The organism is Curtobacterium sp. MCBD17_034 (assembly GCF_003234515.1).
In the GTDB taxonomy this organism is placed as follows: domain Bacteria; phylum Actinomycetota; class Actinomycetes; order Actinomycetales; family Microbacteriaceae; genus Curtobacterium.
On sequence record NZ_QKTN01000002.1, the window covers coordinates 111,615 to 169,285 of the forward strand.

The 57,671-nt window shown below is 72.4% G+C and carries 45 protein-coding genes and 1 other RNA gene (2 of these 46 cut by a window edge); 17 read left to right on the forward strand and 29 right to left on the reverse strand.

Features of this window, described 5'->3' with window-relative positions:
* The 3 genes from DEI92_RS04330 to sucB form a co-directional block, all read left to right on the forward strand.
* A protein-coding gene (locus DEI92_RS04330) for a leucyl aminopeptidase (RefSeq protein WP_111012505.1) crosses the window boundary here: on the forward strand, positions 1-776 show its 3' portion. The gene continues 715 nt to the left of window position 1, outside the view; only the last 776 of its 1,491 coding nucleotides appear in the window; its start codon lies off the left edge, out of view; its stop codon occupies positions 774-776.
* Between the two features lie 146 nt (positions 777-922).
* Complete coding sequence (gene lpdA, locus DEI92_RS04335) at positions 923-2,296, forward strand: dihydrolipoyl dehydrogenase (RefSeq protein WP_111012506.1); 1,374 nt, start codon at positions 923-925, stop codon at positions 2,294-2,296.
* Between the two features lie 70 nt (positions 2,297-2,366).
* Positions 2,367-3,896: a 2-oxoglutarate dehydrogenase, E2 component, dihydrolipoamide succinyltransferase gene (sucB, locus tag DEI92_RS04340; protein ID WP_111012507.1), complete on the forward strand. Its 1,530-nt coding sequence runs from the start codon at positions 2,367-2,369 to the stop codon at positions 3,894-3,896.
* 5 nt (positions 3,897-3,901) lie between these two features.
* Here sucB and DEI92_RS04345 read toward each other — a convergent pair whose 3' ends face one another.
* Positions 3,902-4,924: a hypothetical protein gene (locus tag DEI92_RS04345; RefSeq protein ID WP_146249097.1), complete on the reverse strand. Its 1,023-nt coding sequence runs from the start codon at positions 4,922-4,924 to the stop codon at positions 3,902-3,904.
* Positions 4,925-5,273: 349 nt separating this feature from the next.
* Here DEI92_RS04345 and DEI92_RS04350 point away from each other — a divergent pair, with 349 nt between their 5' ends.
* Complete coding sequence (locus tag DEI92_RS04350) at positions 5,274-5,987, forward strand: DUF4191 domain-containing protein (protein WP_111008788.1); 714 nt, start codon at positions 5,274-5,276, stop codon at positions 5,985-5,987.
* Positions 5,988-6,159: 172 nt separating this feature from the next.
* Here DEI92_RS04350 and DEI92_RS04355 read toward each other — a convergent pair whose 3' ends face one another.
* The gene (locus DEI92_RS04355) at positions 6,160-6,600 is read right to left on the reverse strand and encodes an RDD family protein (protein ID WP_111012509.1); all 441 of its coding nucleotides are present in this window, start codon (positions 6,598-6,600) and stop codon (positions 6,160-6,162) included.
* 138 nt (positions 6,601-6,738) lie between these two features.
* On the opposite strand from DEI92_RS04355, the gene glnA reads away from it, so the two are divergent.
* Positions 6,739-8,163: a type I glutamate--ammonia ligase gene (gene glnA / locus DEI92_RS04360; RefSeq protein ID WP_111008786.1), complete on the forward strand. Its 1,425-nt coding sequence runs from the start codon at positions 6,739-6,741 to the stop codon at positions 8,161-8,163.
* 218 nt (positions 8,164-8,381) lie between these two features.
* Here the strand turns inward: glnA and DEI92_RS04365 are convergent, their stop codons facing one another.
* The 5 genes from DEI92_RS04365 to DEI92_RS04385 form a co-directional block, all read right to left on the reverse strand.
* Positions 8,382-9,815, reverse strand: coding sequence for a UDP-glucose/GDP-mannose dehydrogenase family protein (locus DEI92_RS04365; protein ID WP_111008785.1), 1,434 nt, complete (start codon positions 9,813-9,815; stop codon positions 8,382-8,384).
* The gene (locus DEI92_RS04370; RefSeq protein ID WP_111012510.1) at positions 9,812-11,350 is read right to left on the reverse strand and encodes a glycoside hydrolase family 26 protein; all 1,539 of its coding nucleotides are present in this window, start codon (positions 11,348-11,350) and stop codon (positions 9,812-9,814) included. Before DEI92_RS04370 ends, DEI92_RS04365 begins: the two co-directional genes overlap by 4 nt.
* Entirely contained in the window at positions 11,343-12,920 is a 1,578-nt protein-coding gene (locus DEI92_RS04375; RefSeq protein WP_111012511.1) for a glycosyltransferase, read from the reverse strand. Before DEI92_RS04375 ends, DEI92_RS04370 begins: the two co-directional genes overlap by 8 nt.
* Before the next feature lie 564 nt (positions 12,921-13,484).
* Positions 13,485-16,445, reverse strand: a complete 2,961-nt coding sequence (locus tag DEI92_RS04380) for a bifunctional [glutamine synthetase] adenylyltransferase/[glutamine synthetase]-adenylyl-L-tyrosine phosphorylase (RefSeq protein ID WP_111012512.1) — start codon at positions 16,443-16,445, stop codon at positions 13,485-13,487.
* A 77-nt stretch (positions 16,446-16,522) separates the two neighbouring features.
* Positions 16,523-17,860 carry a glutamine synthetase family protein gene (locus DEI92_RS04385; RefSeq protein ID WP_111008781.1) on the reverse strand — a complete coding sequence of 446 codons (1,338 nt, stop codon included), beginning with the start codon at positions 17,858-17,860 and terminating at the stop codon, positions 16,523-16,525.
* Positions 17,861-17,898: 38 nt separating this feature from the next.
* On the opposite strand from DEI92_RS04385, the gene DEI92_RS04390 reads away from it, so the two are divergent.
* Positions 17,899-19,662 (forward strand): NAD+ synthase, encoded by a 1,764-nt coding sequence (locus DEI92_RS04390; RefSeq protein ID WP_111012836.1) that lies wholly within the window; start codon positions 17,899-17,901, stop codon positions 19,660-19,662.
* 69 nt (positions 19,663-19,731) lie between these two features.
* Here the strand turns inward: DEI92_RS04390 and DEI92_RS16455 are convergent, their stop codons facing one another.
* Entirely contained in the window at positions 19,732-19,890 is a 159-nt protein-coding gene (locus tag DEI92_RS16455) for a hypothetical protein (protein WP_181434642.1), read from the reverse strand.
* A 201-nt stretch (positions 19,891-20,091) separates the two neighbouring features.
* Positions 20,092-20,277, reverse strand: a complete 186-nt coding sequence (locus DEI92_RS04395) for an SPOR domain-containing protein (RefSeq protein ID WP_111012513.1) — start codon at positions 20,275-20,277, stop codon at positions 20,092-20,094.
* Positions 20,278-20,333: 56 nt separating this feature from the next.
* Here DEI92_RS04395 and map point away from each other — a divergent pair, with 56 nt between their 5' ends.
* Positions 20,334-21,197 carry a type I methionyl aminopeptidase gene (map, locus tag DEI92_RS04400; RefSeq protein WP_111012514.1) on the forward strand — a complete coding sequence of 288 codons (864 nt, stop codon included), beginning with the start codon at positions 20,334-20,336 and terminating at the stop codon, positions 21,195-21,197.
* A 29-nt stretch (positions 21,198-21,226) separates the two neighbouring features.
* A complete protein-coding gene (gene ppgK / locus DEI92_RS04405; RefSeq protein WP_111008778.1) occupies positions 21,227-21,979 on the forward strand; it encodes a polyphosphate--glucose phosphotransferase in 753 nt (250 codons plus the stop codon).
* Between the two features lie 152 nt (positions 21,980-22,131).
* Here the strand turns inward: ppgK and rnpB are convergent.
* The 5 genes from rnpB to DEI92_RS04430 all read right to left on the reverse strand — a co-directional run bounded on the left by rnpB (position 22,132) and on the right by DEI92_RS04430 (position 27,051).
* Positions 22,132-22,496, reverse strand: an RNA gene (gene rnpB, locus DEI92_RS04410) — RNase P RNA component class A.
* A gap of 95 nt (positions 22,497-22,591) precedes the next feature.
* Complete coding sequence (locus tag DEI92_RS04415) at positions 22,592-23,326, reverse strand: zinc ribbon domain-containing protein (RefSeq protein WP_111008777.1); 735 nt, start codon at positions 23,324-23,326, stop codon at positions 22,592-22,594.
* Positions 23,323-24,204 carry a Nif3-like dinuclear metal center hexameric protein gene (locus DEI92_RS04420; RefSeq protein WP_111012515.1) on the reverse strand — a complete coding sequence of 294 codons (882 nt, stop codon included), beginning with the start codon at positions 24,202-24,204 and terminating at the stop codon, positions 23,323-23,325. Before DEI92_RS04420 ends, DEI92_RS04415 begins: the two co-directional genes overlap by 4 nt.
* A 94-nt stretch (positions 24,205-24,298) precedes the next feature.
* Entirely contained in the window at positions 24,299-25,390 is a 1,092-nt protein-coding gene (locus tag DEI92_RS04425; protein ID WP_111012516.1) for a hypothetical protein, read from the reverse strand.
* An 89-nt stretch (positions 25,391-25,479) separates the two neighbouring features.
* Positions 25,480-27,051, reverse strand: a complete 1,572-nt coding sequence (locus tag DEI92_RS04430; protein WP_111012517.1) for a protease pro-enzyme activation domain-containing protein — start codon at positions 27,049-27,051, stop codon at positions 25,480-25,482.
* 197 nt (positions 27,052-27,248) lie between these two features.
* Here DEI92_RS04430 and DEI92_RS04435 point away from each other — a divergent pair, with 197 nt between their 5' ends.
* Positions 27,249-28,556, forward strand: coding sequence for a PP2C family protein-serine/threonine phosphatase (locus DEI92_RS04435; RefSeq protein ID WP_181434643.1), 1,308 nt, complete (start codon positions 27,249-27,251; stop codon positions 28,554-28,556).
* Between the two features lie 91 nt (positions 28,557-28,647).
* Here DEI92_RS04435 and DEI92_RS04440 read toward each other — a convergent pair whose 3' ends face one another.
* From DEI92_RS04440 to DEI92_RS04460, 5 genes are all read right to left on the reverse strand, one after another.
* The gene (locus DEI92_RS04440) at positions 28,648-31,305 is read right to left on the reverse strand and encodes a phosphoenolpyruvate carboxylase (RefSeq protein WP_111012519.1); all 2,658 of its coding nucleotides are present in this window, start codon (positions 31,303-31,305) and stop codon (positions 28,648-28,650) included.
* A gap of 133 nt (positions 31,306-31,438) precedes the next feature.
* Positions 31,439-32,467 (reverse strand): LacI family DNA-binding transcriptional regulator, encoded by a 1,029-nt coding sequence (locus DEI92_RS04445; RefSeq protein ID WP_111012520.1) that lies wholly within the window; start codon positions 32,465-32,467, stop codon positions 31,439-31,441.
* A 31-nt stretch (positions 32,468-32,498) separates the two neighbouring features.
* Positions 32,499-33,464, reverse strand: coding sequence for a carbohydrate ABC transporter permease (locus DEI92_RS04450; protein ID WP_258370060.1), 966 nt, complete (start codon positions 33,462-33,464; stop codon positions 32,499-32,501).
* The gene (locus DEI92_RS04455; protein WP_258370061.1) at positions 33,461-34,432 is read right to left on the reverse strand and encodes a carbohydrate ABC transporter permease; all 972 of its coding nucleotides are present in this window, start codon (positions 34,430-34,432) and stop codon (positions 33,461-33,463) included. The genes DEI92_RS04450 and DEI92_RS04455 overlap by 4 nt, the downstream gene beginning before the upstream one ends.
* Complete coding sequence (locus DEI92_RS04460; RefSeq protein ID WP_111008770.1) at positions 34,419-35,768, reverse strand: sugar ABC transporter substrate-binding protein; 1,350 nt, start codon at positions 35,766-35,768, stop codon at positions 34,419-34,421. Before DEI92_RS04460 ends, DEI92_RS04455 begins: the two co-directional genes overlap by 14 nt.
* A 279-nt stretch (positions 35,769-36,047) precedes the next feature.
* Between DEI92_RS04460 and DEI92_RS04465 the strand changes: the two genes are divergently transcribed.
* Positions 36,048-38,246 carry a glycoside hydrolase family 36 protein gene (locus tag DEI92_RS04465; RefSeq protein WP_181434644.1) on the forward strand — a complete coding sequence of 733 codons (2,199 nt, stop codon included), beginning with the start codon at positions 36,048-36,050 and terminating at the stop codon, positions 38,244-38,246.
* A gap of 181 nt (positions 38,247-38,427) precedes the next feature.
* The gene (locus DEI92_RS04470) at positions 38,428-39,648 is read left to right on the forward strand and encodes a toxic anion resistance protein (protein ID WP_111012522.1); all 1,221 of its coding nucleotides are present in this window, start codon (positions 38,428-38,430) and stop codon (positions 39,646-39,648) included.
* A gap of 21 nt (positions 39,649-39,669) precedes the next feature.
* Here the strand turns inward: DEI92_RS04470 and DEI92_RS04475 are convergent, their stop codons facing one another.
* Genes DEI92_RS04475 through DEI92_RS04485 form a run of 3 tightly spaced genes read right to left on the reverse strand, consistent with a single transcriptional unit; the run spans position 39,670 to position 42,391 of the window.
* Entirely contained in the window at positions 39,670-40,500 is an 831-nt protein-coding gene (locus DEI92_RS04475; RefSeq protein WP_111012523.1) for a hypothetical protein, read from the reverse strand.
* A complete protein-coding gene (locus tag DEI92_RS04480; protein ID WP_111012524.1) occupies positions 40,497-41,321 on the reverse strand; it encodes a heavy metal-binding domain-containing protein in 825 nt (274 codons plus the stop codon). Before DEI92_RS04480 ends, DEI92_RS04475 begins: the two co-directional genes overlap by 4 nt.
* A complete protein-coding gene (locus tag DEI92_RS04485) occupies positions 41,318-42,391 on the reverse strand; it encodes a heavy metal-binding domain-containing protein (protein ID WP_111012525.1) in 1,074 nt (357 codons plus the stop codon). The genes DEI92_RS04480 and DEI92_RS04485 overlap by 4 nt, the downstream gene beginning before the upstream one ends.
* Before the next feature lie 134 nt (positions 42,392-42,525).
* Between DEI92_RS04485 and DEI92_RS04490 the strand changes: the two genes are divergently transcribed.
* Positions 42,526-43,401, forward strand: coding sequence for a UbiA family prenyltransferase (locus tag DEI92_RS04490; RefSeq protein WP_111012526.1), 876 nt, complete (start codon positions 42,526-42,528; stop codon positions 43,399-43,401).
* Between the two features lie 19 nt (positions 43,402-43,420).
* Here DEI92_RS04490 and DEI92_RS04495 read toward each other — a convergent pair whose 3' ends face one another.
* Complete coding sequence (locus DEI92_RS04495) at positions 43,421-44,677, reverse strand: NAD(P)/FAD-dependent oxidoreductase (protein ID WP_111012527.1); 1,257 nt, start codon at positions 44,675-44,677, stop codon at positions 43,421-43,423.
* A gap of 320 nt (positions 44,678-44,997) precedes the next feature.
* Here DEI92_RS04495 and DEI92_RS16800 point away from each other — a divergent pair, with 320 nt between their 5' ends.
* Both DEI92_RS16800 and DEI92_RS04505 read left to right on the forward strand, forming a co-directional pair.
* Positions 44,998-46,980 carry a sugar phosphate isomerase/epimerase and 4-hydroxyphenylpyruvate domain-containing protein gene (locus tag DEI92_RS16800; RefSeq protein ID WP_258370062.1) on the forward strand — a complete coding sequence of 661 codons (1,983 nt, stop codon included), beginning with the start codon at positions 44,998-45,000 and terminating at the stop codon, positions 46,978-46,980.
* A 10-nt stretch (positions 46,981-46,990) separates the two neighbouring features.
* Positions 46,991-47,290, forward strand: coding sequence for a glutaredoxin family protein (locus tag DEI92_RS04505; RefSeq protein WP_181434645.1), 300 nt, complete (start codon positions 46,991-46,993; stop codon positions 47,288-47,290).
* A gap of 25 nt (positions 47,291-47,315) precedes the next feature.
* Here the strand turns inward: DEI92_RS04505 and DEI92_RS04510 are convergent, their stop codons facing one another.
* The gene (locus DEI92_RS04510) at positions 47,316-48,398 is read right to left on the reverse strand and encodes a glycerate kinase (RefSeq protein ID WP_258370063.1); all 1,083 of its coding nucleotides are present in this window, start codon (positions 48,396-48,398) and stop codon (positions 47,316-47,318) included.
* A 192-nt stretch (positions 48,399-48,590) separates the two neighbouring features.
* On the opposite strand from DEI92_RS04510, the gene DEI92_RS04515 reads away from it, so the two are divergent.
* The gene (locus tag DEI92_RS04515; protein WP_111012528.1) at positions 48,591-50,063 is read left to right on the forward strand and encodes an aminotransferase class I/II-fold pyridoxal phosphate-dependent enzyme; all 1,473 of its coding nucleotides are present in this window, start codon (positions 48,591-48,593) and stop codon (positions 50,061-50,063) included.
* Here the strand turns inward: DEI92_RS04515 and DEI92_RS04520 are convergent.
* Positions 50,050-51,012, reverse strand: a complete 963-nt coding sequence (locus DEI92_RS04520) for a helix-turn-helix domain-containing protein (protein WP_111012529.1) — start codon at positions 51,010-51,012, stop codon at positions 50,050-50,052. The genes DEI92_RS04515 and DEI92_RS04520 overlap by 14 nt on opposite strands.
* 165 nt (positions 51,013-51,177) lie before the next feature.
* Here DEI92_RS04520 and DEI92_RS04525 point away from each other — a divergent pair, with 165 nt between their 5' ends.
* Positions 51,178-52,044 carry an oxidoreductase gene (locus DEI92_RS04525; protein WP_220037452.1) on the forward strand — a complete coding sequence of 289 codons (867 nt, stop codon included), beginning with the start codon at positions 51,178-51,180 and terminating at the stop codon, positions 52,042-52,044.
* Positions 52,045-52,092: 48 nt separating this feature from the next.
* On the opposite strand, the gene DEI92_RS04530 is transcribed toward DEI92_RS04525, so the two are convergent.
* From DEI92_RS04530 to DEI92_RS04540, 3 genes are all read right to left on the reverse strand, one after another.
* The gene (locus tag DEI92_RS04530; RefSeq protein ID WP_111012531.1) at positions 52,093-53,055 is read right to left on the reverse strand and encodes a helix-turn-helix domain-containing protein; all 963 of its coding nucleotides are present in this window, start codon (positions 53,053-53,055) and stop codon (positions 52,093-52,095) included.
* Between the two features lie 21 nt (positions 53,056-53,076).
* Positions 53,077-54,036: an AraC family transcriptional regulator gene (locus tag DEI92_RS04535; RefSeq protein ID WP_111012532.1), complete on the reverse strand. Its 960-nt coding sequence runs from the start codon at positions 54,034-54,036 to the stop codon at positions 53,077-53,079.
* An 86-nt stretch (positions 54,037-54,122) separates the two neighbouring features.
* Positions 54,123-54,956 carry an undecaprenyl-diphosphate phosphatase gene (locus tag DEI92_RS04540; RefSeq protein WP_111012533.1) on the reverse strand — a complete coding sequence of 278 codons (834 nt, stop codon included), beginning with the start codon at positions 54,954-54,956 and terminating at the stop codon, positions 54,123-54,125.
* Positions 54,957-55,206: 250 nt separating this feature from the next.
* On the opposite strand from DEI92_RS04540, the gene DEI92_RS04545 reads away from it, so the two are divergent.
* On the forward strand, positions 55,207-57,159 hold the full coding sequence (locus DEI92_RS04545) for a potassium transporter Kup (protein WP_111008756.1): 1,953 nt from the start codon (positions 55,207-55,209) through the stop codon (positions 57,157-57,159).
* A gap of 140 nt (positions 57,160-57,299) precedes the next feature.
* Here DEI92_RS04545 and hxlA read toward each other — a convergent pair whose 3' ends face one another.
* A protein-coding gene (hxlA, locus tag DEI92_RS04550; RefSeq protein WP_111008755.1) for a 3-hexulose-6-phosphate synthase crosses the window boundary here: on the reverse strand, positions 57,300-57,671 show its 3' portion. 252 nt of this gene lie beyond the right edge of the window; 372 of the gene's 624 nt are visible here — the last part of the coding sequence; the start codon falls outside the window, past its right edge; the stop codon is at positions 57,300-57,302.

A 57,671-nucleotide genomic window follows, 5' to 3' on the forward strand; every position in this document is an offset into this window, starting at 1 on the left:
GGTACGCGCCCGACGGAGCGTCGAAGCACCTCGCGCTCGTGGGCAAGGGCATCACCTTCGACTCCGGGGGTCTCTCGCTGAAGCCCGCCGCGAGCATGAACGGCATGAAGGACGACATGACCGGCGCCGCCACCGTGCTCGCCGCCACGGTCGCCGCCGCCCGCCTGGGGCTCCACGTCCGCGTCACGGCGTGGCTGTGCCTGGCCGAGAACATGCCGTCGGGGTCCGCCACGCGCCCGGGCGACGTCCTGACGCTCAAGAACGGCAAGACCGTCGAGGTGACGAACACCGACGCCGAGGGGCGCCTCGTCCTCGGGGACGGCCTCGCCGCGGCGTCGCTCGAGGTCCCGGACGCGATCGTCGACGTCGCGACACTCACGGGTGCGCAGGTCGTCGCCCTCGGTGACCGCACGTCCGGGCTGATGGGATCGGACGACCTCGTCGACCGCGTCCGTGCGGTGGCCGAATCCGTCTCCGAGCTCGTCTGGCCGATGCCCCTGCCCGACGAGCTGGACGCTCGGCTCGCGAGCGAGGTCGCCGACATGGTGAACGCCACGCCGGGGCAACCCGCCGCCGGGATGCTGCTCGCGGGCCGGTTCCTCGAGCGGTTCGTCGGCACCCGCCCGGACGGCAGCACGATCCCGTGGGCCCACCTCGACATCGCCGGGCCCGCCGAGAACAAGGGTGGCGGGTACGGCTGGCTCGGCAAGGGTCCGACCGGCGTCATGGTCCGGACACTCGTCGCCCTCGCAGAACAGCTGCAGTCCGAGGAGTAGGGTCGTTCCGGCGGATGCGCTTGTCATCCGCCGACTGCTCACACACGGCACGGGACCCGAACCAGGGCACCGACCGCCGGGCGCCGCCGCGGCGCGGCGTTCCACGAGGGCCCGATCGGCCCTCTCGCACGAGGGAGTTGCACCAGGTGACGGAAGAGACTTACGACGTCGTGGTCCTCGGTGGCGGCAGCGGCGGGTACGCCGCGGCGCTCCGGGCCGCGGAGCTCGGGATGAGCGTCGCGCTCGTCGAGAAGGACAAGCTCGGCGGGACCTGCCTGCACCGCGGATGCATCCCGACCAAGGCACTGCTCCACGCGGCCGAGATCGCCGACGGCGCCCGTGACGCCGAGCGTTTCGGCGTCAGGGCCCAGCTGCACGGCATCGACGTCCCGAAGGTGATCGAGTACCGCGAGGGCGTCATCACCTCGAAGTACAAGGGCCTGCAGGGGCTGATCAAGGCGCGCGGCATCACCGTGGTCGAGGGCTCCGGTCGACTCACCTCCCCCACCACCGTGCAGGTCGGCGACCGCACCGTGACCGGCAAGAACGTCGTGCTCGCGACCGGTTCCTACTCGCGCAGCCTGCCCGGTCTCGAGATCGGCGGGCGGGTCATCACCTCCGAGACCGCCCTGCAGATGGACTACGTGCCGAACAAGGTGGCCATCCTCGGCGGCGGTGTCATCGGAGTCGAGTTCGCGAGCGTCTGGAAGTCCTTCGGCGCCGACGTCACCATCATCGAGGCGCTGCCGCACCTGGTCCCGAACGAGGACGAGGCGATGTCGAAGCAGCTCGAGCGGGCGTTCCGCAAGCGCGGCATCGGGTTCTCGCTCGGCGTCCGGTTCCAGGGCGTCGAGCAGCACGAGAACGGCGTCGTCGTGACGCTCGAGAACGGGTCCACCGTCGAGGCCGACCTGCTGCTCGTCGCCGTCGGCCGCGGTCCCGTCACGGCCGGGCTCGGCTACGAGGAAACCGGCATCCGGATGGACCGTGGGTACGTGCTCACGGACGACCGGCTCCGCACGAGCGTCCCCGGCGTCTTCGCCGTCGGCGACATCGTCCCCGGCCTGCAGCTCGCGCACCGCGGGTTCCAGCAGGGCATCTTCGTCGCCGAGGAGATCGCGGGGCTGAGCCCCGTCATCATCGAGGACAAGAACATCCCGAAGGTCACCTACTGCGACCCCGAGGTCGCCTCGGTCGGGCTGTCCCAGGCGAAGGCGGAGCAGGAGTACGGCGCCGACAAGATCGACGCGTACGACTACAACCTCGCCGGGAACGGGCGCAGCCACATCATCGGCACGTCCGGCTCCATCAAGGTCGTGCGCGTGGTCGACGGTCCGGTCGTCGGCGTGCACATGATCGGTGCGCGCGTCGGCGAACTCATCGGTGAGGCCCAGCTCGCGGTGAACTGGGAAGCCCACCCCGAGGACGTCGCCCCGCTGGTCCACGCACACCCGACCCAGAACGAGGCGCTCGGCGAGGCGTTCCTGCACCTCGCGGGCAAGCCCCTCCACGCACTGTGACGCTCCGCCGGACCCGGTCGAGCACCACCGCACCACCACACCACCACGCCTTCGAAGAGGAGTCCACCTGATGAGCGAATCCGTCAACCTCCCGGCGCTCGGGGAGAGCGTCACCGAGGGCACGGTGACCCGATGGCTGAAGAACGTGGGCGACCGCGTCGAGGTCGACGAGCCGCTGCTCGAGGTCTCGACCGACAAGGTCGACACGGAGATCCCGTCACCGGTCGCGGGTGTGGTCGAGGAGATCCTCGTCGGCGAGGACGAGACCGTCGAGGTGGGGACGCCGCTGGTCCGCATCGGTGACGGTTCCGACCAGGGCGCGTCCGACGACGCCCCCGCGCAGGATGCCGCGCCCGTCGAGTCGAACGAGCCGGTCGCGCCCGAGAACGAGCAGGCCGCCGACCAGGAGGCCCCGTTCGCCGCCCCGACGGACGAGCAGGACCACGAGGTTCCCGCGCCCGTCCCGGCACCGCCGGCGCCGCCCGCCGTCCAGCCGATGCCGGCCGCGCAGGCCGCTCCCGCCGCTCCGCCGGCCGCCGTGCCGGCGCCGCCCGCCGCCGTGCCCGCGCCGCCGGCGCCGGTCCCCGCTCCTCCGGCCGCCGTGCCGTCAGCCCCCGCGGCGGCGCCGCAGTCCCCGGCGACGTCGGCCACGGTCCCGAACCCGACCACGTCGGGCACCTCCGGATACGTCACCCCGCTCGTCCGCAAGCTCGCGAACGAGAAGGGCGTCGACCTCGCCACCGTGACCGGCTCCGGTGTCGGCGGGCGTGTCCGCAAGGAAGACGTCCTCGCGGCCGCCGAGGCCGCTGCCGCAGCGGCGGCCTCCACCGCGTCGACCACGGCTCCGGCTGGGAGCGGGACACCGTTCGTCGCCGAGGTGTCGCCGCTCCGCGGCACCCGCGAGAAGATGACGCGCCTGCGCAAGGTCGTCGCCGAGCGGGCCGTGCAGTCGATGCAGTCCACCGCCCAGCTCACGAGCGTGGTGGAGGTCGACGTGACGAACGTCGCCCGCTTCCGTGACGCGCACAAGGCCGAGTTCCAGCAGAAGACCGGCTCGAAGCTCAGCTTCATGCCGTTCTTCGCCCTGGCCGCCGCCGAAGCCCTCAAGGCCCACCCGAAGCTCAACGCCACGGTGGAGGGCGACGAGATCGTGTACCCGGAGACCGAGAACCTCTCGATCGCGGTGGACACCGAGCGCGGGCTGCTGACCCCGGTCATCCGGGACGCGGCGGAGCTGAGCCTCGCGGAACTGGCCGGCAGCATCGCGGACCTCGCCGCGCGGACGCGCAACAACCAGCTCAAGCCCGACGAGCTCTCCGGAGGCACGTTCACGCTCACGAACACCGGTTCGCGTGGTGCGCTGTTCGACACCCCGGTCGTGTTCCTGCCCCAGTCGGCGATCCTCGGCACGGGCATCGTCGTCAAGAAGCCGGCGGTGATCACCGTCGACGGTCAGGACGCGATCGCCATCCGATCGACCGTGTTCCTCGCGCTGTCGTACGACCACCGGATCATCGACGGTGCCGACGCCGCGCGGTACCTCGTCGCGGTGAAGAACCGGCTCGAGGCGGGCGACTTCACGGCGCACCTCGGGTACTGACGCGATCACGGCGGCCCCGGTCCTCGCACGAGGACCGGGGCCGCTGTCGTGCCCGCACCGGCCGACACCGGCATCGCGGTCGCCGCACGCGGCCCGCCCGTGAGCACGAGCCCGGTGACGAGCCCGACCACGCCCAAGAGGACGCCGATCGCCACCCGGAGCGGGAGCCGCCGACCCCCGGGTACCGGCAGACCGGCCGACAACGCGCCGACGATCGTGCCCACGCGGCTCGGGAGCGACGCGGACGCACCGTCGCCGTGGCCCGCGCCGGCACGCACCGCTCCCCCTGCGCCCGACCGCGTCGATCCCCCATGCACCGCAGCCAACGAGGCCCTGTCGGTGGCGACCGCGCCCGGGAACGTCGCGTCGTGAGGCCATCGGACCGGGCGAGGCACCGCCGCGGCGACCAGCGCCGCGGGCACGCGATCGGTCCAGCCGTCGACGTCGGCGCGCGCCTCGTCGAGCGCGCGCAACACGCGGTCGACTTCGGGCAGACGCGGGTCCGCCCGCTCCCACACGACGCGGCACGCCACGAGCAGGCCGTCCACACCGGCAGGCGCGCGGTGGCGACGTCCCGCCGCCGAGGAACGCATCATGGCACTCTCCGTGCCGGAACCGGGCAGGTGCGGCGGACCCCCGGATGCGCCGGGGGGCGGCTCGGCGACGACGACCGCCCCCGAGCGGTCCACGAGCACGTCCGACGGGCGTACCGGGCCGAACGGCAGGAGGACCGGCGTGCTGCCCGACACGGCGGCGCGCACGGCGAGGCGGACGAGCGGCAGCCCGAGCGTCACCGCGACACCGACCGTGAGTCCGCCGAGCACGTCGAGCGCGATCGGCAGCGGGAGACCCTCCACCTGACGGACGAACGCCATCGGGAGGCCGTCCGGACCGGCCGCCAACGCGGAGACGCGGACGAGGTGGCGGTCCTCGTCAACACCTCTCGCTGCCACCCATCCGAGGAAGCCAGCAGCCGCGTCCGCGTCGACGCACGGGATCCAGGAACCGGGCCACCCCTGGTCGTCCACCACGACCGCCTCGGCGACGTCCGTACCCCCGTCCGCTTCGGTACCGTGGCCCCGTCCACGGTCGACGCGCGGGGTAGGCCGGTCGGGTCTCCGGGTGATCCGGACCTGCGGTGGCGCGATCCGCCCGTTCCGTCGCCCGTCCCTTCCGCGCAACCATCCGTCCATGCCCGGTAGCATCGCGGTCCCCACGCCGCCACGGCCCGCCACGGAATCCACCAGGGGAACGATCCGGCGGCCAGGCACATGTGGACGACGGCTCCCGCGCCCTCCACACGGACCAGGACGGTTCGTTCGCCCACAGCGCCGACCTCGGGATCGCCGGTGTCCGGGCAGGCCGTATCCTGGAAGCATGGCACGCACCACGACCCCGGAGCCGACGGCGAAGGAGCCCGGACGTCTCAAGCAGATGTTCCAGGTCTTCCAGATGACGCGGCGCGCCGACCCGACGTCGCTCGGGTGGTTCATCCTCGCGTTCGGCGTTCCCGTGCTCGCGGGCGTCCTGCTGGCGTTCCTGCTGCCGAACCAGACCGTCTTCGCCCAGATCCTCTGGATCGTCGCGGGCGTGCTGCTCGGCGTCCTGTTGTTCCTCATCGTGCTCGGGCGTCTCGCCGAGCGGGCGGCGTACTCGCAGATCGACGGCCAGCCCGGCGCGGTCGGCGCCGTCCTGTCGAACTCCCTCCGCCGCAACTGGCGGTCGAGCGAGATGCCCGTCGCCGTGCATGCCCGGTCGCAGGCCGCGGTCTACCGCGCCGTCGGGACTCCCGGCGTGGTCCTCATCACCGAGGGACGGACGGCGACGCTCTCCCGCCTGGTCGAGGAGGAGCGACGCAAGGTGCACCGCATCGTGCCGAACGTCGCGCTCCACGTGATCGCCGTGGGCGACGGCGAGGACGCCGTCACGCTGCACCGGCTGCCACGGCGGATGAACCGTCTGAAGCGTTCGCTCAACCGCAACGAGGTCGTCGCCGTCGCGAACCGGCTCGACTCGCTGACCCAGAACCCCGCGTCCGCGATCCCGAAGGGCATGGACCCGACGCGCATGCGTGCCGGGCGACCTCGCTGAGCACCCCGGATCACGACGAAGGCCCCGCTCGACTGCGGGGCCTTCGTCGTCTGCGCCCTCCGCTCGCGGGGCGAGTCGTCGGCGCCCTCCGCTCCCGGGGCGAAACGTCGGCTCCCTCCGCTCGCGGGGGCGGAACTCGCGCGTCCGCCTCGTCCCCTGAGGGCGCGCTCGGCTAACGGCGGACGAGCACGGTGCCCGGGATCCGGTCGTGCAACCCACGCTGATCCCGGTCGAAGATGAACGCGGGGATCACGATGCACAGCAGGACCGTGCGGACCACCGGCCGAACCACGCCGATGTACCCGGGTCGAACAGGTACGACCCGCAGCCCCACGCACAGGTGACCGAAGCTGCCGCTGAGCACGGCGATGAAGACGATCTGCAGCACGGCGAAGATCCCGAGGACCCACCAGCCCTCGGCGACGTCGCGGCCCGACGGGTAGACGTGGAGCGCCACGGCGACCAGGTCCGCCAGGACACCGTCGATCGCGAGGGCAGCGATCCGACGACCGAGCCGAGCGACGCTCCGGGACCCTTCAGCCGGGAGCCCGAGGTCCTTCCCGGGCCAGGTGTCCGACGAGGCGGCGGGGGCTGAGTTGGTCGGACCGGGCATACCACCCAGGGTACTGGGCCGACCGCCACGTAACATGCCGGAAACAATGCAGTCACGTCGGGGAAATGCCGGGTCAATAGCCTCGACGGAGGTAGCCTCCTGGCCCCCGCCATCACCAACCATTGGAGAACGACTCACATGTTCAGTGATTCCTCCGAGGTGCTCGCGTTCATCAAGGACACGGATGTCAAGTTCCTCGACATCCGCTTCACGGATCTGCCCGGTGTCCAGCAGCACTTCAACATCCCCGCCTCCACGGTCGACGAGGACTTCTTCGCCGTCGGGCAGCTCTTCGACGGTTCGTCGATCCGCGGGTTCGCCTCGATCCACGAGTCGGACATGCAGCTCATCCCCGACGTGACGACGGCCTACATCGACCCGTTCCGGGCCGAGCGGACGCTGATCATGGTCTTCGACATCTACAACCCGCGGAACGGCGAGATCTACGCCCGTGACCCGCGTCAGGTCGCCAAGAAGGCGGAGAAGTACCTCGCGTCCACGGGCATCGCGGACACCGCGTTCTTCGCCCCCGAGGCCGAGTTCTACATCTTCGACGACGTCCGCTACGAGGTGAAGCAGAACAGCAGCTTCTACGAGGTGGACAGCGAAGAGGGCGCCTGGAACAGCGGTCGTCGCGAAGAGGGCGGGAACCTCGCGAACAAGACCGCGTACAAGGGCGGGTACTTCCCGGTGTCGCCGGTCGACAAGACCGCCGACCTGCGTGACGACATCTCGCTCAAGCTCATCGACTCGGGCCTCGTGCTCGAGCGCGCCCACCACGAGGTCGGCACGGGCGGGCAGCAGGAGATCAACTACCGCTTCGACACGATGGTGCACGCGGCCGACGACATCCTGAAGTTCAAGTACATCGTCAAGAACACCGCGGAGCAGTGGGGCAAGGTCGCGACCTTCATGCCGAAGCCGCTGTTCGGTGACAACGGCTCGGGCATGCACACACACCAGTCGCTGTGGAGCGACGGCTCGCCGCTGTTCTACGACGAGAACGGCTACGGGGGCCTGTCGGACATCGCCCGCTGGTACATCGGCGGCCTGCTCAAGCACGCCCCGGCGGTCCTGGCCTTCACGAACCCGACGATCAACTCGTACCACCGGCTCATCCCGGGCTTCGAGGCCCCCGTCAACCTCGTGTACTCGGCGGGCAACCGGTCGGCGTCCATCCGCATCCCGATCACGGGCACGAACCCGAAGGCGAAGCGCATCGAGTTCCGTGCACCGGATGCCTCGGGAAACCCCTACCTCGCGTTCGCCGCGCAGATGATGGCCGGGCTCGACGGCATCCAGAACCGCATCGAGCCGCACGAGCCGGTCGACAAGGACCTCTACGAGCTCCCGCCCGAGGAAGCCAAGGGCATCCCGCAGGTGCCGTCGTCGCTCCAGGAGGCCCTCGCCGCGCTCGAGGCCGACCACGAGTTCCTCACGAAGGGCAACGTCTTCACCGAGGACCTCATCCGCACCTGGATCGACTACAAGTACGAGAAGGAGATCCTCCCGTACGCGCAGCGCCCGCACCCGTTCGAGTACGAGATGTACTTCGGCGTCTGAGTCGCAGCCGCTCGCGAGAGGCCCGCACCCGGCAGGGTGCGGGCCTCTCGTCGTCTCGTCACCACGGAGGACGGCCGGGAGACACGGATTGGGAGGCACGGGCCGGGCCGCCCGCGAGCGTCACCGCAGCGCGCGACGCGGGACGGACCTCCCGGCCGTGTGCGGGAACGGCGAAGGGCCCGTGTCCGCCGACACGGGCCCTCCGGTTCCCCGCGGGGCTAGCGACTCGTGGCCATCAAGTCGTTCGTCCCAGCGGCGATGCTCACGGGTGCACCCGCGACCGAGGCGGTCCGGCCCAGGGATCGGACGGACCACCCCGCCTTGACCCAGTCGGTGACCGGGATGCAGTTGCGCGCGTCGATCACGATGGCGCGACCGACGAGCGCACGGAGGCTCGACGGGTCGGCCTGCACGATGTCGTCCCACTCGGTGAGGACGAGCACCATGTCGGCACCCTCGACCGCGGCCTCCATGCTCTCCGCGTAGGTGAGCGTCGGGAAGCTGCGCTTGGCGGTCTCCATGGCCTCCGGGTCCCAGAGCGAGACCTGCGCGCCGCGGAGGTGCAGGGCCGCGGCGACGTTGAGCGCCGGGGAGTCGCGTACGTCGTCGGTGAGCGGCTTGAACGCGGCGCCGATGACGGCGATGCGCCGGTTGAGCACCGAGCCCTGGGCCGCCTCGATCGCCATGTCGATGACGCGCTGGCGCTGGCCCATGTTGATCTCGTCGACCTGCTGCATGAGGCCAACCACCCGGTTCGCGCCGAGTTCGGACGAGCGGTGCATGAGCGCACGGATGTCCTTCGGCAGGCAGCCACCGCCGAAGCCGAGGCCCGCGTTCAGGAACTTACGACCGATGCGCACGTCGTGCCCGAGGGCGTCGGCGAGCGTCGTGACGTCCGCGCCGGCGATGTCGCACAGCTCCGAGATCGCGTTGATGAACGAGATCTTCGTGGCGAGGAACGCGTTCGCGCTCACCTTGACGAGCTCGGCGGTCGGCAGGTCCGTCGCGATGACGGGCGTGCCCTCGGCGATCGGTGCGGCGTAGACCTCGCGGATGACGGCGTCCGCCGCCGCGGAGGCACCGCCCCAGACCAGGCGGTCCGGGTGCAGCGTGTCCTCGACCGCCTTGCCCTCGCGGAGGAACTCGGGGTTCCAGATGAGCTCGACGTCGATGCCGGCGGGCGAGAACTCGGCGACGAGGGAGCGCAGCCGTGCCGCCGTACCGACCGGGACCGTCGACTTGCCCACGATGAGGCCCGGGTGCGTCAGGTGCTCCGCGACGGACCGGGTGGCGCTCTCGACGTAGCTGAGGTTCGCCGCGTGGCTACCCGCTCGCTGGGGCGTGCCGACGCAGATGAAGTGCACATCGCTCGACGCGACTGCCTCGGCGAGGTCCGCCGTGAAGCGGAGCTTGCCGCTCGCGACGTGCTTGGTGATGAGTTCGGGGAGCCCGGGCTCGTAGAACGGGACCTCGCCCGCGGCGAGGGCCGCGAGCTTCGACGGATCGACGTCCACGCCGATGGTGTCGAACCCCATCTCGGCCATGGCCGCGGCGTGCGTCGCACCGAGGTACCCGGTCCCGATGACGCTGATCCGGGGCGCCGGGCGGGTGTCGAGCCCGGTGGCGGCGTGCTCGCTGTTGCTGTTCGTCACTTGCTGACCTCCTGCAGGTCGTAGTCGATGTCGGTGCGTGCGATGCCCGCCGTGAACGCGGCGAGGCTGTCGGAGCGCGAGTCGATGCGCCAGTCGTTGGTGCTGCGGACGCCGTCCGCGATCGTCGTCGCGGTCTCGTCGAAGTACGAGAACCCGATGATGTCCTTGTTCTGCGGTTCGGCCAGGGCGTCGAAGAGCGACGTGATCCACGCGGCCTTCTGGCTCGGTGCGTTGGCCGAGCCGATGCTGCCGCCGGTCTCGGTCGCGCCGATCTCGGCGAGCAGGATCTTCTTGTCCGGCGCGATCTGCCGGAGCTGCTGGAGCGTCGCACCGAACGTGGTGTCGAACGTCGGGTCAGAGCTCGCGGAGCGGTAGTACCCACTCATGCCGACCCAGTCGACGTACTGCGTGCCCGGGTACAGCGACCTGGTGTAGTCGATCGTGCGGTGGTTCCACGCCGTGGTGCTCTCGGTCGGGAGCACGTCGACGCGGGACGGAGCCCAGACCCAGATGGCGTCGGCGTTCGCTCCCGTGGTCTGGAAGATCTTCCACACGTGCTGCCACGCCGCGACGTACTGACCCCGGGTGTTCCCGTTCACGCCCTCGGACCAGGGGTACCAGTTGCCGTTCATCTCGTGGTCGAACCGGATCGCGACCGGCTGACCGTTGGCCTTGACCGCTTCGGCGTACTTCGTGATGTACGCGTCGAAGTCACCCTTGATGATGTTCGAGAGGCTGTACGCGGACTGGTCCGGCGCGTTGTTGCCAGCGGCGTTCGGCTGCGACTCCCACGTGAGCATCGGGAGCCGGCCGTTCGCCCACGAGCGCTGCACCGCGTCGGCTCGGAAGTCCTGGTCGAAGCCCTGGAAGTACCCCGCCATGTTCGGCGCGGTCCCGATCTTGGTGGCGGTGTCGTCGTACGTCGCCCAGTTGAAGGGCGACTGGTCCGTGTACAGGCCGAACCAGCGGGACGTCTGCGCGAGGACCTCGGCCTTCGTCGGGGCCGCGACGGGCGCCGTCGAGGTCGACGACGCCTTGGCCGGGTTCCCGGCGGCCGCGGGGGCGGCACCGGACCCGCCGGACCCGTTGGAGGCGCTGGCGGAACCGGACCCGCCCGACGTCGATCCGGACGCGGTCGTGGTCCCACCGGACGCCGCCGACTCGGCCGTGCCGAGCTTGGCGTACGCGGTCTTGAGCTGCGCCTGCAAGGAGGCGAGACGTTCGGCGCGAGAGGCGCCGGAGGCATTCGCGGACTGGAGCTGCCCCTCGAGCTTCCAGATGCGGTGCTGCGCGGCGGTGAGCTTCGCCTGCAGCTTCGCCGCGTCGGCTGTGGCGTCCGCGGTCTTCTGGGCCTGGGTCTTCACGCCCAGCGCGTGGTGCACGGCGGTGCTGACCACGTTGCCGGGCGAGATCCAGACGGCCCACGTGATGAGTGCGAGGGCGACGACGATGGCGGTGGTCCCGACGGCGGTGCGCTTGGCGTGCTTGCTCGACGGGGCCCACCAGCTTCCGGAGTGGCGGATGGATTCAGACAATGGTGAGTGCCTCCAGGGCGAAGATCGCGACACCGATGAGGTACGGGATCACCGCGTAGGGGTTGACGCGCTTGGCGGGCGTCGCCGCCGCCTTGCGCGAGATGCGGGCGTCCCGGACGGTGTCCCGACGCGTCGCGAGGACGGTGGTGGTGGAGGTGGAGGTGCTGGTGGCGTCGGCGCCGGTCGAGGAGCCGAGTTGGAACATCTGCTCGAACTCGCGGTCGACGTCCTCGGAGCGGACCTCGTCGACCCGGTCGATGGGGCTGACGGGCGGGGTGCTGTCGTGGCCGGGGACGGGTACGGCGGGCTCGGTCTCCATCGGTCCGCCCGCGTACGCACCGGCGCGCGTTCCCCAGCCCGAGGCGTGCGCGAGGCGGAAGAACCCGAGCAGCCGGATCGGCATGAGGAAGAACGTCGAGACGATGATGAACATCGGCAGGCGGACGAAGTCGGACGGCTTCTCGGCGAGGTGCCGCATCTGCCGGATCGCCATGCTGAGCACGCTCGAGACGACCATGAGCGCGGCGACGTAGACGAAGCCGGTCGAGAACCCGTACTGGTGCAGGATGCCCTGGTAGAGGTTCTGGCCCTGACCGGTGAACGCGCGGTACACCCAGCCGGCGATGACACCGAAGAGCATGAACGGCAGGATGATGTCGGTCACGAAGAACAGCGCGAGGATCGGGGCGTGGCCGATCATCCACGGGAGCATCCGCAGCGTGTTGTACTGCGAACCACGCGCCCAGCGGAGCTGCTGCTTGAACAGCTTCTTCACTTTGAGCGGCGCATCCGTGTACACGAGTGACGTGTACTGGTAGACGGTCCGGTAGCCCTCCTTGAGCGTGAGGTTCGTGAGCGTCCGGTCGTCGGACACCTCGAGGAACACGCCCATGAACTTCTCGGTCATGAACTTCTCCATGACGCGCATGAGGATGCTGCGGCGGAACGCGATCGTCCGGCCCGGGAGGCACCCGATCTGCCCGAGCACGCTCTGCGCCGGCATCGAGTAGAGGGCTCGGGAGTTCTCGAGCCAGTCGGCCCAGCGGGTGATCCAGCTGCGCTCGGGTTCGAGGATGCGCTGGCGCGTCGTGACGCCGCCCACGGACTCGTCGGCGAACGGCTTGACGAGTTCGTCGAGCGTGCCGGGGGTCCAGACGGTGTCCGAGTCGACGAGGATCGTGATGTCACCGCGCGAGAGCTCGGTTCCGATCTTGACGGCGTTGCGCTTGCCGGGGATCGGGGTGTGCGTCCAGGTCACGAGGGGTGCGAATTCCTCGCAGACCTGCACGAGCCCCGCGTTGGGCGCGCCGTTGATGACGACGATGATCTCGCCCGGACGCTGCTCGACCATGCGGCCGATGACGTCGCGGAAGAGGTCGAGTGGCTCGTCGACGACGGGGACGACGACGCTCGTCGTCCCCGTGAACGTGCCCGTGTACGGCCGGTACCGGGCGGAGATCACCACCTTGGCGATCCAGAGGAGCCAGATGATCGCCGAGTACACGGTGAACAAGTAGAACTCCGGGTGTCCATCGACCATCTGGCGGATTTGGAGGATGAAAGTGAACATCGATCCCTGCTTCGGCGTTCGAGGTGGGATTCCGCGCCATCGGGGAACCAGGGTCAGTTCGGGTGCTTCATTTCTGACAGAGCGTGCCGGAGTCCGCAACGCGGCCCCCGTCCGGGGGTGTTTCACGCGCGTTACGGGGTACATCGGGGTCGGTCGTTCGCCCTACCCGACATGTCCGCCGTCCGCCCGACAGCAGGAAGGGGGACCGACGGTTCCGCATCGAGCCGATGTTCCAGCGCCGGAACGGCCGTTCGCCGCTTCGGTCCGTCTCGCATGATCCCCTGGTCACAGCCTGTTTTCGTCCTCGACAGGTGTCGCCCGGGGGCCGGACCGGGACCACTGCGTCGAACCGCGGGCGGCGCCGCGCCGGAGCCGCGCAGTCCCTGAGCGCCGGGGTACACCGTTCCCAGGTCGGGGGACGATCCGCGCCAACACGAAATCACCCGTGATCGTCGGGCGCATCACCCGCGAGATCTGCATCTCGGGCGTGTCGGGCGCAGATCCGAGTGGTCTGCCGGCCCGGGAGCACCGGCTGTCGCCCGGCGGCTCTCGTCCGCAGGAATGTCAGCCCTCGACGGGGCTCCGGTCCGGTCCTCCGTAGAACTCGCGCTCGAACACCTGCCGAGCGCGGCGCGTCGTCGCGAGGTAGTCCTCCTCGAGCTGCGACGCCGACCCGTGCGGGTACCCGAGCAGCCGTGCGACGCCCTCGAGCTGGGCTCGCTCGACGGGGAGCACGTCGGTCGTGCGGCCCGTCCAGAGCACCAGCGCGCTGCGGGCCCGCGATGCCAGGAGCCACGCGTCGGACAGGCGCTCGGCGTCGTCCGTCGTGACCAGCCCGGCGCGCTCGGCGGCGCGCAGTGCCCGCAGGGTCGACGTCGTCCGGAGACCGGGGATCGCGAGTGCGTGCCGGAGCTGGAGGAGCTGTACGAACCACTCGACGTCGCTGAGTGATCCCCGCCCGAGCTTGAGGTGCCGAGCGGGGTCCGCGCCGCGAGGCAGCCGCTCCGACTCCACGCGCGCCTTGATGCGCTTGACCTCGCGGACCTCGCGGTCGTCGAGGTGTTCCGGGTACCGCGTCAGGTCGGCCAGGTGCTCGAAGTTCCGGAGCAGTGCGTCGTCGCCGACCGCACCGCGGGCGCGGAGGAGCGCCTGCGCCTCCCAGGTCAGGGACCAGCGGGCGTAGTACGCGGCGTACGACTCGAGCGTCCGGACGACCGGGCCGTTCACACCCTCGGGGCGCAGTCCGATGTCGAGGTCGAAGGGGAACAGGGCGTCCTCGGTGCAGGTCCCGAGGCGCGTCACGATGCGGCGGGCGGCACGTGCGGCGGCCTCGCGGTCCCAGCCGTCCGCGCGGTACACGTACAGGACGTCGGCGTCGGAGCCGAAGCCGAGTTCGCGGCCGCCGAACCGGCCCATCGCCACGACGCCGAACTCGAGCCCCGGCGCGGTCCCCCGGCGCGCGAGCTCGAGCGCGCCCGTGAGCATGGCCTCGGACACGTCCGTCAGCGCCTCACCGAGTTCCTCGACCCGGATCCGCCCGATGACCGCGGCCATGCCGAGCCGGAGCGTCTCGCGCCGACGGGCAGCGCGGAGGACCGCGGCGGCGCCCACGTCGTCCGTCGGGTGGCGCGCGACAGTCGCCTCGGCCTCGGCGACGAGCGCGGCACGTGGACGCGGTCGCAGGAGCTCGTCGGGGTCGTCGAGCCACCGTGCGGCCTCGGGCGTCCGCTCGAGCAGACCGGCCAGGAACGCGGACTCCGACAGCACGACGGTGAGGCTGTAGGCGGCGCCGTCCGAGTCACGGAGCATGCGGAGGAACCAGTTCGACTCCCCCAGCGCGTCGCTGAGCCGTCGGAACGCGAGCAGGGCGCGGTCCGGTGCCGGACCCTCGGCCATCCACCGCAGGAGGACCGGGAGGAGCGTGCGCTGGATCGTCGCCCGTCGCGACACCCCCTGCGTGAGCGCGCGGATGTGCTCGAACGCGCCGTCCGGGTCCACGAACCCGATCGCCGCGAGGCGCTGCCGCACCTGGTCGCTCGTGAGCACGATGCCGTCCGCCGACGTCGCGGCGACCGCCGACAGCAGCGGTCGGTAGAACAGCCGCTCGTGCAGGCCGCGGACCTCGCGCTTGACCGAGCGCCACCGGGTGAGCAGCTGCTCGGCGCTCGTCGCGAGCCCGGTCGACCGCGCCAACACGCGCAGGTCGGACTCGTCGGCGGGCATGAGGTGCGTGCGACGCAGCCCCCGGAGCTGGATGCGGTGCTCGAGGACCCGGAGGAACGCGTAGTCCGGCCCGAACCGCGCCGCCTCGGGACGCCCGACGTACCCGGCATCGGTGAGGGCCGCCATCGCATCGAGCGTCGCACGCTGCCGGACGGTCGGGTCCGTGCGACCGTGCACGAGCTGGAGGAGTTGCACCGTGAACTCGACGTCGCGCAGCCCACCCGGTCCGAGCTTGATCTGCCGGTCCACCTGGTCGCCCGGGATCGCCGCCGTGACGCGTTCGCGCATCCGCTGCACGGACTCCACGAAGCCGGGCCGGTCGGATGACTCCCACACGAACGGCGCGACCGCCGCGACGTACCGCTCGCCGAGGTCGCGCGAACCGGCGATCGGCCGCGCCTTGAGCAGTGCCTGGAACTCCCACTCGCGGGCCCACCGGGCGTAGTACGCCACGTGCGAGTCGAGCGTCCGCACGAGCGCGCCGTCCTTGCCCTCGGGGCGGAGGTTCGCGTCGACCTCCCAGAGGGGCGGTTCCGCTGCGAGATCCGTGATGACGTGCGTCGCGGCGATCGCGATGCGCGTCGCGATGCGGACCGCGCGGTCGGTGCCGACGCCCTCGGTGGGCTCGGTGACGAAGATGACGTCGACGTCGCTGACGTAGTTGAGCTCGCGGGCGCCGGCCTTGCCCATGCCGATCACGGCGAGCGGAGTCGCGGCGACGTCGCCCTCCGGGAACGGGACCTCGCGCCGGGCGATCGCGACGGCGACGTCGAGGGCGGCGCCAGCGAGGTCGGCGAGTCCCGCGGCGACGGCCGGGAACGCCTCGGTCGCGTCTGGGCGCATGACGTCGTGGAGCGCGATGCGGGCCAGGAGGCTGCGGTAGCGCACCCGGAGCCGGACCCGGGCGTCCTCGCCGACCGCGCCGTCGACCGCCCGCTCGAGCGCCTGCCGGTAGGTGTCGGCGTCGTCCGGCGGTGCGACGGGGTCGAGCAGCAGGGCGAGCTCCCCGGGCCGGCGGACGAGGAACTCCGCCAGCCCCGCCGACGCCCCGACGAGGCGGATGAGGCGCTCGGTGGCTGCTCGGTCGGCGAGCACGGGGGCGACGGCCTCCGGCGCGGCGTCGAGCAGCCGCTCGACCGCGAGCAGTGCGCCGTCGGGGTCGGCCGTGGCCCCCCAGGTCGACGCGGCCTCGGCGACGGGAACCCGACGGCCGAGGGCCGCGATCCGCTCCTGTGCCGTCCCGAGGTCCGCGAACCCGAGGCGCGCCAACACGCTCCGCGACGTCGTCGTCGTGTCGCTCATGCGGTTCCTGGTCCTGCTCGGCGGTGGTTCCGGGCCTGGAGCACCGTGCGCTCGGACCCGCTCGTGGTCCGGTCCGGCTAGAGCCGCTCGAGGTTCGTCTCGAGCTCGAACGGCGTCACCTGGTCGCGGTAGGCCTTCCACTCCTGCCGCTTGTTGAGCAGCACGAAGTTGAACACTTGCTCGCCGAGTGTCTCGGCGACGAGCTCCGAGTCCTCCATGAGGCTCAGCGCGTGGTCGAGGCTCGCCGGCAACTGGTTGTAGCCGAGCGCACGGCGTTCCGCGTCCGTGAGGCTCCACACGTTGTCCTCGGCCTCCGCGGGGAGCTCGTAGCCCTCCTCGATGCCCTTGAGCCCCGCGGCGAGGAGCAGCGAGAACGCGAGGTAGGGGTTGGCGGCGGAGTCCATCGCCCGGTACTCGACCCGGCTCGACTGCCCCTTGTTCGGCTTGTACAGGGGCACGCGGACGAGGGCCGAGCGGTTGTTGTGCCCCCACGTCACGAAGGACGGAGCCTCGTCACCGCCCCAGAGGCGCTTGTACGAGTTGACGAACTGGTTCGTGACGGCGGTGATCTCGGGCGCGTGTCGGAGCAGCCCCGCGATGAACTGACGGCCCATCGTCGACAGCTGGTACTCGCCACCGGGCTCGTAGAAGGCGTTCTGGTCGCCCTCGAACAGCGACACGTGCGTGTGCATGCCGGAACCCGGCCGACCCGACAGCGGCTTCGGCATGAACGTGGCGTACACGCCCTGCTCGATCGCGACCTCTTTCACGACGGTGCGGAAGGTCATGATGTTGTCGGCGGTCGTCAGGGCGTCCGCGTAGCGGAGGTCGATCTCGTTCTGGCCCGGGCCGGCCTCGTGGTGGGAGAACTCCACCGAGATGCCGAGGTCCTCGAGCATGCGCACCGAACGACGCCGGAAGTCGTGGGCACTGCCGCCGGGCACGTTGTCGAAGTACCCGGCCTGGTCGACGGGCTCCGGGCGGCCGTCGGTGAGCGCCAGGCTCTTGAGCAGGTAGAACTCGACCTCGGGGTGCGTGTAGAAGGTGAAGCCGCGCTCGCCGGCACGTGCGAGCGTGCGCTTGAGGACGTTGCGCGGGTCGGCCACCGCGGGCTGCCCGTCCGGGGTCGTGATGTCGCAGAACATGCGGGCGGTCGGGTCGACCTCGCCGCGCCAGGGCAGGATCTGGAACGTCGAGGGGTCCGGGTGCGCGAGCACGTCGGCCTCGTACGAGCGGGTGAGGCCCTCGATCGCGGAGCCGTCGAACCCGATGCCCTCGGCGAACGCACCCTCGACCTCGGCGGGGGCGATCGCGACGGACTTGAGCGTGCCGATGACGTCGGTGAACCAGAGTCGGATGAACTTGATGCCGCGCTCCTCGATGGTGCGGAGCACGAAGTCCGTCTGCTTGTCCATGCACGCCCTTTCTGATGGTCGTCACTAGGGTAGTGGCCATGCCCCGACTCCGCTTGGCGCTCGCACAGACCAACCCTGTCGTCGGGGCGTTCGAGCGCAACGCGGCAGGCATCATCACGGCCACGCGATCGGCCGCCGAGCAGGGCGCGGACCTCGTCGCCTTCGGCGAGATGGCGATCTCCGGGTACCCCATCGAGGACCTCGCCTCGCGCCCGTCGTTCCTCCGCGCCGCCCGGGAGGCCGTGGAGACCCTCGCACGCCGGCTCGCCGACCAGGGCCTCGGGGACGTCGCCGTCGTCGTCGGCCACCCGGACGGCCCGTTCGAGCCCCGCTCGGTGGACGTCACCACCGCGCCGAGCGCCATCGCCCAGAACTGCGCGAGCGTGCTCCAGCACGGGCGGGTCATCGCCACGACCGCCAAGTACCACCTGCCGAACTACTCGGTGTTCGACGAGTACCGGGTGTTCATCCCGGGCGACGACCTGCTCGTCGCGCGCATCGCCGACGTCGACGTCGCGATCATCATCTGCGAGGACCTGTGGCGCGAGGGCGGTCCGGTCGCCCGGGTGCTCGCCGCCGACGCCGGCTTGCTCCTCGTCGTCAACGCCTCCCCGTGGATCGCGGACAAGGACGAGGTCCGCCTCCCGCTCGTCACCCGGCGGGCCACGGAGTCCGACACGATCGTCGCCTACGTCAACATCGTGGGCGGCCAGGACGACCTGGTCTTCGACGGGGACAGCCTCGTCGTCGACGAAGCGGGGACGGTCCTCGCCCGCGCCCCGCAGTTCCGGGAGCACCTGCTCCTCGTCGACCTCGACCCCGCGCCGGCGACCGACCCGGTCGTGACCGAGGACGTCCACCGGGTCCTCCTCGACACCCCGGACACCACCCCCGGGAGCATGGCGCTGGACGGCCAACGCCCGGCACTCCCCCGCGACGTCGCCGAACCCCGTGACGACCTCGAGGAGATCTGGAACGCGCTCGTCCTCGGCACCCGCGACTACGTCGAGAAGAACGGCTTCCGTTCGGTCGTCCTCGGCCTGTCCGGTGGGATCGACTCGGCGGTGTGCGCGGCGATCGCGGTCGACGCCCTCGGCCCCGACCGCGTGTACGGCGTCTCGATGCCGTCGCAGTGGTCGTCCGAGCACTCCCGGTCGGACGCCGACGACGTCGCCGAACGCCTCGGTCTGCACTACCGGACCGAGGCGATCGCCGACCTCGTACGCCCCTTCGAGGACCAGCTCCACCTGACCGGGCTCGCCGCGGAGAACATCCAGGCCCGGGCCCGGGCGCTCGTGCTCATGGGGCTGTCGAACCTCGATGGTCACCTGGTGCTCACGACCGGGAACAAGACCGAGCTGTCGGTCGGGTACTCCACCATCTACGGTGACTCGGTCGGCGGCTTCGCACCGATCAAGGACGTCCCCAAGACCCTCGTGTGGGAACTCGCCACGTGGCGCAACCGGTTCGCCGCGGGACGGGGCGAGACCGAGCCGATCCCCGAGAACTCGATCACCAAACCGCCATCGGCCGAGCTCCGTCCCGACCAGAAGGACGAGGACTCGCTCCCGCCGTACGAGGTGCTCGACAGCATCCTGGACGGGTACATCACCCGGGCCCTGGGTGCCGCCGACATCGTGGCGGAGGGTCACGACCCCGACACGGTGGCCGAGGTGACCCGGCTGGTCGACCGCTCCGAGTGGAAGCGCCGGCAGGGTGCCATCGGCCCGAAGATCTCGGGCATGGCGTTCGGACGCGACCGTCGTCTGCCGATCACGTACCGGCCGCAGCAGTACCGCTGAGGCCGGGCCTCCCGGCCGGATGACGAACGGCCCGGCACCCCATGGGTGCCGGGCCGTTCCTCGTGTCGGCTAGCGATCGACCAGCGACGACGCGTCGTCGCTGAAGAAGTCCTCGTACCGTGGGCCGCCGCTGCTCGTCAGCGTGCCGCGGCGCCACTGCTGCCGGAGCCGGCGGTAGGTGGCGATGCGGGCCGGCTCCACGCCGGACTGGGACTCGTACAGGCTCATCTGGTGCCTCCTCTCGACGGAGCGAGGACACCGGACCGGATGCTGGCATCGGTGGGTCGCCGTGGTCAGCCTCCCCGCCCGTTCCGACGCTACGTCCGGCGGGGTCGCGACGCGATCGGACGGCGCGAGCCGGACGAGGTCCTGCGCACATCGGACCTCCGCTCGCGCGAACCGGACATCGGCGCGGCGGCGGCGGGACGGTCAGCCCTGCGCGTCCTCCTGGTCCCACCGTGCGTTGTTCGCACGGACACGCTCGAGTGCCGCCTGCGCCTCCTCGCGCGTGTCGAAGGGCCCGATGCGGTCCCGGTTCGGGGACTGCATGCCCTGTTCGACCTGGTGCGTGGTGGTGTTGAACCAGAACTGGGACTCGATCCGTTCGTCGCTCATGACCGCGAGCGTACGCGCGAGGATCGGGCCGGTGACCGCCGGATAGACTCGGCAGCATGCCCCGGGACGAACACGGACACCTCACTGCCGGCCGCATCAGTCCCACCCGCCCCGTCCCCGCGGACATCGCCCGACCGGAGTACGTGGGCCACGTCGAACCGCACGAGCACGGCCTGGGCGACACGTACACGCCCGACGAGGTCGAGCGGATCCGGACCGCGGGCCGCATCGCGTCGCAGGCGATCGACGCGGTCGCCGCCGCCATCCGCCCGGGGGTGACCACCGACGAGCTCGACCGGGTCGGCCACGAGTTCATCGTCGCGAGCGGCGCCTACCCGTCGACGCTCGGCTACCGCGGGTTCCCGAAGTCGCTCTGCTCCAGCGTCAACGAGGTCATCTGCCACGGCATCCCGGACGACACGGTGCTGCAGGACGGCGACATCGTGAACATCGACATCACGGCGTACAAGGACGGCGTCCACGGGGACACGAACCGGACCTTCGTCGTCGGCACCGCGAGCCAGGAGGTCCAGGACCTCGTCACGCGGACCGAGGAAGCCATGCGCCGTGGCATCCGCGCCGTCGCTCCCGGACGCCAGGTGAACGTCATCGGGCGGGCGATCGAGTCCTACGCCAAGCGGTTCGGGTACGGCGTCGTCCGTGACTACACCGGCCACGGCGTCGGGCGGGCGTTCCACTCCGGGCTCATCATCCCCCACTACGACGCCCCGCAGTACGACACCGTCATCGAGCCCGGCATGGTGTTCACGATCGAACCGATGCTCACCCTCGGTGGCATCGACGCGGACATCTGGCCGGACGACTGGACGGTCTCGACCCGCGACAAGTCCTGGACGGCACAGTTCGAACAGACCCTCGTCGTCACCGAACGCGGCGCCGAGCTCCTCACCGTTTCCTGAACCCACCAGCACCGGAAGGCACTCCCCCCATGGCACAACTCGCGGTCGGCGTCGACATCGGCGGAACCGGCATCAAGGGCGCGATCGTCGACGTCGAGTCCGGCGCGCTCACGAGCGACCGGATCAAGAAGGCCACGCCCGAGGGCGGCAAGCCGGACGACATCGCCGAGGTCGTCGTCGAGATCATCAACGAGCTCGGCATGACGAACGACGAGCCGATCGGCATCTGTTTCCCCGCCGTGGTGAAGGACGGCCGGACCATGTCCGCGGCCAACGTGTCGAAGAAGTGGATCGGCTTCCCGGCCGAGGAGCTGTTCGAGAAGCGGCTCGGGCGGCAGATCCACTTCGTCAACGACGCCGACGCAGCGGGGTTCGCCGAGCAGCAGTTCGGTGCGGCGAAGGGCGTCGACGGCCTCGTCATCATGACGACGCTCGGCACCGGCATCGGCACGGCCCTCATCAACGACGGGGTGCTCATCGTCAACGCCGAGCTCGGCCACATCGAGATCGACGGGGTCGACTACGAGACGAAGGCGTCGTACGCGGCGAAGGAGCGCGACGACCTCTCCTGGAAACACTGGGCCAAGCGCCTGCAGAAGTACTACTCCCACCTCGAGGCGTACCTGTCCCCCGAGCTGTTCGTCGTCGGCGGCGGCATCTCGAAGCAGCACGAGGAGTTCCTGCCCCTGCTCGACCTCCAGGCGAAGATCATCCCCGCGACGCTCCGCAACAACGCGGGGATCATCGGGGCCGCCAAGCTGGCGGCGGACAGCAAGGAGTGACGGTCGGGAGGGGCGGCGCCGCCTGGCACCGCCCCTCCCGTCCGTCGGTCCTGCCTCGTCCCGCCCCGTTGAACCGGTTGCTTCCGGCGGAACCGCGGCATGCCGGTGTTCAACCGGAAGGTACCGGTTCGTCCGCCGTTGACGACGTCGGTGCGAATGGGCCGGCCGTACGCCGGGTTCTGTCCCGCCGCTCGCGCGGCGGTGACGGCCATCTATCTCGGACCGACGTCGCCGTCGGCCTCCAGCGGTCCACCCGAGGACTCAGCGAGCAGCTTCGTCGTCCTCTGTCTGACCTTGCTCCGGGCGAGGTTTACCGAGCAGATCCGGTCACCCGGATCCCTGGTGGTCTCTTACACCACCGTTTCACCCTCACCGCCGGGTCGCCCCGACGGCGGTCTGTTCTCTGTGGCACTGTCTCGCGGGTTGCCCCGGGTGGGTGTTGCCCACCGCCCTGCTCTGTGGAGCCCGGACGTTCCTCGGCACCCCGAGGGGTGACGCGACCGTCTCACCGACCCATTCGCGCGTCCACCTTACCGGCCCGATCGCCGAGATCGCAGTCGTCGCCGCTCGGACGGCCCTCAGCACGGCCACCGCGGCGATCGCACCGGGCGGTCAGAGCCCGGACTCGGCCGTCCGCACGAGGATCGCGTCACTGTCCGGGCAGAGCAGGACCTCGTCCGGCGCGGCCGCGCGGACGGTCTGGAGGTCCGAGGCCGTGAGCGACACACCGGACGCGGTCGAGACCCCACCCTGGAGCAGACTCGCGCCGAAGCCGTACCGCGCCCGCTGCCGCTCGTACAGCGCGAGGAGGTCCGCGGGGACGCGCGCGGCGACGGTCTCGCGGTTCGCCCGCACGTGACCGAGGTCTTGCTCGAGCGAGGCCACCTGGGCCTCCCGCTCGTGGAGCAGCCGGTCGTGCTCGCCGTCGATCTCGGCGAGCTGCGCCTGGACGTCGCCGAGGCGGGCCTGCGCGACCTCGAGCCGTTCCATGACCTCGAGCTCCGTGGTCTCGAGGTCGTTGATGCGCCGGGTGAGGCTGGCGAGTTCGCTCTCGAGCCCGGCGGCGTCCTTCGCGTTCTTCGCCGCCTGGAGCAAGGTGGTGTCGCGGTCGATGCGGGCCTGCGCCGTCGCGGTGTCGGACTCGAGGCGTGCGAGCTCGCGCTCGGCGTCCTCCACGCTGCCGGTCGCCGCGGCGAGGTCGCTGCGGAGCACCGCCGCCCGCCGCCCGAGCTCCGCGAGGTGCTCCCCCTTGCGGAGTCCGGTGATGCGGTGGCCGATACGGGTCACGTCGTTGTCGATGCGCTGGAGATCGAGGAGGAGGAGTTGTGCCTCCGGGGCTGCCTTCACGCGGCGGCTCCTTCCGGGTCGGTCGGCTGGGGCCCCTCGTCGGTCCCGTCGGCATGCGGGGCGGACGACGGGAGGACGGCGAAGTCCCAGGGGTCGGTTCGGATGTCGCTCACGGTCACCCGGACGCCCGTGGCGTCGGCGAGCTGCGCGGCGGCGACGTCGAGCCAGAGCCACTCCGTGGCCCAGTGCGACGTGTCGACGAGTGCCGGACCGTCCGACAGCATCGCGCGCTCCCGGAACTCCGACGCGGGATGGTGCCGGAGGTCGCTCGTGACGTAGACGTCGGCGGCGAGGACCTCGGGAGCACCGAGCAGGGAGTCGCCGGCACCCGCGCAGAGTGCGACGGTCCGGACCGGGCGGTCGTGCTCGCCCGACACGCGGACACCCGACGCCGTCGCGGGCAGGACGTCGACGAGGTGCCGCGCGAGCGCCCCGAGCGTCATCGGGGCGGCGAGGACGCCCACCCGGCCGATCCCGGTCCCCGGTCGGGTGCCCGGTTCGATCGGGCGCTGCTCGACGAGGCCGAGGCGGTCGGCGAGCACCGCGGAGGTCCCGGTCGTCACGACGTCGGCGTTCGTGTGCGCGGCGAGGAGCGCGCAGCCGCCGCGCACGAGGGTGGCGAGGACGGACCCCTTGTACGTGGTCTCGGCGATCGTGGTCACACCACGCAGGAGCAACGGGTGGTGCGCGACGAGCAGATCGGCGCCGAGCGCGACGGCCTCTCGCGCGACCTCGGGAACGGCGTCGACGGTGAGGTGCACGTGACGGACCTCGGCATCGGGATCCCCCGACACGAGGCCGACGGCGTCCCACGACTCGGCGCCGTCGGCGGGCCAGAGGGCCTCGGCGGCGGCGAGGACGGCGCGGAGGGTCGGCATCGGCCCAGTCTACCGAGGGCCGTCGGCCCCGAGCGGCACGTCAGCCCCGAGCGGCAGGACAGCCCCCCGCGGCAGGACAGCCCCCAGCGGCACGTCAGGCGCGGCGGAGGACCCGCAGCACGCGGGCGACGACGCGTGCCCACCAGCTCGGCGTGGTCGCCGCGACGTCGGACGGCACGGGCTCCCCCGGTGCCGCCACGTCGGAACGGTGCTCGTCGGTGTCGATGCCCGCGAGCGGCTCGGCCGATGCCTCGACCGCGGCGACGGACCCGGACCGGACCGGACCGAGCGGGAACGCGGTCGCCGCACCGGCGTCGGCACCCGTGTGGGCGCGCAACGCGGCGACGAAGGCCTCGTGGTCGATCGCGCTCGGGCCCGTGGCGGGCGGCACGAGCGGCGTCGGACGCGTCACCGCGGCCACCGGAGCGACCGGCGCGCTGGCGGACTCGACGTCGACGTCCTCGCGGTCGAGGGCGTCGGCGAGGACGGACTGCAGGGCGGGGAGTGCGTCGCCCCGGGCCGGCGTGGTGGTGGCCCGGGTCGAGACGGCGGTGCGGGCTGGTCGGGCGACCACGGCGGCGGCGAGGAGGTCCGCGAAGACCTCGGTGGCCCAGGCCCGGGCGGCGGCGACCTCGGGGTCGGAGGACCGGGCGATCCGGGCCTCCCATGCGGCGAAGCGCGCGCGGTCCTCGTCGCGGCGGCGCAGTTCTTCCTCGAGCAGGGAGATGCGCTCCACGGTGCTCCGGCCGGTCGCGGTCGCGAGCTCGACGGCGAGGTCCCCGATCCGGAGCGAGATCCGGGCCGGGGGCTCGGGGAACGTCGGGGCGCAGGCGGAGGCGTGCCGTCCGCGATCACGGCGGAAGGCGGCGGGCGCGGGGTCCACGAGCGTGGCGGGTGCCGGGTCGTCCAGCGGAGCGACGTCGAGTGCCCGCACGGGCTCGGCGACGACGGCCGCAGCGGCGACGGGTTCGGCCGCCGTCTCCGGACCGCCCGCGTCCGTGCCGCCCGCGTCCGGAGCGGCCGCCGTGTCGGTCTCGGTGGGGAGTGCGACAGGCCCGGTCACCGGCGGCACGACGAGGTCCGGGACGTACGGGGCGTGGACCGCCGGCACGTCCCGGAGCCACGCCTCGACCTCGCGGCCGAACGGGTCGACGAGGGCGGGACGTGCTCCGGACTGGGTCTCCATGGCCGAATCGTAGGCAGGAGGAGCGGAGGAACCCGGATGATCGGCGGTGTGTCGCGTTCCGAGCGGGGCCGCGGTGTCGTCCGGAGACGTCACGCGCCGGCGCCACCGCTGCCCGCGGCCACGGCTCCGAGCAATGCAGCGCCGTCCGGGGAGCCGAGCCCGGTGCAGGCGTCCCACCCGGGAGCCGCCGCGAAGGCGCCGTTCGACCCCGACGTGACGTCGCGGAAGGTCGACGCCGCGCTGTACAGCACCGGCTGCGCGAGCCCGAGCGGCCGCCCGGTCGACTGGACGATCCGGGCGATCAGCGCGGCCCACAGCGGAGCGACCGCGCTCGTGCCGCCGATGACGGTGCGGTTGCCGTCGACGAGGACCTCGTACCCGGTCTGGGGATCGGCGACCGCGGCGACGTCGGGGACGCCTCGGCCGCCCGACGACTCGGCGGTGCCCGGCACGCCGACGCCCTGCTGCCAGGCCGGCAGCGGGAACGCATCGCTGACCCCACCGCCCGTGGCGCCACCGCTCGCGCCGTCGTTCCACACGGTCTCGAAGGTGATCGTCGTGCCCGAGGCCTCGAGCCGGGTCCCGCCACAGGCGAGGACGTGCGGGCTCGACGCCGGGAAGTCCACGTGCTGCCCGCCGTCCGACTGCCCGTCGGTGCTGCCGTTGTCGCCCGCGGCCGCGGTCACGGTGACCCCGAGGGACACCGCGTCGACCACGGCGTCGTCGAGCGCGGAGCGGGCCTGGGCGGTCCAGGCGTCCTCGCTCTGTCCCCAGCTGATGCTCATGGCCGTCGGGGTCGGAGTCGCGTGCGCCGCGGCGGCCACGGCGTCGACGAAGCCGGCGTCGGTGTTCGGGGCGAAGTACACGACGATCGCCGCTCCGGGAGCCAGCGCCCCCACCACCTCGACGTCGAGCATGACCTCGCCGTCCGCGCCGTTCGGATCCCCACCCGGGACGTTCTCGGCGCCGTCGACACCCACGGCGGTCACCGACGGGGAGCCCACGCCGAGACCGGAGAAGTAGGTGTCGAGGTCGGACTGCACGTACCCCCCGCCGAGTTCGATGATCGCCACCGTCTGGCCGGAGCCGTCGGTGTCGGGCGGGAACGCGTACGCGGTGCCGAGCTCGACGGGCGAGTAGCTGGTCGCGCGGGCGGCGGCGGGCACGGAACGGAACTGCGTCCGCGCCTGCGGGCGGTCGTCGAGGCCGAGCACCGCCACGACGACGCCGTCGAGTGCCGCGGGGACGCTCAGGCCCCCCGACCGGTGCCGGTGCTGGGCACTGCCACCGCCGGGCGCGTCGCTCGTGACGGTCTCGAGGTCCGTGCCGAACGCCCGGCCCATCGCCGCGGTCGTCCCCTCGACGCGCACGTGACGCGTGGCGGGGTCGGCGCTGAGGACGGTCAGGTCGAGGGCCTCCAGCGTGGTGCGGACGAGGTCGAGGTCGGCCTCGGTCGCCCCGTGCGCACTGACGAACGCGGCGCGGTCCATCGGGACGGCGGTTCCGTCGAGCGGCGCGACGGGGTTCGCGCGCCGCACCACCACGGTCGCCTGGACCGGGGAGTCGGGCGGGAGGGCCGCCGCGGCGCGGACGCCGGGGGCGGACGGACGCTCGCTGCCGGCGAGCGGAACGAGCTGCGGGTCCTTCGAGCTGTCGGTCATGGCACCGGTCTACTCCGCACCCATGACGTCGCCCGTGTCCCGGACGGCGCATGCACGCCGAGGACCGCTCAGCGGCGACCCGCTCCGGCGTGGCGCCCATCCGCCGGCGTGCCCGTTCTGGGGGTGGGAAGCGGGAGCCGCGACACCTATCGTCGTCACGATCACTCTCGTGGACGCGGACCGGAGGCACCCCCCCCATGACCAGCGTGCGTCGGTTCATCCACCGGTACTCGGTGACACCGTTCCTCAAGCAGGCACCGATCGCGGTGCTGGTCGCCCTGGCGGCGGTGCTCTCGGTCGCCGTCCCGCAGCTCGCCGTGTCGGACCACACCGGACTCGCGGTGAGCCTGGTGCTCACCGCGATCGCCACGCTCTGGGCGAGCGTGGTGACCGCGCGCAGCGAGCGGCTCGGTGCCCTCGCGCTCCTCGTGCCCGCGGTCGACTTCGTGGCGCTCGGCGTCCTCCGATGGGCGACGGGCTCGTCGGCGTCGATCTTCACCGCCCTCGTGGTCCTGCCCGTCGTGTGGTTCGCCGCCACCGACGGCCGACGGCACGTCCTCTACGCGATGCTCGGCACCGCGGTCGTGATCCTCACGCCGTTCGTCTTCGGGATCAGCGGCAGCGGCCGGGTCACCGAGCTCATCCGCCTCGTCGTCGTGCTCGTCGTCTACACGACCGTGGCGCTCGTCGTCAACGAGTTCGCCCGGCAGCACGCGACGCAGCTGCGCCTCGCCGCTGAGCGCGAGGCAGCCGTCACGGACGAGATCGACCGCGCCGCCGCGGTGCAACGCTCGCTCCTCCCCCAGCCCCTCTGCTCGCTGCCCGGCTACTCCGTCGCGGGGACCTGTCTGCCCTCGGCCACGGTCGGCGGCGACTTCTTCGACTGGTACCGCACGGACGAGGGCATCGCGATCACCCTGGGCGACGTCATGGGCAAGGGCGTCGGCGCCGGGCTCATCGCCGCGGCCGTGCGGGCTGTGGTCCGCAGCTCCCGGCGTGATCCCGACCCCGCGGCCGCGATCGTGCGTGCCTCGGAAGGGCTCTCGACCGACGTCGCGGACCGAGGCGAGTCGACGGCCTTCACGACGCTCTTCCACGCCCGGTTCAGCGGGGACGTCCTCCGCTGGGCGGACGCCGGACACGGCCTGTCGATCGTCGTCCGCGAGGACGGGACCCACGAGCGCCTGACCACCGCGCACCTGCCGATCGGTCTCGGGATCGACGACGCCTGGCAGACGATGGAGATCGCCATCGCGCCCGGGGACGTCCTCGTCACCTTCAGCGACGGCGTGCTCGACCTGTTCGGCGGTGGACTCGACACGATCGACCAGGTCGCCGCGATCGCCCGCCGGGATCCGCGGCCGGGCGCCGTGGTCGAGGCCCTCGTCGCGATGGCCCGCACCGCGGGGCACGACGACGACGTCACGGTCGTGGCGCTCCGGCGTGAACCCGTCGCGACCGCCGCGGCCGCCGTGCCGACCAGCGCGATCACCGTCGGCGTCTGATCCCGCCCGGGAGGGACGCCTCCACGGAGACGACGGGAGGCACGGGGACCGCGATCCCCCGTGCCTCCCGTCCGCCGTCGGGACGACGGGATCAACCCGTGTTCTGCAGACCGGCGGCCACGCCGTTCACGGTGAGGAGCAGCAGTCGGTGGTCGGCGTCCTGCGGGTCGCCGTCGCTCGCGGTCCGGATGCCACGGAGCGCCCGGAGTTGCAGGAGCGACAGGGCGTCGACGTACGGGCTCCGCAGGCGGACGGCGCGGCTCAGGACGGGCCGGTCCTCGAGGACGTCCGACGAGCCGCTCGTCCGGAGCACCCAGGCGCGCGTCAGAGCCATCTCGTCGAGGACCATGCGGGCGAGGTCCGGACGGTCGCCGAGCGCGAGGTACCGGTTCGCGATCGCCTCGTCGGTCTTCGCCAGGGACATCTCGACGTTCTTGATCATCGCCGAGAACAGCGGCCAGGACCGGTAGGCGTCCTGCAGCAGCTCGACGTCGCCGACCGCGGCCAGCGCCGACCCGAGGCCGTACCAGCCGGCCAGGTTGATGCGCGCCTGGGTCCACGAGAACACCCACGGGATGGCGCGGAGGTCCTCGAGGGACTCGACCGACAAGCCGCGACGGGCCGGCCGGGATCCGAGCGCGAGGAGCCCGATCTCCTCCATCGGCGTGACGGTGGCGAACCACGGCGCGAACCCGTCCGCCTTGACGAGGTCGAAGAAGGCCGCGCGCGATGCGCGGTCCATCGTGGCGGCGACGTCCGCGAAGCGATCGGCGGCCGCGGCGGTCACGGACTCGTTCGAGGGCGCGGACGCCTGCAGGGTCGCAGCGGCCATCTGCTCGAGGTGCCGCGCGCCGATCGTCTTGTCGCCGTACTGGGCGAAGATGACCTCACCCTGCTCGGTGATCTTGAGTCGGCCGTCGACCGAGCCCGGCGGCTGCGCGAGCACGGCCTCGTTCGCCGGACCGCCGCCGCGGCCGAGCGCACCGCCCCGGCCGTGGAACAGCGTCAGCTCGATGTCGTGGTCGGCAGCCCACGCGGCGATCCGGGCCTGGGCGTCGTACAGCGCGAACGTCGCCGACACCGGACCAACGTCCTTCGACGAGTCGGAGTACCCGAGCATCACCTCGAGCCGGCGCCCGGTCGCGGCGAGTCGGCGTTCGACCGCGGGCAGGCGGACGGCCTCGTCGAGGATCCGCGTGCTCGCGTCGAGGTCGGCGAAGGTCTCGAAGAGCGGGACGACGTCGAGCACCGGCGCGGCCTCGGCGGACCCGAGTGCGGCCTCGGCGAGCTCGAACACCGTGGCGATGTCCTGGGACGACTGCGTGAACGAGATGACGTACCGGCACGCGGCGCGCACGCCGTACCGCGCCTGCAGGGACGCGATCGCCCGGAACACCGCGAGCACCTCGTCCGTCATCGGGCTGTGCTCGACGCCGGCGCGGACCTCGGCGAGGGCGGTTCGATGCACCTGCGAGTGCTGCCGGACCTCGAGCTCCGCGAGGTGGAAGCCGAAGGTCTCCACCTGCCAGATCAGGTTCTGGAGCTCGCCGTGGGCCGCGCGCTCGGCGCCGGCGGCGGCGAGCGAGCCCTGGACGGTCCGGAGGTCGGCGAGCAGGTCCTCGGGCGAGGCGTACGCGAGCGGGACGTTCTCGCGCCGGGTCGCGTCGATGCGGGCCGCGACGAACAGGAGCACGCGGCGGTGGACCTCCTGCGGCGCGCGGACCGCGATGCGGGCGGCGACCTCGGCGTCGAGCGCCTGCTGGGCGTCGTCGAGCGCGGTGAGGTCGGCCGTGGGCGGGGTGCCGCCGTCGTCGAGGGTCAGCGCGTCGGCGATCCGGGTCGCGGCGCGGGTCAGCCCGAGCAGCACGTGCTCGGACTGGATCCGGGCCGCCTCGAGCGTGACCTCGGCGGTGACGTGGGGGTTGCCGTCGCGGTCGCCGCCGATCCAGCTGCCGAGGCGGATGAACGCCGGGGCGGCCACCGGACGGCGCCCGGCGTCGTCGCCGAGGAGGCGGTCGTCGAGCAGCCGGTACACCGCCGGCACGATCTCGAACAGCGTCTGGTCGAAGACGCTCATCGCCGTGCGGACCTCGTCGAGCGGGGTGGGACGCGTGGTCCGGAGGGGCGAGGTACGCCAGAGCGTCTCGACCTCCTCGAGCAGGCGGCGGGCGTTCTCGGCACCGTCGACGGCGTTCCGGACGGCGTCCCGTGCGTCGAGCAGGTCGCTGATCCGGCGGATCGTCGTGGCCACGGCTCGGCGTCGGGCCTCGGTCGGGTGCGCCGTGAGCACCGGGTGGAACCGGAGGGCCGCCAGGCGGGCGGCGGCCTCGTCCTCGCCGAGTGCGTCACGCAGTCCGGCGAGGGTCGCCGCGATCGAGTCCCCCGGCGTGCCCCCCACGTCACCACGGCGTCGGAGGACGCGGACGCGGTGGTGCTCCTCGGCGAGGTTGCTGAGGTGGAAGTAACACGTGAAGGCCCGGGCGACCTGCTCCGCGCGGTCCTGGTCGAAGCCCTCGACGATCTCCTGCGCCCGGTCGATGGCCCGGTCGTCCGTGCCCTCGTACGCGTCGATCACGGCGGCGCGCAGGGCCTCCACGTCGGCGAACAGGGCTTCGCCGCCGGTCTCGCGGAGCACCCGCCCGAGCAGGTTCCCGAGGAAGCTGACGTCGCCGCGCAGGTCGTCGTCGACCTCGCCCCGGACGTCGTCGCGTGGCCGGTCGTGGCGGGCCGTGCCGTCGATCGTGGTCATCGTCGTTCCTCCGAGGGGTGGGCGGGGTGCACACACGTGAGTACCACATCGTGCTCGCCGGGCGCGATTCGCGTGACGCCGGGAGGCCCGGGTCGGCCCGGCGGGAGCGTCCGAGCGGAGACCGTCGAACGCGTCACGGTCGCGCGGCGGCGCGGGGTGCGCCCGACGAGCCGCGGACCACGAGGGAGGGCCGGATCGCCCGCGCTGTCGGGGGCGGGGCACCCGCCATCGTCGCGCGCAGGACCTCGAACGCGGCGCGGCCCAGCCCGGCGAAGTCCATCCGGACGGTGGTGAGCCCGGGCGTCCACACCTCGGCGAGGGGCATATCGTCGAACCCGACCACGCTGACGTCGCCGGGGACGGCGCGGCCCTGGTCCGCCATCGCCCGGAGCACGCCCATCGCGACCTCGTCGTTGAAGCAGAACACGGCGGTCGCGTCGTCCGGGAGCTGCTCGATCGCGGCGGCCCGGGCGCTCATCGGGGCCCAGTCCGTGGCGACCACGGGCGGCACCGGCGCGTCGCGGGCGGCGAGCTCGGCCAGGTACCCGTACGTCCGGCCGTGCCCGATGTCGTTCGGGTAGTCGACGGCGAGATGGTGGACCGTGCGGTGACCGAGCGCGAGCAGGTGCTCGGTCGCCAGTCGCGCACCGAGTTCGTCGTCGAGCCATGCGTAGGGCAGGCCCGACCGGTTCGTGCCGACCATCGCCGCGGTGGCGGTCGGCATGGTCGCGGGGATCCGCGCCAGTGCCGCCGTCACGAACTCGTCGAACTCGATGCCGATGATCCCGGACAACGGCTGGGACAGCACGAGCTCGACCGCGGACCGGACCTGGTCGGGGTCCCCGTTCTCGACGACCGTGATCGTGACGAGGAAGTCGCCCTCACGCGCGGCCTCCTCGATGCCCCGGAGCACCGAGGCGAACCCGTACCGGGTCGTGTTCCCGGTGATGACGCCGATCATCTTCTGGCGACCCGACTTGAGCGCGCGGGCCGCCTCGTTCGGCCGGTAGCCCAGTCGGACGATGGCGTCCTGCACGGCGGTCCGACGCCGCTCGCTCACGACCCCCGGGTCGTTGAGGACGCGGGAGACGGTCGCGACCGAGACGCCGGCCATCCGGGCGACGTCCGCGATACCCGGCGCGCGGGGCGGACGCTCGACCATCGGACGATGCTATCCCCACATCACGCGCCGGTCACTTGATGCCGGACTCCGCGATGCCCTGCACGAACTGCCGCTGGAAGACGAAGAACACGATCATCACGGGGATCATCGAGATGAGCGTGATCGCCATGATCTCGTCCCACGGGTGCGAGTAGGACCCGTTCAGCGAGGACAAGCCCACGGAGATCGTGTAGCTCTCCGGCTTCTGCAGGGCGACGAGCGGCCAGACGAAGTCGTTCCACCGCCACACGAACGTCAGGATCGTCAGGACCGCGACGAGCGGGCCGCACGCCGGCAGCACGACGGTCCGGAAGGTGCGGAACTCCCCCGCGCCGTCGACCCGAGCCGCTTCGATGAGCTCGGTCGGGATCGCCTGGATGTACTGCCGGGCCATGAAGATCGAGACGGCCTGTGCCGCCGAGGGCAGGATCACGGCCCACGGGGTGCCCACGAGTCCGAGCTTCGAGATGATGACGAACTCGGGCACCATGACCACCTGGATCGGCACCATGATCGTCACGAGCATCGCGCCGAACAGCAGGTTCCGTCCGCGGAACGAGAACTTCGCGAACGCGTACCCGGCGAGCACGCTGATGAACACCGAGATGACGACCCCGGCGACCGCGATGACCACCGAGTTGACCAGCCACGTCAGCACCGGCTGGTCCGCGAACGCCTTGGCGAACACCCCGAGGTCGACCCGATGCGGCCACAGCGAGAACCCCGACGTCTGGGCGAGGCCGCCCGGGCTGATCGCGGTGACGAACACCCAGTAGACCGGGAACACCATGACGAGTCCCCCGAGGACCATCGCCGCCCAGATGACCCACCGCGCGGGGGTCATCCGGTCCTGGATCGGTACGCGGCGGTCGGGACGGGTGCGCACGACGCGTGCCGTGCCTCCCGGACGACCGGCCGTGGAGCGTCCGACGGCACGGGCGGGAACGGCGGTGGAGCTGCCGACCCGCTCGACGGGACGCGATGTCGAGGTGCTCATGCCTGGTCCTCCTCGGTGCGGCGCGCGAGGACGTTCCGCACCAGTGTCAGCAGGAGCAGCGTCAGCACGAGGAGCACGCCGACGGCGGACGCGTACCCCATCGTCCCCTGCGTGAACGCGGCCCGGAAGATGTACTGCACGAGCACGGTCGTCGAGAACCCGGGACCACCGCCGGTGAGCACGTAGATGACGTCGAACGCCTGGATCGAGAAGACCACGTTGAGCACGACGAGGATGTAGGTCGTCGGTCGCAGCAGCGGCCAGACGATGTTCGAGAAGCGCTTGCCGCTGCCGGCACCGTCGACGCTCGCCGCCTCGAGCACGCTCGGGTTGATGTTCTGCAACGCCGCCAGGTAGGTCACCATGCAGAACCCGATCCGTCCCCAGACCACCGTGAGGATGACCGTGGCCATGGCCCAGTGCGGCGACGACAACCAGGTGATCCGCGGGAGCCCGAGCGCCTGGAGCGCGGCGTTCGCGATCCCGTTGTCGGCGTTGAAGATCCACGCCATGACGAGCGACACGGCCACGCCGGACACGACCATCGGCAGGAAGTACAGGCTGCGGATGACGCCGCGGCCGGGGAGCCTGCGGTTGAGGAGCACGGCGAGCAGCAGCCCGATCGCTGCCGACGTCGGCACCGTGCCGAGCGTGAACACGACGGTGTTCCACACGCTCGTCCAGAACACCGGGTCGCTCGGGATGTCGGCGTAGTTCTTCCCACCGATCCAGCTCCCGCCGCCGAACGTCTGCACGTCCTGGAACGACAGCACGACGGACACGATGATCGGTCCGAACGCGAACACGACGAAGAGGAGCAGCGACGGGGCGACGAAGGTCCACGGCACGGCGACCGGGACGCGACGCCGCCCGCCCCGACGCGGCGGCCGCCCACCGGTGCGGGACGACGGCCGCACGTCGACCGACCCGACCACCCCGCGCGCGGCGACCTCGCTAGCCGACGACACGGCTGATCCCGTCCGAGATGTTCTTCGCCGTCTCCTTCGGGGTCTGCGTCCCGATGAAGCAGAGGTCGAGCTGGTCGGCGAGCACCTCGTTGATCTGGTTGAACTGCGGGCTCGTCTCGATCTTCGCCATGTTCGTCGGGATCGTGGCGACCTGCTCCACGAACGTCTTCATCTGGTCGTTGTTGGACCTGAAGTGCAGCGAGTCGGCGTCGAGCGCGGTGCGGATCGGCAGGAACAGGTCGTTCTCGCAGAAGTACTCCATGTTCGCCTGGTTGCAGACGAACTTGATGAAGTCGGCGGCGACGTCGGGGTGCTTCGACGACTTCGAGACGCCGAGCAGGTTCCCGCCGAGGTCGGACGCGGCCTTCTTGCCCTTCGGCATGTACGTGACGTCCCACTTCGATTGATCGAGGCCCTTGCCGACGTCCCCCATGAGCCAGTCGCCGTAGAGCATGACGCCGACCTGACCGGTCGTGAAGCTGTTGAGCGTCGAGGCGTCGTTCGAGGCCTTGATCGTGTTCGACTTCGGGATGAGGCCGTCGTTGTACAGGCCCTGGAACCAGTCGAGCGCGGCGATGCCCTTCTTGGTGTTGATCATCGGCTTCTTCAGGTCGTTGTCGAGCAACCGGCCGCCCATCATGTAGAGGAACGGGAGCCAGCGGTAGGCCGTGTTCGGACCGCCGAAGCCGTAGACCATGCCGTACTTGCCGGTCTGCTTCTTGACCTTGACGAGCAGGTCGTGGAACTCGGACAGCGACCACGCCTGCCCGATGCTCGCCGGGGGCTGCTCGCCGATCGCCGCGAAGACGTCCTTGCGGTAGTAGGTCGCGAACGTGTCGGTGTGTTGCGGGATCGCGTGCGGCTTGCCGTCGAGCAGCGACGCCTGCCAGAAGCTCTTCTGGAACCCCTTGCCGTACCGCGCGGGGACCCACTTCGACAGGTCGATGAGGCCGCCGTTCTCGGCGTACCGGCCGAACGACTGCCACGTCACGCGGACGATGTCGGGCGCGCTCCCACCGCTGAGCTGTGTCGTGAACCACTGGTTGAAGTCGCCGCCGGGCGTCTTCTGGATCTTGATGTTCACCCCGGGGTGCGTCTTCTTGTACGCCGCGGCGAACTTCGCGTACGTGACGAGGTCCGCGGCGATGTCCCACGTCGACAGGACGAGGTCGGCCTTCACGTTCTTCGGGACGGCGGCCTCGGCGGCGCCGGACGGCACGCCGGCGGCGGCGAGGGGGGACAGCAGGGCCCCGCCCGCGATGGCCGCGCCCATGCCGACGAACCCACGGCGCGAGAGCCGTCCGTCGTCTCCGGGCTGGGCTTTCTGATCGTTCACGGACGCCTCCTCGAGTCCTGACGAGACCGCCGGCGGGCACGCCGACGGACCACCGGCGCCACCGCCGATGGAGCCCCGCGGACGGGGTGTCCGCCTGGGCCGGATGTGGGTCCCGGGCTGCTCGGCTCCGGAACGTGGGGACGATCATGTCCGGCGGCCGGGAAGCCGGTCAAGCGCGTTCGGTAACGGGATGATAACGAATGTAAACGTTACCAAAACCGTTGTCGCGGTGCTACGGTCGCCGCTGACCGACCCGTCCGACCGATGCGAGGAAGCACCGTGACGCACTTCTCCTGGGAACCCTCATCCCTCACCCTGACGTTCGCCGCCGACGAGGACGGGCCGGTCCGGCTCGTGTCACTGGCGGGTCCGGCCGCTCCGGCGCCGGGGATCCAGGACGACCTGCTGCCCACGCAGCCCCTCGTCGAGGTGCTCGCGCCCCGGTACGGGCGGCGGAACAACAGCTACCGGTTCGACGGCACCGAACTCGGTGCGGGCCTCCGGTACGTCACGCACGTCGCGACGACCGAGCCCGCGACCGACGGACGGCCCGGGCGCGAGTGCCTCGAGATCCGCCAGGAGCACCCCGACGGGCTCGTCGTGACCTCGCGGTTCGAGCTCGTCGGCGGAGCGCCCGCCGTCCGCACCGCGACGACCGTGTCGCTCCGTGACGGCGCGGCTCCCCTCACGCTCTGGGCGGTCACGAGTCTCGCCACCGGGGCCGTGGTCTCCGAGGACATCGACGACCTCGACATCTGGTCGGCGCGCACCGGGTGGTCCGCCGAGAACCGGTGGGCGCCCACCCCGCTCCGCGCGCCCGGTCTGCCGTCCATCGACCCCGAGGCGCGCGGCGAGACGAGCCGGAACCGCATCGCCGCCACGAGCACCTCGACGTGGTCGTCCGGCCTGTACAACCCCGCGGGTGCCGCCGTCGCCCGGAGCACCGGCCGAACGCTCGCGTGGCAGATCGAGCACAACGGCGCCTGGCACTGGGAGGTCGGCGAGGACCCCGACTGGAACCGGGGCGCGGTGCCGATCGAGGACCGGGTCCGCGCGCCGGAGCCGTACGGACCACCGAAGGGCGACCGCTCCCACGACGGTGCCTACGTCGCACTGCTCGGTCCCGAGGACGCCGACCACCAGTGGTCGCTCACCCTGACGCCCGACGTGACGTTCACGACCGTGCCCGTCACCGTGACCGTCGCGGCGTCGTTCGAGGACGCCCTCGGGAACCTCGCCACACATCGACGCGCGGTCCGACGACCGCACCCCGTCGGTGACACGCTGCCCGTGGTGTTCAACGACTACATGAACACGCTCGAGGGCGACCCGACCACGGCGAAGCTCCTGCCGCTCGTCGACGCGGCAGCGCGGGCCGGTGCCGAGTACTTCTGCATCGACGCCGGCTGGTACGACGACTCCGCCGGATGGTGGGCGAGCGTCGGCGACTGGCGGCCGTCCACCCTGCGGTTCCCGGACGGCTTCGGCGCGGTCGTCGACCACATCCGGGACCGTGGCATGGTGCCCGGGGTCTGGCTCGAACCCGAGGTGGTCGGCGTCACGAGCACCGCGGCCGAGACGCTCCCCGACGAGGCGTTCCTCCGACGGCACGGCGATCGGATCCGCGAGCACCAGCGGTACTTCCTCGACATGCGCTCCCCGGCGGCACGCGCACACCTCGACGAGGCGGTCGACCGGCTCATCGCCGAGTTCGGCATCGGCTACTTCAAGTTCGACTACAACGTCACGCCCGGCGCCGGCACGGACGTCGGCGCCGAGTCCGCGGGCCAGGGCCTGCTCGAACACGACCGGGCGCTGCTGGCGTGGCTCGGCGACGTGCTCGACCGCCACCCGGACCTGGTCATCGAGAACTGCGGATCCGGGGCCATGCGCTCGGATCCCGCGATGCTCGGCACCCTGCAACTGCAGTCCACCTCGGACCAGCAGGACCCGCTCCTGTACCCGGCGATCGCCGTCGGGGCCCTCGCACACGTGCTGCCCGAGCAGGCGGGCAACTGGGCGTACCCGCAGCCGACGATGTCGGACGAGGAGATCGTGTTCGCGATGGGTGCCGGGCTCGCCGGTCGCCTGTACCTCGCGGGCGTGCTCAGCGGCATGGACGACGACCAGCTCGCCCTGGTCGGTGCCGCCGTGGAGGCCCACCAGGCCACCAAGCACACCCTCGCCCGCGCGGTCCCCCGGTTCCCGACCGGGCTGCCGACGTGGGACGACCAGTGGTTGTCGGTCGCGTTCGACGCCGGTGACGAGACGCTCCTGGTGGTGTGGCGCCTCCCGGCCGCGGCCGGCGACGTCGAGCTCGCCCTGCCGCACCTGGGTGGCAGCGTGCCGACCGTCGAGCAGGTCTACCCGCCCACCGGGGTCGGCGCGCCCTGGTCCGTCACGCCCACCACCACCGGGCTGACGATCGGCACCGAGGCGGGGAACGCGCAGGCGCGGATGTACCGGTTGACGGTCTGAGGAGGAACGGCCGCGGCGGCGCGCCGCCCCACCAGGAGCGGGCCGCCGCGCCCGGATCCCGCTGCGCCCGTCGGCCCTGGACGATGACCGTCTTCTCAGGGAGCCGTCCGGCGCACACCACGCCGCCGGCCCTACGCTGGGCGCGGGCGCCGACGGCCGGTCGCCGGAGGGGGAACACCGCATGTCCGAACTCGACCTCGACGCACCGCTGACCCCGCCGGAGCCCACCGGGCAGGAGCTCCAGCTCACGCCGCCGGCCGCCGTGCCCGAGGTGGAGCCGGACCAGGCCGTCGGCATGGTGGCCGTCCCCGCCGACAAGCGGTCGGAACTGCAGGACAAGGCCCGCGCCTTCGCCGATGCACTCGCCGCTGAGCAGCCCGGCAGCCCCGAGTTCACGAAACGGGTCGACGACCTCGTACGGATGGGCGAACAGGACATCCGGTCGGCGTCGCAGGTGTCGAGCCGCATGCTCGAGCGGCCCGCCACGTCGCTCGCCGCCGCGAAGGGCCAGGGCCCGGCGGGTGATCCGCAGGCGGCGGTGGCCCGGCCGCTGCAGGACCTCCGCGAGACCGTCACGGACCTCGACCCCGCGCGCGCCGAGTTGACCGGCGCCCGCCGCCTGCTCGGTCGGTTGCCGGGCGCGAACCGGATCGCCCGGTACTTCCACAAGTACGAGTCCGCGCAGCAGCAGCTCGACGCGATCATCACGGCGCTCGTGTCCGGTCAGGACTCGTTGCGCCGGGACAACGCCGCCATCGAGCAGGAGCGGGCGGAGCTGTGGGCCACGATGGGACGACTCGCGGAGTACGCGACGCTGGCGGCCGCCCTCGACGACGCGATCAGCGCGAAGGCCGAGGCGCTCCGGGCCTCGGACGGCCGCGCGGCGGACGCGCTGGTCGCCGACGCGCTGTTCCCCGTGCGGCAGCGGCGGCAGGACCTCGCGACGCAGATCGCCGTGTCCGTGCAGGGGTACCTGGCGCTCGACCTCATCCGCAAGAACAACCTCGAGCTCATCCGCGGCGTCGACCGCGCACGGACGACCACCGTCGCCGCGCTCCGCACGGCCATCGTCGTCGCGCAGGCGCTCGGGCAGCAGCGGCTCGTCCTCGAACAGGTCGCCGCGCTCAACTCGGCGACCGACGCGATGATCGGCCGGACGAGCGACCTGCTCCGGCAGCAGACCGCGGCCGTGCACGAGCAGGCGACGTCGTCCGGGGTCAGCGTCGAGACCCTCCAGCACGCGTTCGACCAGGTGTTCGCGACGATGGACGCGATCGACGCCTACCGAGCGGGTGCCGTGCAGTCCATGGCGACGACGGTGGACGCGCTGGGCGCGCAGGTCGAGCGTGCCCGCGGAGCGCTCGCTCGTTCCCACGCCGAGGACGCGAGCCGGACCGCCTGACGCGCGTGGCAGGCCGGGCGGCTAGGGCAGGTCGAGCCGGGAGGTCCGGAACCGGTCGTCGAGGAAGCGCCCGTTGACGAGGAGGGCGTCGGCGTCGCGTTCGACGGCCGCGTCGCGCATCTGGGTGGCCGCCTGCTCGAGCGCGGTGAGCTGCTGGACGAGCGCCTCGGCCGGGGTCCGGCCGTCGGACAGCCGGTGGTGCGCCGCCCACTCCGCCGGGAGCGCGAGGTACGCCCGCAGCGTCTCGGGCAGGTAGTCGGTCGCCGTCCGGGTGACCACGACCTCGGGTTCGCCGGTGCCGGTGACGCGCGGCAGGGCCTCCTGGAGGGCCGTGGCGATCCGGTCGACGATCGCGGCGGCCGGCTCGGGCACGCGTCCGGCGACGGCCGCGCGGAGCGGGAGCAGACCGCCGGCGACGTCCGACGGGTCGACGCGCACGACGTCGGCGGCCGGGGCGACACCGAGGGCTGCGAGCGCCCGTGCGGCCACGGCCGCGTCGCCGGCGGCGTCCGCGGCCACCGCGGCGACCTCGCCCGCGAACGCCTGGAGCCATGCGCCGAGCGGCATCGCCCGACGCGCGATGACGACGCCGCCCGAGACCTGCGCGGCCTCCCCCGTGAGTCGGTGCCGCTCGAGGCGCAACGTCATGCGCGCGTCGACGCCCTCGAGCCGGAGGGCGGTCACCGTCCCGGGACGCCCGGCGAGGCGATCGCCGAGCGACCGGTCGCGCTCGACCGAGAGCGCCGCGTCGGCCGCGGGGCCGAGCGCGCGCGCGGCGTTCACCGCGAGCGCCTCGACGAGCGCCTGCGGCTCGTCCGCGGACGGCAGGGGCACCGGGAGCGACACGGTCATCGGTCGGTGAGCGGCAGCACGAGCCCCGGCGTGGCGATGACGTGGTCCTCGCGCAGGGGCCGGACCGCGGTGCCGATCGCGAAGAACTCCGTCGTGTGGCCGCCCCACCGGTGCGGCAGCGACAGGAGCTGCACGCCGACGATGCCCTCCGCGTCGAGGTACTCGGCCTCGGTCTGCATCCGGCCCATCGCGAGCTCCCGCGCGTCGTAGAGGGCCTCGGTGTACTGCGGGATCTCGGTGTTCTGGCCGATCGTGCCGAGCGACGCCATCATGCCGCGGTGCGCGATGTGGTAGACACACGTGCCCATGACGAGGCCCTGGGGCGCGTACCCGGCCTGGATGAGGGTCCAGAAGTCCTGCCCGGACAGGTCCGACGTGAACGGCAGGCCCCGGGTGTTGCGCAACTTGCCCGTGGGCGGCGGGGCGTCCGCGACGACGGCGGTGCCGACCGCGACGAACTCGGCGAGGTCGTTGCCGTACTCCTTGAACTCGATCTCGAGCCGGACACCGACGATGCCGTCGGCACCGAGTCGGTCCGCCTCGGCCTCCATGCGCGTCATGGCGAGCTCCCGGGCGTGGTACATCGCCTGGCTGAGCTTGTCGAGCTCCATGTTCTTGCTCCAGCGTCCGGTCTGGATCCCGACGTGGTAGACGCTCGAGCCGAGGACGAGGCCGACCGGACGGAACCCGGCCTGCCGCACGAGCAGGAACTCGTTGACCGACAGGTCCGACGTGAACAGGCGGCGCCGTCCCTCGTCGAGGCGCGCGGTGGCGTCGGCGGGGAGCGGGACGCGGGACAGGTCGGGTCCGGTGGTGCTCATCGGCGGGTGGTTCCTCTCGTGGTGTCGCGGAGCGGGATCACGGTCGTGACGTCGCGCCGGGCGGCGGCGGTCGCGGAGTGGTCGCGGAACGCGTGCATGGGCCCCGGCGCGATGACGGTGCCGGTGAACGTCGCTTCGGCGTGGAGGTCGGCCTCCTCGCCGCACGGGGTGTCGAACTCACCGAGGCTGCTGCCGGTGATGACGATGTCCGAGCCGTTCAGCGGTGCGGCGCGACGGGTGAGCTGCACCCGGGCGTCGTGACGGGCGGCGTTCACGAGTTCGGTGAGGCCCTCGATCTCGACGTTGCCCGACCAGACGCTCCGCTGTGACTTGAGGAGCGGGTCCTCGTGCTTCGTGGCGATGGAGACGCCGAACGCCATCCCGCGTGGGACCCAGCCCGAGCGGATGAGGGCCGCGACCTCCTCGGCGGTCGACCCGGCCGCCCAGACGTCGCGTGCCGACCGCGCGTGCGGCGAGACCGAGGCGTCGAGCGTGCGCACGGCGGTGCCGGTCGCCGTGAACTCGTGGGTCGCGGTCTCCAGCCGCGTGCGCCGGATGCGGACACCGACGACACCGTCGGCGCCGAGGGCCGCAGCCTCGGCGATCATCCGGTCGAGCGCCCCGTGCCAGGCCTCCTGCACGGCGTGGACGTAGGAGCCGAAGCCGGCGTTCCGGCCGTCGCTCCCCGTGGTGAGGACGGGCGAGGTCCACGGGACGTACCCGCCGGGCTGGGACGCGAACGGACCCGAGGCGAAGGGTCCGGACCCGAAGCCGCCCGAGCCGAACGGTCCCGAGCGTCCGAGGGTCGCCGTGCCGGAACCGTTGGGGAAGGCCGAGTACCCGCCGCCGAACGGGATGTTCAGCCCCGACGACCAGATGCCACATCCGCCACCGGCGTAGGCGAGCTGCTCGACCACGCACCCGAAGACCTCGCCGACCGGCGCGAGGTCGACCGCGCGGATCGCGGCCGCGCCGGCGGCGGACAGCAACGACCCGGCCACGCCGCTCGACCGCTGGCGTTCGATGCGGTCGTGCGCTGCGGGCGGCAGCCCCCCGGCCCAGCCGTCCATGCGTTCCCCTCCGTCGGCCCGATTCGGCGCGCGGACGGCGCGCGGACACGGGAGACCCCGTCAGCATGCCAGGCGCGGGGCGCGCTGGGAACGGCGAGAACGCTCAGGTTCCGGGCAGTCCGTAGGCTGGCGCCGTGACCTCCCGGGTGCGTCTGCTCCTCGCCGCGTCGCACCCGGGTCCGACCGTGGCCGTGACCGTGCTCGCAACGGTGATCGCCGTCGCCGTCGGACACCCGGTGTGGAGCGTGCTCCTCGTCGCGCTCGCGGTGTTCGCGGGCCAGCTGTCGATCGGCCTGGCGAACGACTGGATCGACGCCGACCGCGACCGTGCCGTCGGCCGCAGCGACAAGCCCGTCGCGCGCGGGCTCGTGCCCGTCACGACGGTCCGCCGCGCGGCGATCGGCACCGCCGTCGCCGCGGTGCTGCTGTCCGTACCGCTCGGACTGGTCGCGGGTGCCGCGCACCTCGTCCTCGTCGCCGCGGGGTGGGCGTACGACGCCGGACTGAAGCGCCGCGTGTGGTCCGTCGCCCCGTTCGTCGTCGCGTTCGGGCTGCTGCCGGTCGTGGCGGTGTCCGCCGACAGCGGCCTCGGGCCCGGCGGGATGCCAGCGGTGTGGCCGGCGCCCTGGGCGATCGCCACCGGCGCGGTGTTCGGCGTCGCGATCCACTGCACGAACGTGCTGCCGGACCTCGTCGACGACGCCGCCACCGGGGTCCGGGGATTCCCGCATCGTCTGGGGCTGCACGCGTCGGGCGTCCTGGCGTTCGCCGCGCTCGTCGTGGCGGACGGGCTCGTGCTCGTCGGACAGACGACCGGCGACGACCCCGCGCGGGGTCCGGCCCTCGCCCTGGCGGTCGCGGGCGCGGTCACGGTGGTCGTCCTCGCCGCGGTGGGCATCCGCCTCGTGCTCACCGGTCCCCCGACGCGCACGCTGTTCCGCCTCGTCATCATCGCGTCGCTCGTGGTCGTGGTGCAGCTGGCGCTCTCCGGCGCACGACTCGCGGCGTGACCCGCCTGGGACCTCGTCCTCAGGCCCACCGCATGGCGTAGACGCGGGCCAGGGCGTCCGCGGTCGGCAGGGCCAGGAGCGTCCGGAGCAGGGCCTCCCGGACCGCGAGCGCGGGGCCCGCAGCCGGTCGCCCGAGCGCCATGTTCAGCTCGGCCTGCCGCGCGGCCCGACGCGCCGCGGCCTGTCGGTGCCGCGCGTACTCGGGCCATGGGCCGGCGCTGCCGGTGGCCACGGCCTGGGCGAGGATCGGTGCGAGCGCGGCCGCGTCGAGCCATCCCAGGTTCATGCCCTGCCCGCCGATCGGACTGATCTCGTGGGCGGCGTCGCCGACGAGCACGACCCGGCCCACCCCGACCCGCTCGGCGGTGCGGCGACGCACCCGGAACGGACTGAGCATGGTGCAGGTCTCCGGGTCCGCCTCGGTGCCGGTGCGCTCCCGGATCGTCCGCGCCAGGTGTGCGGCGGCGCGGGGGTCGGGGTCGTCCGGGTCGAGCGGCCGGCCCGGCGCGCGCGCGTCCCGATCCAGTGACGCGCCGTCCAGCGCGTGCCGGTCCGCGGGGTCCGAGCGGAGCACGACGTACCGGCGGCGACCGCCGGGCAGCGGGAACGACTCGACGACCCCGTGCCGACCGACGTCGACGAGTGCGGTGGTCTCGGGCGACGGGCCCGAGCCGCCGCGACCGGAGCACGGGGGTTCGGCGTCCGCGAAGTCGCCCATGACGTACCGATCCTGGTAGTCCCGCCCGTGGCTGCGGACCCCGATGCGGTCGCGGACGACGCTCCGGGCGCCGTCCGCTCCGACGACGAACCGTGCGGTCAGCGTGACGGGCCCCTCCGGGCCGTTCCCCTGCGCGGTGACGCGGTCCCGCCGTCGTTCGAGTGCGGTGAGTGTCGTGCCCGTGCGGAGCGATCCCGGGGCGAGGGCCGCGAGACGCTCCCGGAGGATCGCCTCCGTGCGGTGCTGGTCGAGGGTCGCGACGAACGGATGGGTCGACGACGCTCGGGCGAACGACAGCGAGCCGATCGGACGCCCCCCGTTCCGCGCCGTTCCGCGGTCCACCCGCGCCGCCTCCGCGAGCACCGGTGCCGTCGCGCCGACCGCGGCGAGCGCGTCGAGCGACGGCGGGTGGATCCCGATCGCGCGGGAGCCGGACGGCGCTCCGGCGCGCCGTTCCCACACCGCGACGTCGACGCCGGCCTGCGCCAGGAGCGCGGCGAGCAAGAGGCCGACCGGACCGCCGCCGACGACGAGGACGTCCGTGCGCTCCTGCGACATGTCGCCGAGCCTAGTGACGGGACCGCACGGCCGTGCCGGGCCGCTTTACCTCGGTGGTCCGGACGGGCTATCTTCAGCCACACGGGCAGACCATGCTCGCCTTCGACCCGTCCGGACCCCGAATCCGGCAGCGGGTCCGGTCCGGACACGAGCAGCGTCGCTCGACCCGTCCCCACACGCCCCGAACCCGAACGGGAGCACCAGATGACGACGCACGCCCCTTCCGTGCTGCCCACGGCCGTGCCGCCTCCCTCGGCGCGCGTGCGTGCGGGCGCCGCGGTGCCGCCCCGGTCCGTGCACGTCCCCGCGGAGGTCCGGTCGTGAGGGCCGCGATCGCGACGGTGAGCCTCGGTGGCGGGCTCGAGGAGAAGCTCGAGGCAGTGAGCGCCGCCGGGTTCCGAGGCGTCGAGTTGTTCGAGCAGGACCTCGTGACGGGGTGGCTGCGTCCGGAGCAGGTCGCCGCACGCGCGCGTGACCTCGGTCTCGAGCTCGACGTCTACCAGCCGTTCCGGGACCTCGAGCAGGTGCCGGACGACGTGTTCCGTGCGAACCTGCGGCGCGCGGAGCAGCGGTTCGCCCTCATGCACCGGCTCGGGATCTCCACGATGCTGCTGTGTTCCAACGTCGCGACGGCCGTGTCGGACGACGACGCCCTGGCGGTGGACCAGCTCGGGGCGTTGGCGGAGCTCGCGGAGCGGAACGGGGTGACGGTCGCGTACGAGGCGCTCGCCTGGGGCCGGAACGTGTCGACCTACGACCACGCCTGGCGGATCGTCCGCGAGGTCGACCACCCGGCGCTCGGCATCTGTCTCGACAGCTTCCACATCCTGGCCCGCGGCACGGACCTCGGCACGATCGCGGAGATCCCCGGTGAGCGGATCATGTCGTGCCAGGTGGCGGACGCCCCGGTGCTCGACATGGACGTGTTGCGCTGGAGCCGGCACCATCGGCTGTTCCCGGGCGAGGGCGACTGGGACCTGGCCGGGTTCCTGTCGCACGTGCTCGACAGCGGGTTCGCGGGGACGCTGTCGCTCGAGGTGTTCAACGACGTGTACCGGCAGACCGACCCGACGGTGACGGCGCGGGCGGCGCGCCGGTCGCTGCGGGCACTCGAGGACGCGACGCGGGTCCTGCGGTCGGCGGCCGACCGGGACCGCGTGGACGCGGACCCGCGGCCCGACATGGACGAACGGGGCGACACCGGGCGCGGCGCCGAGGAGCCGGGTCGGGCCTCCCGGCCCGCGGCGGTCGGATGGTCAGCGCACGGTCTGGACGCCCTGCCCGCCGTCCCGGAGCCGGTCACGACCCACGTCGTGCTCGCGCCGGACGCGGAGGGAGCGCTCGTCGCGCTGCTCCGCCGCGCCGGTCTCGCGTGCGTGGGGCGGCACCGGACCGGTCGGACGGAGTTGTTCGAGGCGGGCGGCCTCCGGGTCGTCGTCGACGGCGCGCAGGCCGGGCTGGCCGCGCGGGTCGCGGCGGTCGGCCTCGGGGTGGCGGACGCGGCGGCGGCAGCGACGCGGGCCCGGGCGCTCGGGGCGCCGGTGCTGCCCCACGGGTCCGTGCCGGAGGGGACCGACGAGTACGTGGTGCCCACCCCGGAGGGCACCGGCGTGGCGTTCGGTGGCCGCAGCGCGGACGGGACACCGTCCTGGTCCCGGGACTTCGCACCGACCGGCGAACGGGCGTCCGCGGCGGCGTCGAACCTGCTCGGTGTGGACCTGGTCGGGATCACCGTGCCGTGGGACCGCACGGACGAGACGACCGGCTTCCTGCGGGCCGTGCTCGGGGTGGACGGTCCCGTGGCGGCGGACGCCCCGAGGACGGACGGGTTGGCGCGACGGCGGCTCTTCACGACCGGGGCGACGACGACGTCCGGTCCGACCGTCCGGATCGCGGTGACGACGCCAGCGCCCTCGTCCGACGCGCCGTCACCGACACTCGTCGCGCTCGCCAGCGCGGACGTGGTGGGCACGGTGACCCGGATGCGGGACTCCGGGGTGCGGTTCCTGCCGACGCCGCCGAACTACCACGACGACCTCGCCGCGCGGACCGGCCTGGACGAGGTCACGGTGACGCGGCTCCGGGACGCCGCCGTGCTCGTGGACGTGGACGCATCCGGGACGTACCTGCACGCCGTGGTCGAACCGCTCGGTGGCGTCGTGTTCGAGGTCGTCGAGCGGCGGGGCGGGTACGACGGCTCCGGGGTCGGCGACGCGGCGGTCGTCGCGGCGATGGTCGAGCACCACGGACAGCGCCGCGGGGTCGACCGCCGCGGGGTCGCGCGGCGGACACGTCGCGCGTAACGTCGGGTGCATGACCGATGCCGCAGCACCCGACGCCCGCCTGACCACTCCCGACCGCGTCACCATGTACGGCGCTGCGTGGTGCTCGGACTGCCGTCGTTCCAAGGCGTTGCTCGACCGGCTCGCGGTGGACTACGAGTACGTCGACCTCGAGGCGGTGGCGGACGGCGCCACCCGGGCCGAGGCGATCAGCGGCCGGAAGAGCATCCCCGTCATCGTGTTCCCGAACGGCCGGCACGTGGTCGAGCCGTCGGACGCCGAGCTGACCGAGGAGCTCGCGACGGCCGGCGTCGTGGAGCCGGTGGCCTGACCCACGGACGTGGCGCGCGCGCCGCTCATGCGGCGCTCGCTGCCACCGCCAGCCGCGCCCCGGCCGTGCGAGACCACGCGAGCGCGCCCCGCATCGCCGACGCCCGGTCCGTCAGGTCGGTGAGCGCCACGGCGTGCGCGAACCCACGCGGGTCCACGGCGATCTCCCCCGCCACCAGCGCGACCGGGCGCCGTGCGGCCGCGGCGAGCGCCTGCACGACGGCCACGACCTTGCCGCCCGCGGTCTGACCGTCGAACCGTCCCTCGCCGGTGACGACGAGGTCCGCGTGGAGCACGCGGTCGGCCAGGTCGAGGACCTCGGCCACCGCGTCGCCGCCGAGTGCGATGGTCCCGCCCCAGGCCAGGAGGCCGAACCCGGTGCCGCCCGCGGCTCCCGCTCCCGGGGTGTCCGGGTCGACGTCGGGGAACATCGAGGCCCATCGGCGCAACCGTGCCTCGTGCACGGGGACGCGATCCGGTGTGATGCCCTTCTGCGGTCCGAACACGGCGGCGGCGCCCCGGGGCCCGAGCAGCGGGGCGGTGACGTCGGTCAGGATCCGGACGCCCTCCGGGGTCGGACGGAGCGTGGCGCGGTCCACGGCCTCGATCCGGTCGAGCGCGGCACCGCCGGTGTCGTCCGGCCCCAGCGGTGGGCGCAGGCGGAGTCCGAGTTCCCGCAGCACGCCGAGACCGCCGTCCGTCGAGGCGCTCCCCCCGATGGCGAGGACGACTCCGCGCGCTCCCGCCCCGAGTGCGGCGGCGATCGCGGCCCCGAAGCCGTGCGTGTGGGCGGCGTCCGGACGGGGGTGGTCGAGCAGGGTGATTCCGCTCGTCGACGCCAGTTCGACCAGGCCTCGGCCGTCCGGGAGCCGGAGCCACTCGGCGTGCACCGGCCGATCGTCGGGGCCGCGCACGACGACCGGGACGCGCTCGGCGTCGGGGAACGCGGTGGCGAAGGCGTCGATCGTGCCCTCGCCGCCGTCGGCCATGGGTGCGAGGTCGAGGACGTCACCGGGCCGCTCGGCGCGCCATCCGTGGGCGAGCGCACGGGCGATGGACGCCGCCGACGCCGTGCCCTTGAACGCGTCCGGAGCGACGAGCACGCGCATCAGAGCCGACCCCGATCGGGTCCGCTGCCGCCGCTCGCGCCGTCGCTCACGTGGCACACGCTACTGCCGGCGCGCTGGCGCGTCCCTCGGGCGCGCGCTGGTGCGTTCCTCACGCGCGCTGGTGCGTCCCTCGGGCGAGGGCCCGGGACGGTTCCTGGATCGTGGTCGCCGGGCGGACGGTAGACGGGAGGCATGAGCGACGAACTCGACCAGGCTGACGCACCGTTCCTCGACGCCCTCCGGGACTACCACGGCCGCGACCGCTACGGGTTCTCGCCGCCCGGGCACCGGCAGGGCCGCGGGATCGACGCGGACACCCTCGCCGTGCTCGGCAAGGACCCGTTCCGCGACGACGTGCTCGAGAGCGGCGGCCTCGACGACCGGACCTCGTCGAACGGCTACCTGCCCACGGCCGAGGCCCTCATGGCCCAGGCGGTGCACGCCGACAGCGTGTTCTTCTCGACCTGCGGCAGCTCCTTGTCGGTCAAGGCCGCGATGCTCGCCGTGGCGGGTGTCGACGGCGGGATCATCATGCCGCGGGACGCGCACAAGTCCGTGACCGCGGGCCTGGTGTTCTCCGGACTCCAGCCGTACTGGGTGACGCCGCGCTTCGACACGGACCAGCACATCTCGCACCCGGCCTCCCCCGAGGACTACCGCGCCGTGTGGCAGGAGCACCCCGACGCCGCGGGCGCGCTCGTGGTGAGCCCGACGCCCTACGGCACCTGCGCGGACATCGAGGGCATCGCCGCCGTGTGCCACGAGTTCGGCAAGCCGCTCATCGTCGACGAGGCCTGGGGAGCACACCTGCCGTTCTCGGAACTCCTGCCGACGTGGGCGATGAACGCCGGCGCGGACGTGTGCGTGACGAGCGTGCACAAGATGGGTCTCGGGTTCGAGCAGGGGTCCGTGCTCCACCTCAAGGGCGACCTCGTCGACCACGACCACCTGTGGGCGTGCGCGGACATGCTCATGACGACGAGCCCGAACGTGCTCATCTACGCGGCGATGGACGGCTGGCGTCGGCACATGGTGCGGGACGGGGCGGGCCTCATCCGAAGTGCCGTCGACCTGGCCGACCGCACGCGGGATCGCATCGAGGCGATCGACGGGATCCACGTGCTCCGTGACGAGCTCCTCGGCGCCGAGGCGTCGCACCAGCTCGACCCGATGCGGATGCTCCTCGACGTCCACGAGCTCGGGATCACCGGGTACCAGGGACTCGACTGGCTCCGCGAGCACCACCGCATCGACCTCGGCCTGTCGGACCACCGGCACCTCGGCATCGACATCTCGGTCGCCGACGACGCGTTCACGACCGACCGGCTCGTGCACGGGCTCGAGTCCCTGGCCGCGTCGGCGTCGGAGCTGCCACGGTCGCCCGAGGTGCGGATCCCCGACCCGTCGAAGCTGCTGCTCGAGTCCGTCGTCACCCCGCGCCGGGCGTTCTTCGGCGAGTGCGAGAACGTCCCCGCCGAGGAGGCCGCGGGGCGGATCGCCGCCGAGCAGGCGACCCCGTACCCGCCCGGCGTCCCCGCGTACGTGCCCGGGGAACGCCTGACCGCCGAGGTGATCGACTACCTCAGGAGCGGGCTCGAGGCGGGCATGGTGCTCCCCGACCCGACCGACGGCAACCTCGGCACGATCCGGGTCATGGTCGAGTGAGGTCCTCCGCTGCGGCGGGCCCGGCCGCAGCGACGGGCCCGGCCGCAGCGACGGGCCCGGCCGCAGCGACGGGCCCGGCCGCAGCGACGGGCCCGGCCGCAGCGGCGGTCGTCGTCGTCGCGGGCGCCGTCGTCGCGGCGAGCGATCCGAGCAGCGCGAGCGCGGCCTCCGATGTCGACGCCGGCTCCGCGTGGTACAGGACGAGCACCTGACCGTCCGTGCCGGTGACCGCGAGCTTCTCGCGCAGCAGCGTCATCGGCCCGACCTCGGGGTGGACGAGTTCGGTGGGGGCACCCTCGACCGGGCGGACGTCGTGGCGCGCCCACAGCGTGCGGAACAGCGGACTGCGGAGCGACAGCTCCCCGACGACCTCGACGCACCGGGGATCGTCCGTCGCCGCTCCCACGGAGGCGCGGAACCCGGCGACGAGGCGGGCGACCGCGCGGTCCCAGTCGCGCCAGAGCTGCCGCTCGGCCGGGTCGAGGAACACGTCGAGCAGGCGGTTCCGCCCGGGCCGGAAGCCGGGGGCGAGGGCTGACGCGTGCCGGTTCGCGGCGAGCACGTCGAACGTCCGGGTCTCGACGAACGCGGGGATACCGAGGGACTCGAGGAGCATCGCGACCCCGGAGGGGACCCGGTCCGGTCCGGTCCGACGGGTCGGAGCACGGTGTGCGCGCTGCGCCGCGAGCGACATGAGGTGATCGGTCGCGGGCGCGTCCAGGCGGAGCGCGTCGGCCAGCGCCGCGAGCACCTGGGCCGACGGGTTGCGGTCGCGACCCTGTTCGAGCCGCAGGTAGTAGTCGGCGCTGACGCCGGCGAGCATCGCGACCTCCTCACGCCGGAGCCCGGGGACGCGGCGGAGGCCGCGGACGGTGAGACCGACGTCCTCGGGTCGGACCTGCTCCCGTCGCGCGCGGAGGTACTCGCCGAGCGGGTTGCCGTCGTCCATGTCCGGCAACGCTAGTCGTCCTCCCGGACCGCGTTCCTGGTCCTGCCGTCCCCAGGAACGCAGGGACGTTCCCGCCGGACGGGCGACACGGCCAGCATGGTCCACGAACGAGGGGACGACCGCGCCAGCCCCGGCCGGCACGTCCTCGTCCGGAGAGGACCCATGATGACCACCACACTCCCCGGCGGCACCTACCGCCTGGCCGACGACCTCGAACTCACCCGCTTCGGGTACGGCGCGATGCAGCTCGCCGGTCCGAACGTGTTCGGCCCGGCCCGCGACCACGACGAGGCGATCGCGGTGCTCCGCACCGTCGTCGAGCTCGGCGTCACGCACATCGACACCGCGGACTTCTACGGACCGTTCGTGACCAACGAGCTGATCCGGGAGGCCCTGCATCCCTACCCGGAGCAGCTGGCCATCGTCACGAAGGTCGGCTCCGTCCGTGGCGACGACGGTGCCTGGATCCACGCGAACGAACCGGACCAGCTCCGCACCCAGGTCCACGACAACCTCGAGCGGCTCGGCGTCGACACCCTCGACGTCGTCAACCTGCGCGTCGGGGGCTTCGACTCCCCCGAGCCGGGATCGATCGGGGAGCGCTTCGCCGCGTTGGCCGACCTGCAGCAGCAGGGGCTCATCCGCCACCTCGGGCTGAGCACGGTGAGCCGCGAGCAGTACGACGAGGCCCGAGCGATCGCCCCGGTCGTCACGGTGCAGAACTTCTACAACATCGCGAATCGACAGGACGACGCCTTCGTGGACCTGCTCGCGGAGCACCGTGTGGCCTACGTCCCCTACTTCCCGCTCGGCGGGTTCACGCCCCTGCAGTCCGACGTGCTCGCCTCGGTCGCTGACCGCCTCGACGCGACCCCGATGGCCGTGTCGCTCGCCTGGCTGCTGCAGCGGTCACCGAACGTGCTGCTCATCCCCGGTACGTCCTCGGTCGCCCACCTGCGCGAGAACGTGGCGGGCGCGGCGCTCGACCTGCCGGAGGACGCCGTCCGCGAACTCGACGCGATCGCGGGCTGACCGAACGGGCCGGCGGCGGGTCTCCCGGGCGCCCGGGGCACGCCGTCGTCAGTCGGCGCGCAGGGTCTCGCGGGGCGACCGCCCGTACTCGCGGAGGTACTGCGTGGCGAACCGGCCGGGGTTGCTGAACCGCCAGTGCGCGGCCACCGCGGCGACCGTCGTGCCGGAGCCGTCCCGCGCGAGCAGGAGTGCCTCGTGGGCTCGCCGGAGTCGCTCACGACGGAGCGCGGTCATCGGGCTGTGGCCGAGCTGCCGGAGGAACGCCGCCTGCAGACCCCGGGGACTCATCCCGGCTGAGGCCGCGATCTCGTCGACGGACAGCTCTTCGGCGGCGTGGGCCTGGATGAACTGCAGGGCCCGGCGCACGCCGATGGGCGAACCCGCTCCCGGGTCGACCGGCACGGGAGTGGCCTGCCGGTCGACGAAGGCCTCGACGAACGCGGCGACCAGGACGTGGAACGTGGCCGCGCGCACGATCGGGCTGTCGACGAGCATCCCGCTCGCGGTGACCTGCCGCACGTGGTCGGCGACGGCCTGCCAGTGCAGTCGGGCGACCTCGCCGTCCGGTGCGTCGTGCACGCGCAGGGCACCGGGCGGCAACCCCATCGTGTCGAACTCCCGGCGCGCGTCCTCCTCGCGGAGCACGATCTGGCGGAACTCGGCGTCCTCCCAGACCACGCGCTTGCGTCCGTCGCGGGGGAACAGGAGCGGCGTGGCGTCGGACCGGACGAGGGTGCCGGCGGCGGTGCTCACCTCGACCCGTCCGGCGTCGAGCGCGATGACGGACCAGAACGGCAGCGGCTGGGACTCCATGACCAGCCGACCCTGCACGCGGACCCGGGCGACCGCGAACCGCCCCTGCCCGGTGACCTCCTGCCGGAACCGGAACGGCCCGTCGGCGACCTCGACGCGCTCGACGTCGAAGGCGTCCCGGAGCGCGACGAGGGCACGGTCCGCCGAGTCGGTGTCGACACGGACGGACCGCCCGGAGCTGAAGAAGACGTTGCGCATCGCGGAAGGAGGGTGTCCTGCTCACTCGGCCCTGAGGGTGTCCTCGGGACCGACGGTGTACACGGCACGGTACCGCGTCGCGAACCGTCGCGGTGACGCGTGTCCCCAGCGCGCCGCGATCGTGTCGATGAGCCCGTCGTCACCCGGCTCGGCGGCGAGGAGGTCCCGGTGCGCCCCGGCGAGTCGCGCGCGCTCGAGTTCGGCCTCGGGCGCTCGCGAGCGCCAGAACCCGAAGGCACGGCGGAGGCCGGCCTCGCTCGTGCCGACGTGCCGGGCGATGTCCGCCACCGTGATCGGGAGTGCGGCGTGGTCGTCGATGTACCGGCAGGCACGGTCGACGGTGGCGAGCATCCGGCGACGGCACGTCCGCTCGCGGTCGTCCGCGCCCTCGGTCGGCACGGACTCGAGCAGCCCGACGACGAGCAGGCGGTAGACCGAGGCCGCCACCAGCGCGCTGCTCCCCGCCGCCCGGCCCTCGAGGACCGCGGCCTGCAGCGCGACGGTCCGGGCGAGGTGCTCGGCGCCCTCGCGGGTGGGTGGGAGTGACTGGGCGAACCGGACAGGGCGCGGGTCGTCCCCACGGACCGCCGCAGCGAGGTCGTCGAACCGTGTCTGCTCGAGCCGCACGATCGTCAGGTGCATGTCCTCGGACCGACCGTGGTAGCCGACGCCGTGACGCATGACGAACGGTGCGTCCTGATCGCCCCGCTCATCACCCGCGGTCCACTCGTAGACCCCGCCACCGGGGACCACGAGCGTCACCCCGCTCGTCTCGGTGCTGCGGCCACCGTCGACGCGCGCGCGGAACCCCCACCGCGTGAGGTCGAGCCGCTCGTCCCGGTACTGCTCGGCGTGGAACCGGAAGTCCGGCCGGTCGGACTCCACGCTCGCCGCGGGCATGGAGCGGCGGATCGCGGCGGTGGCCGCTTCCGGGTCGTCCACGTCGAGGGCCGGGCGCCATCCGGACTGCGGCTCCTGCATGGTGCCTCCCCCAGCCGTTGTCGCCAGGGTAGGCCACTGTCGCCGTCGCGTCCGGAACCCGTGGAGGACCGTGGTCCCGGCGGCGGTCAGGTCGCGGCGATGACGCCGGTCGCCAGGAGCACCGCGACGACGATCGCGAGCGCCACCCGGTACCAGATGAACACCGCGATGCTGTGCCGCGCGACGAGGCGGAGCAGCCAGGCGATCGCGGCGAGGGCGACGACGAAGCTGACGGCGGTCGCGACGAGGGTGGCGCCCCAGCCGACCGTGGCGCCGATCGCGCTCGCCTCGGTCGCGGCCTCGTAGCCGCCGGCAGCGACGAGCGCGGGGATCGACAGGAAGAACGACAGGCGGGTGGCGGTGACGCGGTCGAGACCTCGGAACAGACCGGCGCTGATCGTGGCCCCGGACCGCGACACGCCCGGCACGAGCGCGAGCACCTGCACGAGACCGATCACGACCGCGTCGGTCACGGTGGTGCGCTGCTCGCCGCGGTCCTGGCGACCGACGCGCTCGGCGACCCACATGACGATGCTCCACAGCACGAGCGCGGCGACGACGACCCAGAGGTTCCGGAGACCGCCCGAGATGAGGTCCTTCGCGAGGAACCCGATGAGGCCGATGGGGATCGTCGCGATGATGACGTACCAGGCCAGCCGGTAGTCGTGGTCGCGGTCCTCGCGATGCGCCAAGCCGCGGAACCACGCGCGGACCAGGCGCAGGATGTCCCGCCAGAAGTAGACGATCACCGCGATGATGGCGCCGACCTGGATCACCGCGGTGAAGGCGGTCACGCCCTGGCTGGCGACCCGGAGGCCGAGCAGCTTCTCGACGATCGTCAGGTGGCCGGTACTGGAGACGGGCAGGAACTCGGTCACGCCCTCGACGATGCCGAGCAAGAGGGCCTGGAGCAGATTCACGCCGGACACTCCATCACGGATCTCCCCAGAAACCGCCCACCGTGCTCGGCTCGGCGTCGGAGCCGACGATGCCTCCCGGCCCCGAGACCGTCCGCCGTTCCCGGGGCGACCGCTCGACGGTCCGCCGTCAGCGGACGCGGGCTGGGCGATCGTCGTACGCGGCGGACGCGCACCCCGACCGGTGAGAGGATGAGCGACGGTCCGTCGCCACGATGGACCCCCCACGACCCAGGAACAGGAGCGACGGTCGGTGACAGACACCCGCACGTCCGCACCCGAGAGCACCGAGAGCACCGAGACGACATCGGGCGGACACGGCGGACGCGGTCTCGCCGCGTTGGCCCTGACGGCACTCGGCGTCGTCTTCGGCGACATCGGCACGAGCCCGCTCTACGCACTCCGCACGGTGTTCACGATCGACAACGGGGCGGTCCGCCCCACCCCGGACGACGTCTACGGCGTCATCTCGGTCATGTTCTGGAGCGTGACGGTCGTCGTCTCGATCAAGTACGTGACGATCCTCATGCGTGCCGACAACAACGGCGAAGGCGGCGTCATGGCCCTCGCCGCGCTCGCTCGTCGGCTGTTCGCCAAGCGCTCCGGCCGGGTGGGGGTCTTCATCCTCATCGGGATCATCGGCGTCGCCCTGTTCTACGGCGATTCCATCATCACCCCGGCGGTGAGCGTGCTGTCCGCGGTCGAGGGACTCGAGGTGGCCGCCCCGGGCGTCGCACACCTCGTCGTCCCGATCGCCGGGGTGATCCTCGCCGGGCTGTTCGCCGTGCAGCGCTTCGGCACCGGCCGTGTCGGCACGCTGTTCGGGCCGATCATGTTGCTCTGGTTCCTCGTCCTCGCGGTCGCGGGCGTCGGCATGATCGTGCGTGACCCCTCGGTGCTCATCGGCCTGTCCCCCACGTACGCGTTCGCCTTCGTGTTCGCCCACCCGACCATCACCTTCGTCGCGATGGGTGCGGTGGTCCTCGTCATCACCGGTGCCGAGGCGCTCTACGCGGACATGGGGCACTTCGGGGCGCCGCCGATCCGCCGCGCGTGGTTCTTCGTCGTGTTCCCGGCGCTGACGCTGAACTACCTCGGCCAGGCCTCGCTCATCCTGCGCGACCCGACCGCACGCCAGAACCCGTTCTTCCTGCTGTTCCCGGACTGGGCGCGGATCCCGGTGGTCGTGCTCGCGACCGCAGCGACCGTCATCGCGAGCCAGGCGGTCATCTCCGGTGCGTTCTCGCTCTCGCGTCAGGCGATGCAGCTCGGTCTGCTCCCGCCGCTGACCGTCCGGCAGACCTCCGAGCGCGAGGGCGGCCAGATCTACCTGCCCGCCGTGAACGCGCTGCTGTTCGTCGGCGTCATCGCCGTGATGCTCGCGTTCCGGTCGTCGGAGCGCCTGGCCACGGCGTACGGGGTGTCGGTGACCGGCGCGCTCGTCGTCGACTCGGTGCTCCTGCTCATCGTCGCCCGGCCGCTGTTCAACTGGCATCGCTGGCAGATCGTCCTGGCCGCGGTCGTCTTCGGCGGTCTCGAGCTGACGTTCCTCGCCGCGAACCTGTCGAAGGTCCTCCACGGCGGGTGGGTGCCGCTCCTCATCGCCGCCGCCGTCATCACCGTCATGACGACCTGGCGTCGCGGGCGGCAGCTCGTGACGGACGAGCGGAACCAGAAGGAGGGCTCGCTCGCGGACTTCATCGACCGCGTCCGGTCCGAGGACCCCCCGCGGGTCGACGGGATCGCCGTGTTCCCGCACCCGAACAAGGACACGACGCCGTTGGCGCTCCGCGCGAACTTCGAGCACAACCACGTGCTCCACCACCACGTGCTCATCGTCTCGGTGCAGACCGCGAACGTCCCGCACGTGCCTGCGTCGAAGGCCTACACGTTCGACGACCTCGGCTACTCCGACGACGGCATCGAGCACCTGACGATCAAGTTCGGGTTCTCCGACGAGCCGAACCTCCCGGTCGCACTCCGTCGAGCGTGCGTCGCCGACGTGCTCTCGCTCGACCCGGACGCCGTGGAGCGCGCCTCGTACTTCGTCTCGCGCGGTGCACTCCGGACCGGCCACGGCCGGGGCATGATGCGCTGGCGCAAGAAGCTGTTCGTGGCGCTCGCGCAGAACGCCGCCAACCCGAGCGCACGCTTCGGCCTCCCCTCGAACAGCACCGTGACGATGGGCAGCGACGTCGACGTCTGATCGAGGCTGACCGTCCAGCGGTTCACGGCCCCCGCGCGGCGCGCTGGCCGGGCCTGCCGACCGGGGAACCGACATGAGGACCCGCCGCCCGATGGGGCGGCGGGTCCTCGTGTCCGTTCCGAGCGCGGTCCGCGCGGCGCTCAGTGGATGGCGGCGCGCAGGGCGGCAGCAGCCGCGGCAGGGTCGTCGGCCGAGTAGATCGCCCCGCCGGCGACCGCGACGGTGGCGCCCGCGTCCTGCACGGCACCGATCGTGTCCGTGGAGACGCCGCCCGCGACCGAGAACGGCACGCCTCCGGCCTTGCCGTCGTCGAGCAGGGTGTCGAACGTGAAGCCCGGCTCGGCCTGCTCGTCGAGACCGGCGTGCATCTCGACGAACGTCACGCCGAGCGCGACGACCTCCTTGGCTCGTGCGGCCTTGTCGGGCACGCCGATGAGGTCGGCGACGACCCCCTTGCCGTGCTTCGTCGCGGCGGCGACGGCGCCGGTGATGGTGCTGTCACCCGCGACACC

Excerpts from the sequence above, each read along its gene's own strand:
- sucB (WP_111012507.1), top strand. The coding sequence starts at position 2,367 with ATGAGCGAATCCGTCAACCTCCCGGCGCTCGGGGAGAGCGTCACCGAG.
- DEI92_RS04350 (WP_111008788.1), top strand. The coding sequence starts at position 5,274 with ATGGCACGCACCACGACCCCGGAGCCGACGGCGAAGGAGCCCGGACGT.
- DEI92_RS04355 (WP_111012509.1), bottom strand. The coding sequence starts at position 6,600 with ATGCCCGGTCCGACCAACTCAGCCCCCGCCGCCTCGTCGGACACCTGG.
- glnA (WP_111008786.1), top strand. The coding sequence starts at position 6,739 with ATGTTCAGTGATTCCTCCGAGGTGCTCGCGTTCATCAAGGACACGGAT.
- DEI92_RS04375 (WP_111012511.1), bottom strand. The coding sequence starts at position 12,920 with ATGTTCACTTTCATCCTCCAAATCCGCCAGATGGTCGATGGACACCCG.
- DEI92_RS04380 (WP_111012512.1), bottom strand. The coding sequence starts at position 16,445 with ATGAGCGACACGACGACGACGTCGCGGAGCGTGTTGGCGCGCCTCGGG.
- DEI92_RS04385 (WP_111008781.1), bottom strand. The coding sequence starts at position 17,860 with ATGGACAAGCAGACGGACTTCGTGCTCCGCACCATCGAGGAGCGCGGC.
- DEI92_RS04390 (WP_111012836.1), top strand. The coding sequence starts at position 17,899 with ATGCCCCGACTCCGCTTGGCGCTCGCACAGACCAACCCTGTCGTCGGG.
- DEI92_RS16455 (WP_181434642.1), bottom strand. The coding sequence starts at position 19,890 with ATGAGCCTGTACGAGTCCCAGTCCGGCGTGGAGCCGGCCCGCATCGCC.
- DEI92_RS04395 (WP_111012513.1), bottom strand. The coding sequence starts at position 20,277 with ATGAGCGACGAACGGATCGAGTCCCAGTTCTGGTTCAACACCACCACG.
- map (WP_111012514.1), top strand. The coding sequence starts at position 20,334 with ATGCCCCGGGACGAACACGGACACCTCACTGCCGGCCGCATCAGTCCC.
- ppgK (WP_111008778.1), top strand. The coding sequence starts at position 21,227 with ATGGCACAACTCGCGGTCGGCGTCGACATCGGCGGAACCGGCATCAAG.
- DEI92_RS04420 (WP_111012515.1), bottom strand. The coding sequence starts at position 24,204 with ATGCCGACCCTCCGCGCCGTCCTCGCCGCCGCCGAGGCCCTCTGGCCC.
- DEI92_RS04425 (WP_111012516.1), bottom strand. The coding sequence starts at position 25,390 with ATGGAGACCCAGTCCGGAGCACGTCCCGCCCTCGTCGACCCGTTCGGC.
- DEI92_RS04430 (WP_111012517.1), bottom strand. The coding sequence starts at position 27,051 with ATGACCGACAGCTCGAAGGACCCGCAGCTCGTTCCGCTCGCCGGCAGC.
- DEI92_RS04435 (WP_181434643.1), top strand. The coding sequence starts at position 27,249 with ATGACCAGCGTGCGTCGGTTCATCCACCGGTACTCGGTGACACCGTTC.
- DEI92_RS04440 (WP_111012519.1), bottom strand. The coding sequence starts at position 31,305 with ATGACCACGATCGACGGCACGGCCCGCCACGACCGGCCACGCGACGAC.
- DEI92_RS04445 (WP_111012520.1), bottom strand. The coding sequence starts at position 32,467 with ATGGTCGAGCGTCCGCCCCGCGCGCCGGGTATCGCGGACGTCGCCCGG.
- DEI92_RS04450 (WP_258370060.1), bottom strand. The coding sequence starts at position 33,464 with ATGAGCACCTCGACATCGCGTCCCGTCGAGCGGGTCGGCAGCTCCACC.
- DEI92_RS04470 (WP_111012522.1), top strand. The coding sequence starts at position 38,428 with ATGTCCGAACTCGACCTCGACGCACCGCTGACCCCGCCGGAGCCCACC.
- DEI92_RS04475 (WP_111012523.1), bottom strand. The coding sequence starts at position 40,500 with ATGACCGTGTCGCTCCCGGTGCCCCTGCCGTCCGCGGACGAGCCGCAG.
- DEI92_RS04480 (WP_111012524.1), bottom strand. The coding sequence starts at position 41,321 with ATGAGCACCACCGGACCCGACCTGTCCCGCGTCCCGCTCCCCGCCGAC.
- DEI92_RS04485 (WP_111012525.1), bottom strand. The coding sequence starts at position 42,391 with ATGGACGGCTGGGCCGGGGGGCTGCCGCCCGCAGCGCACGACCGCATC.
- DEI92_RS04495 (WP_111012527.1), bottom strand. The coding sequence starts at position 44,677 with ATGTCGCAGGAGCGCACGGACGTCCTCGTCGTCGGCGGCGGTCCGGTC.
- DEI92_RS04505 (WP_181434645.1), top strand. The coding sequence starts at position 46,991 with ATGACCGATGCCGCAGCACCCGACGCCCGCCTGACCACTCCCGACCGC.
- DEI92_RS04510 (WP_258370063.1), bottom strand. The coding sequence starts at position 48,398 with ATGCGCGTGCTCGTCGCTCCGGACGCGTTCAAGGGCACGGCGTCGGCG.
- DEI92_RS04515 (WP_111012528.1), top strand. The coding sequence starts at position 48,591 with ATGAGCGACGAACTCGACCAGGCTGACGCACCGTTCCTCGACGCCCTC.
- DEI92_RS04520 (WP_111012529.1), bottom strand. The coding sequence starts at position 51,012 with ATGGACGACGGCAACCCGCTCGGCGAGTACCTCCGCGCGCGACGGGAG.
- DEI92_RS04525 (WP_220037452.1), top strand. The coding sequence starts at position 51,178 with ATGACCACCACACTCCCCGGCGGCACCTACCGCCTGGCCGACGACCTC.
- DEI92_RS04530 (WP_111012531.1), bottom strand. The coding sequence starts at position 53,055 with ATGCGCAACGTCTTCTTCAGCTCCGGGCGGTCCGTCCGTGTCGACACC.
- DEI92_RS04535 (WP_111012532.1), bottom strand. The coding sequence starts at position 54,036 with ATGCAGGAGCCGCAGTCCGGATGGCGCCCGGCCCTCGACGTGGACGAC.